At 66.9% G+C, this 54,459-nt stretch carries 61 protein-coding genes and 2 tRNA genes (2 of these 63 cut by a window edge); 32 read left to right on the top strand and 31 right to left on the bottom strand.

Translation table 11 applies throughout. The features are described 5' to 3' along the window. On the bottom strand, window positions 1-554 hold the beginning of the coding sequence (locus tag IEX71_RS10255) for a vWA domain-containing protein (protein ID WP_188836912.1). Its footprint begins 1,459 nt before the window's first position; the window shows 554 of its 2,013 coding nt (coding positions 1-554); the start codon lies at window positions 552-554; the stop codon falls past the left edge of the window. A gap of 123 nt (window positions 555-677) precedes the next feature. Here IEX71_RS10255 and IEX71_RS10250 point away from each other — a divergent pair, with 123 nt between their 5' ends. From IEX71_RS10250 to IEX71_RS10230, 5 genes are all read left to right on the top strand, one after another. Next, the gene (locus IEX71_RS10250; protein WP_188836911.1) at window positions 678-1,244 is read left to right on the top strand and encodes a DNA-binding protein; all 567 of its coding nucleotides are present in this window, start codon (window positions 678-680) and stop codon (window positions 1,242-1,244) included. Between the two features lie 60 nt (window positions 1,245-1,304). Further along, window positions 1,305-2,381, top strand: coding sequence for a tellurite resistance/C4-dicarboxylate transporter family protein (locus IEX71_RS10245; RefSeq protein ID WP_188836910.1), 1,077 nt, complete (start codon window positions 1,305-1,307; stop codon window positions 2,379-2,381). A gap of 123 nt (window positions 2,382-2,504) precedes the next feature. Then, the gene (locus tag IEX71_RS10240; RefSeq protein ID WP_188836909.1) at window positions 2,505-3,392 is read left to right on the top strand and encodes an ABC transporter substrate-binding protein; all 888 of its coding nucleotides are present in this window, start codon (window positions 2,505-2,507) and stop codon (window positions 3,390-3,392) included. 34 nt (window positions 3,393-3,426) lie between these two features. After that, window positions 3,427-4,521 (top strand): amino acid ABC transporter permease, encoded by a 1,095-nt coding sequence (locus IEX71_RS10235; RefSeq protein ID WP_188836908.1) that lies wholly within the window; start codon window positions 3,427-3,429, stop codon window positions 4,519-4,521. A 1-nt stretch (window position 4,522) separates the two neighbouring features. After that, on the top strand, window positions 4,523-5,266 hold the full coding sequence (locus IEX71_RS10230) for an amino acid ABC transporter ATP-binding protein (protein WP_188836907.1): 744 nt from the start codon (window positions 4,523-4,525) through the stop codon (window positions 5,264-5,266). A 112-nt stretch (window positions 5,267-5,378) separates the two neighbouring features. On the opposite strand, the gene IEX71_RS10225 is transcribed toward IEX71_RS10230, so the two are convergent. After that, window positions 5,379-7,661 carry a (Fe-S)-binding protein gene (locus IEX71_RS10225; RefSeq protein ID WP_188836906.1) on the bottom strand — a complete coding sequence of 761 codons (2,283 nt, stop codon included), beginning with the start codon at window positions 7,659-7,661 and terminating at the stop codon, window positions 5,379-5,381. Between the two features lie 188 nt (window positions 7,662-7,849). Between IEX71_RS10225 and cysK the strand changes: the two genes are divergently transcribed. The 4 genes from cysK to IEX71_RS10205 all read left to right on the top strand — a co-directional run bounded on the left by cysK (window position 7,850) and on the right by IEX71_RS10205 (window position 11,404). Next, a complete protein-coding gene (cysK, locus tag IEX71_RS10220; protein ID WP_188836905.1) occupies window positions 7,850-8,782 on the top strand; it encodes a cysteine synthase A in 933 nt (310 codons plus the stop codon). 83 nt (window positions 8,783-8,865) lie between these two features. Continuing rightward, a complete protein-coding gene (gene epsC / locus IEX71_RS10215) occupies window positions 8,866-9,501 on the top strand; it encodes a serine O-acetyltransferase EpsC (RefSeq protein WP_188836904.1) in 636 nt (211 codons plus the stop codon). 154 nt (window positions 9,502-9,655) lie between these two features. Further along, window positions 9,656-10,636 carry a phosphotransferase family protein gene (locus IEX71_RS10210; RefSeq protein WP_188836903.1) on the top strand — a complete coding sequence of 327 codons (981 nt, stop codon included), beginning with the start codon at window positions 9,656-9,658 and terminating at the stop codon, window positions 10,634-10,636. 9 nt (window positions 10,637-10,645) lie between these two features. Beyond that, window positions 10,646-11,404 (top strand): SDR family oxidoreductase, encoded by a 759-nt coding sequence (locus tag IEX71_RS10205; RefSeq protein ID WP_188836902.1) that lies wholly within the window; start codon window positions 10,646-10,648, stop codon window positions 11,402-11,404. Window positions 11,405-11,417: 13 nt separating this feature from the next. Here IEX71_RS10205 and IEX71_RS10200 read toward each other — a convergent pair whose 3' ends face one another. Beyond that, window positions 11,418-11,711 carry a DUF2087 domain-containing protein gene (locus tag IEX71_RS10200; protein ID WP_188836901.1) on the bottom strand — a complete coding sequence of 98 codons (294 nt, stop codon included), beginning with the start codon at window positions 11,709-11,711 and terminating at the stop codon, window positions 11,418-11,420. Between the two features lie 138 nt (window positions 11,712-11,849). Between IEX71_RS10200 and IEX71_RS10195 the strand changes: the two genes are divergently transcribed. After that, the gene (locus IEX71_RS10195; RefSeq protein ID WP_188836900.1) at window positions 11,850-12,290 is read left to right on the top strand and encodes an SPW repeat protein; all 441 of its coding nucleotides are present in this window, start codon (window positions 11,850-11,852) and stop codon (window positions 12,288-12,290) included. A gap of 132 nt (window positions 12,291-12,422) precedes the next feature. On the opposite strand, the gene IEX71_RS10190 is transcribed toward IEX71_RS10195, so the two are convergent. Then, window positions 12,423-12,701, bottom strand: a complete 279-nt coding sequence (locus tag IEX71_RS10190) for an HU family DNA-binding protein (protein WP_188836899.1) — start codon at window positions 12,699-12,701, stop codon at window positions 12,423-12,425. A 186-nt stretch (window positions 12,702-12,887) separates the two neighbouring features. Beyond that, a complete protein-coding gene (locus IEX71_RS10185; RefSeq protein ID WP_188836898.1) occupies window positions 12,888-13,286 on the bottom strand; it encodes a hypothetical protein in 399 nt (132 codons plus the stop codon). Between the two features lie 194 nt (window positions 13,287-13,480). Here IEX71_RS10185 and IEX71_RS10180 point away from each other — a divergent pair. Further along, a tRNA-Ser gene (locus IEX71_RS10180) sits at window positions 13,481-13,567 on the top strand. Between the two features lie 264 nt (window positions 13,568-13,831). On the opposite strand, the gene IEX71_RS10175 is transcribed toward IEX71_RS10180, so the two are convergent. Continuing rightward, window positions 13,832-14,743 carry a glutaminase gene (locus IEX71_RS10175; RefSeq protein ID WP_188836897.1) on the bottom strand — a complete coding sequence of 304 codons (912 nt, stop codon included), beginning with the start codon at window positions 14,741-14,743 and terminating at the stop codon, window positions 13,832-13,834. A 99-nt stretch (window positions 14,744-14,842) separates the two neighbouring features. Continuing rightward, the gene (locus IEX71_RS10170) at window positions 14,843-15,859 is read right to left on the bottom strand and encodes a LacI family DNA-binding transcriptional regulator (RefSeq protein ID WP_188836896.1); all 1,017 of its coding nucleotides are present in this window, start codon (window positions 15,857-15,859) and stop codon (window positions 14,843-14,845) included. A 222-nt stretch (window positions 15,860-16,081) separates the two neighbouring features. Here IEX71_RS10170 and IEX71_RS10165 point away from each other — a divergent pair, with 222 nt between their 5' ends. From IEX71_RS10165 to IEX71_RS10125, 9 genes are all read left to right on the top strand, one after another. After that, window positions 16,082-17,602: a sugar ABC transporter ATP-binding protein gene (locus IEX71_RS10165; RefSeq protein WP_188836895.1), complete on the top strand. Its 1,521-nt coding sequence runs from the start codon at window positions 16,082-16,084 to the stop codon at window positions 17,600-17,602. Between the two features lie 67 nt (window positions 17,603-17,669). Beyond that, on the top strand, window positions 17,670-18,722 hold the full coding sequence (locus IEX71_RS10160; protein WP_188836894.1) for an ABC transporter permease: 1,053 nt from the start codon (window positions 17,670-17,672) through the stop codon (window positions 18,720-18,722). Further along, entirely contained in the window at window positions 18,712-19,764 is a 1,053-nt protein-coding gene (locus IEX71_RS10155; RefSeq protein WP_229749632.1) for an ABC transporter permease, read from the top strand. Before IEX71_RS10160 ends, IEX71_RS10155 begins: the two co-directional genes overlap by 11 nt. Window positions 19,765-19,844: 80 nt before the next feature. Continuing rightward, a complete protein-coding gene (locus tag IEX71_RS10150; RefSeq protein ID WP_188836893.1) occupies window positions 19,845-20,933 on the top strand; it encodes a substrate-binding domain-containing protein in 1,089 nt (362 codons plus the stop codon). Between the two features lie 3 nt (window positions 20,934-20,936). Further along, window positions 20,937-21,311 (top strand): L-rhamnose mutarotase, encoded by a 375-nt coding sequence (locus tag IEX71_RS10145; protein ID WP_188836892.1) that lies wholly within the window; start codon window positions 20,937-20,939, stop codon window positions 21,309-21,311. Next, on the top strand, window positions 21,308-22,756 hold the full coding sequence (locus tag IEX71_RS10140) for an L-fucose/L-arabinose isomerase family protein (protein ID WP_188836891.1): 1,449 nt from the start codon (window positions 21,308-21,310) through the stop codon (window positions 22,754-22,756). The genes IEX71_RS10145 and IEX71_RS10140 overlap by 4 nt, the downstream gene beginning before the upstream one ends. Window positions 22,757-22,816: 60 nt before the next feature. Continuing rightward, on the top strand, window positions 22,817-23,983 hold the full coding sequence (gene rhaI, locus IEX71_RS10135; RefSeq protein WP_188836890.1) for an L-rhamnose isomerase: 1,167 nt from the start codon (window positions 22,817-22,819) through the stop codon (window positions 23,981-23,983). Next, window positions 23,983-26,013 (top strand): bifunctional aldolase/short-chain dehydrogenase, encoded by a 2,031-nt coding sequence (locus tag IEX71_RS10130; RefSeq protein ID WP_188836889.1) that lies wholly within the window; start codon window positions 23,983-23,985, stop codon window positions 26,011-26,013. The genes rhaI and IEX71_RS10130 overlap by 1 nt, the downstream gene beginning before the upstream one ends. 1 nt (window position 26,014) lies before the next feature. Beyond that, on the top strand, window positions 26,015-27,427 hold the full coding sequence (locus IEX71_RS10125; RefSeq protein ID WP_188836888.1) for a rhamnulokinase: 1,413 nt from the start codon (window positions 26,015-26,017) through the stop codon (window positions 27,425-27,427). Window position 27,428: 1 nt separating this feature from the next. Here the strand turns inward: IEX71_RS10125 and IEX71_RS10120 are convergent, their stop codons facing one another. The 9 genes from IEX71_RS10120 to IEX71_RS10080 form a co-directional block, all read right to left on the bottom strand. Further along, window positions 27,429-28,277 (bottom strand): hypothetical protein, encoded by an 849-nt coding sequence (locus IEX71_RS10120; protein WP_188836887.1) that lies wholly within the window; start codon window positions 28,275-28,277, stop codon window positions 27,429-27,431. A 140-nt stretch (window positions 28,278-28,417) separates the two neighbouring features. After that, on the bottom strand, window positions 28,418-28,930 hold the full coding sequence (locus IEX71_RS10115; protein WP_188836886.1) for a GNAT family N-acetyltransferase: 513 nt from the start codon (window positions 28,928-28,930) through the stop codon (window positions 28,418-28,420). A 78-nt stretch (window positions 28,931-29,008) separates the two neighbouring features. Further along, window positions 29,009-31,909, bottom strand: a complete 2,901-nt coding sequence (locus IEX71_RS10110) for a DEAD/DEAH box helicase (RefSeq protein WP_188836885.1) — start codon at window positions 31,907-31,909, stop codon at window positions 29,009-29,011. Between the two features lie 7 nt (window positions 31,910-31,916). Continuing rightward, on the bottom strand, window positions 31,917-32,312 hold the full coding sequence (locus IEX71_RS10105) for a (deoxy)nucleoside triphosphate pyrophosphohydrolase (RefSeq protein WP_188836884.1): 396 nt from the start codon (window positions 32,310-32,312) through the stop codon (window positions 31,917-31,919). 104 nt (window positions 32,313-32,416) lie between these two features. Then, window positions 32,417-32,489 (bottom strand) — tRNA-Arg (locus IEX71_RS10100). Window positions 32,490-32,574: 85 nt separating this feature from the next. Beyond that, window positions 32,575-33,444 (bottom strand): SMP-30/gluconolactonase/LRE family protein, encoded by an 870-nt coding sequence (locus tag IEX71_RS10095; protein ID WP_188836883.1) that lies wholly within the window; start codon window positions 33,442-33,444, stop codon window positions 32,575-32,577. A 130-nt stretch (window positions 33,445-33,574) separates the two neighbouring features. After that, window positions 33,575-34,150, bottom strand: coding sequence for a peptide deformylase (gene def, locus IEX71_RS10090; protein ID WP_188836882.1), 576 nt, complete (start codon window positions 34,148-34,150; stop codon window positions 33,575-33,577). A 98-nt stretch (window positions 34,151-34,248) separates the two neighbouring features. Continuing rightward, window positions 34,249-35,070 (bottom strand): PH domain-containing protein, encoded by an 822-nt coding sequence (locus tag IEX71_RS10085; protein WP_188836881.1) that lies wholly within the window; start codon window positions 35,068-35,070, stop codon window positions 34,249-34,251. An 11-nt stretch (window positions 35,071-35,081) separates the two neighbouring features. After that, window positions 35,082-35,255 (bottom strand): hypothetical protein, encoded by a 174-nt coding sequence (locus IEX71_RS10080; protein ID WP_188836880.1) that lies wholly within the window; start codon window positions 35,253-35,255, stop codon window positions 35,082-35,084. A 306-nt stretch (window positions 35,256-35,561) separates the two neighbouring features. Here IEX71_RS10080 and IEX71_RS10075 point away from each other — a divergent pair, with 306 nt between their 5' ends. From IEX71_RS10075 to IEX71_RS10065, 3 genes are all read left to right on the top strand, one after another. Further along, window positions 35,562-36,467: a small ribosomal subunit Rsm22 family protein gene (locus IEX71_RS10075; protein WP_229749631.1), complete on the top strand. Its 906-nt coding sequence runs from the start codon at window positions 35,562-35,564 to the stop codon at window positions 36,465-36,467. Between the two features lie 70 nt (window positions 36,468-36,537). Next, a complete protein-coding gene (locus IEX71_RS10070) occupies window positions 36,538-37,104 on the top strand; it encodes an ArsR/SmtB family transcription factor (protein WP_188836879.1) in 567 nt (188 codons plus the stop codon). Further along, a complete protein-coding gene (locus IEX71_RS10065) occupies window positions 37,101-38,351 on the top strand; it encodes an MFS transporter (protein ID WP_188836878.1) in 1,251 nt (416 codons plus the stop codon). The genes IEX71_RS10070 and IEX71_RS10065 overlap by 4 nt, the downstream gene beginning before the upstream one ends. Window position 38,352: 1 nt before the next feature. Here the strand turns inward: IEX71_RS10065 and upp are convergent, their stop codons facing one another. Then, window positions 38,353-38,991 (bottom strand): uracil phosphoribosyltransferase, encoded by a 639-nt coding sequence (gene upp / locus IEX71_RS10060; protein WP_188836877.1) that lies wholly within the window; start codon window positions 38,989-38,991, stop codon window positions 38,353-38,355. A 16-nt stretch (window positions 38,992-39,007) separates the two neighbouring features. On the opposite strand from upp, the gene tadA reads away from it, so the two are divergent. Beyond that, a complete protein-coding gene (gene tadA, locus IEX71_RS10055) occupies window positions 39,008-39,490 on the top strand; it encodes a tRNA adenosine(34) deaminase TadA (RefSeq protein WP_308420967.1) in 483 nt (160 codons plus the stop codon). Here the strand turns inward: tadA and IEX71_RS10050 are convergent. The 3 genes from IEX71_RS10050 to IEX71_RS10040 form a co-directional block, all read right to left on the bottom strand. Then, complete coding sequence (locus tag IEX71_RS10050; RefSeq protein ID WP_188836876.1) at window positions 39,474-39,632, bottom strand: hypothetical protein; 159 nt, start codon at window positions 39,630-39,632, stop codon at window positions 39,474-39,476. The genes tadA and IEX71_RS10050 overlap by 17 nt on opposite strands. A 61-nt stretch (window positions 39,633-39,693) precedes the next feature. Beyond that, window positions 39,694-40,071 carry a nucleoside triphosphate pyrophosphohydrolase family protein gene (locus tag IEX71_RS10045; protein WP_188836875.1) on the bottom strand — a complete coding sequence of 126 codons (378 nt, stop codon included), beginning with the start codon at window positions 40,069-40,071 and terminating at the stop codon, window positions 39,694-39,696. Between the two features lie 44 nt (window positions 40,072-40,115). Continuing rightward, entirely contained in the window at window positions 40,116-40,817 is a 702-nt protein-coding gene (locus IEX71_RS10040) for a class I SAM-dependent DNA methyltransferase (RefSeq protein WP_188836874.1), read from the bottom strand. Between the two features lie 222 nt (window positions 40,818-41,039). Here IEX71_RS10040 and IEX71_RS10035 point away from each other — a divergent pair, with 222 nt between their 5' ends. Continuing rightward, on the top strand, window positions 41,040-42,722 hold the full coding sequence (locus IEX71_RS10035; protein ID WP_229749630.1) for a peptide-N4-asparagine amidase: 1,683 nt from the start codon (window positions 41,040-41,042) through the stop codon (window positions 42,720-42,722). Between the two features lie 6 nt (window positions 42,723-42,728). Here the strand turns inward: IEX71_RS10035 and IEX71_RS10030 are convergent, their stop codons facing one another. From IEX71_RS10030 to IEX71_RS10010, 5 genes are all read right to left on the bottom strand, one after another. Next, window positions 42,729-43,868 carry an RNA polymerase sigma factor gene (locus IEX71_RS10030; RefSeq protein ID WP_188836873.1) on the bottom strand — a complete coding sequence of 380 codons (1,140 nt, stop codon included), beginning with the start codon at window positions 43,866-43,868 and terminating at the stop codon, window positions 42,729-42,731. Between the two features lie 3 nt (window positions 43,869-43,871). Then, window positions 43,872-44,282, bottom strand: a complete 411-nt coding sequence (locus IEX71_RS10025) for a YciI family protein (RefSeq protein WP_188836872.1) — start codon at window positions 44,280-44,282, stop codon at window positions 43,872-43,874. 117 nt (window positions 44,283-44,399) lie between these two features. Beyond that, on the bottom strand, window positions 44,400-44,936 hold the full coding sequence (locus IEX71_RS10020) for an NUDIX hydrolase (protein WP_188836871.1): 537 nt from the start codon (window positions 44,934-44,936) through the stop codon (window positions 44,400-44,402). 75 nt (window positions 44,937-45,011) lie between these two features. Then, entirely contained in the window at window positions 45,012-45,140 is a 129-nt protein-coding gene (locus IEX71_RS10015; RefSeq protein WP_229749629.1) for an AAA family ATPase, read from the bottom strand. Window positions 45,141-45,144: 4 nt separating this feature from the next. Beyond that, window positions 45,145-45,537: a nuclear transport factor 2 family protein gene (locus IEX71_RS10010; protein WP_188836870.1), complete on the bottom strand. Its 393-nt coding sequence runs from the start codon at window positions 45,535-45,537 to the stop codon at window positions 45,145-45,147. A gap of 106 nt (window positions 45,538-45,643) precedes the next feature. Here IEX71_RS10010 and IEX71_RS10005 point away from each other — a divergent pair, with 106 nt between their 5' ends. The 3 genes from IEX71_RS10005 to IEX71_RS09995 are packed head-to-tail and all read left to right on the top strand — an operon-like array spanning window position 45,644 to window position 48,197. Then, window positions 45,644-46,978, top strand: a complete 1,335-nt coding sequence (locus IEX71_RS10005) for a D-arabinono-1,4-lactone oxidase (protein WP_188836869.1) — start codon at window positions 45,644-45,646, stop codon at window positions 46,976-46,978. 41 nt (window positions 46,979-47,019) lie between these two features. Next, a complete protein-coding gene (locus IEX71_RS10000; RefSeq protein WP_188836868.1) occupies window positions 47,020-47,373 on the top strand; it encodes a BlaI/MecI/CopY family transcriptional regulator in 354 nt (117 codons plus the stop codon). Continuing rightward, window positions 47,373-48,197 (top strand): M48 family metalloprotease, encoded by an 825-nt coding sequence (locus IEX71_RS09995; RefSeq protein WP_188836867.1) that lies wholly within the window; start codon window positions 47,373-47,375, stop codon window positions 48,195-48,197. Before IEX71_RS10000 ends, IEX71_RS09995 begins: the two co-directional genes overlap by 1 nt. Here the strand turns inward: IEX71_RS09995 and IEX71_RS09990 are convergent. The 4 genes from IEX71_RS09990 to IEX71_RS09975 all read right to left on the bottom strand — a co-directional run bounded on the left by IEX71_RS09990 (window position 48,185) and on the right by IEX71_RS09975 (window position 50,940). Then, a complete protein-coding gene (locus IEX71_RS09990) occupies window positions 48,185-49,426 on the bottom strand; it encodes an RNA polymerase sigma factor (protein ID WP_188836866.1) in 1,242 nt (413 codons plus the stop codon). The genes IEX71_RS09995 and IEX71_RS09990 overlap by 13 nt on opposite strands. Then, entirely contained in the window at window positions 49,423-49,809 is a 387-nt protein-coding gene (locus IEX71_RS09985) for a YciI family protein (RefSeq protein WP_188836865.1), read from the bottom strand. Before IEX71_RS09985 ends, IEX71_RS09990 begins: the two co-directional genes overlap by 4 nt. A 1-nt stretch (window position 49,810) precedes the next feature. Further along, entirely contained in the window at window positions 49,811-50,188 is a 378-nt protein-coding gene (locus tag IEX71_RS09980) for a YciI family protein (protein ID WP_188836864.1), read from the bottom strand. 131 nt (window positions 50,189-50,319) lie between these two features. After that, a complete protein-coding gene (locus tag IEX71_RS09975) occupies window positions 50,320-50,940 on the bottom strand; it encodes a hypothetical protein (protein ID WP_188836863.1) in 621 nt (206 codons plus the stop codon). A 113-nt stretch (window positions 50,941-51,053) separates the two neighbouring features. Between IEX71_RS09975 and IEX71_RS09970 the strand changes: the two genes are divergently transcribed. Continuing rightward, window positions 51,054-51,515 carry a DUF8821 family protein gene (locus IEX71_RS09970; RefSeq protein WP_188836862.1) on the top strand — a complete coding sequence of 154 codons (462 nt, stop codon included), beginning with the start codon at window positions 51,054-51,056 and terminating at the stop codon, window positions 51,513-51,515. A gap of 40 nt (window positions 51,516-51,555) precedes the next feature. Here the strand turns inward: IEX71_RS09970 and IEX71_RS09965 are convergent, their stop codons facing one another. After that, entirely contained in the window at window positions 51,556-51,897 is a 342-nt protein-coding gene (locus IEX71_RS09965) for a YciI family protein (RefSeq protein ID WP_188836861.1), read from the bottom strand. A gap of 172 nt (window positions 51,898-52,069) precedes the next feature. On the opposite strand from IEX71_RS09965, the gene IEX71_RS09960 reads away from it, so the two are divergent. Further along, window positions 52,070-52,663, top strand: a complete 594-nt coding sequence (locus IEX71_RS09960; protein WP_188836860.1) for a GNAT family N-acetyltransferase — start codon at window positions 52,070-52,072, stop codon at window positions 52,661-52,663. Window positions 52,664-52,691: 28 nt separating this feature from the next. Here IEX71_RS09960 and IEX71_RS09955 read toward each other — a convergent pair whose 3' ends face one another. Then, entirely contained in the window at window positions 52,692-53,138 is a 447-nt protein-coding gene (locus tag IEX71_RS09955) for an anthrone oxygenase family protein (protein ID WP_188836859.1), read from the bottom strand. Window positions 53,139-53,237: 99 nt separating this feature from the next. Here IEX71_RS09955 and IEX71_RS09950 point away from each other — a divergent pair, with 99 nt between their 5' ends. Next, a complete protein-coding gene (locus IEX71_RS09950; protein ID WP_188836858.1) occupies window positions 53,238-53,816 on the top strand; it encodes a TetR/AcrR family transcriptional regulator in 579 nt (192 codons plus the stop codon). Between the two features lie 219 nt (window positions 53,817-54,035). Further along, window positions 54,036-54,459: the beginning of a molecular chaperone DnaK gene (dnaK, locus tag IEX71_RS09945; RefSeq protein WP_188836857.1), read on the top strand. 1,478 nt of this gene lie beyond the right edge of the window; the window shows 424 of its 1,902 coding nt (coding positions 1-424); it begins with the start codon at window positions 54,036-54,038; its stop codon lies beyond the right edge, outside the window.

Genomic DNA, 54,459 nt, shown 5'->3' with positions numbered 1-54,459 from the left:
AAGCCGATCACATCGACGCGCAGGTTGACGCCCTTGGCGGCCAGGTCCTTGGCGGTGTCGCACGGGTCGGGGGAGCACGTCGACTCACCGTCGGAGACCAGCACGATGGAGCGGGTGCCGCTGTCGCCCAGGTCCTTCGCGGCCTGCTGCAACGCATAGGCCGTCGGTGTCTGGCCCTTCGGCGCATACCTGTGTATGGCGGACTTCAGCGCCGGGCGGTCCAGTTTCTTGACCGGCACGACCTGTTGACTGTCGGAACATGCCTGGGGGGTGTCCTTGCCGGGAGGCGCCGTGGCGCCATACACCCGCATGCCGACCTGGGTGCGCTCGTCCATGCCGTCGACCATGGTGGTCAGCGCCTTCCTGGCGGCGACGATCTTGGTCGTGCCGTCGCCTGCTGGATCGGCCATGGATCCTGAGGCGTCAAGCACGATTTCGAGCTTGTTGGTGATCTCCGGCGTGATAGCGCCGGCGGCTGGCGCGACGAGCGTCGTCATACCCGTGGCGAGGGCGCACGCCCCGACCGTGACGGCCGCCGTTCGTAGGTGTCGCATGATGCCTCCTGGTCTTTCCATCAGTAATCTTTATCTTTACTGACGTAAACCACGTGTTGGAGGTTTCCGATCGTCAAGAGATTTCTCTAGGCTGACCGGAATGGACCGCAGGAAGATGTCGTGATGGAGGACGTCGCCGCCCGTCGGGCGAGCCAGGCGCAGCTGTACGGCGAGCCGCTCAGCGCGATCATCGAGGGCATCGGCAGCAGCCTCGGCCTGACGCAGGGACGCATCGCGAAGGTCCTGGGGTTGTCCGCGCCGATGCTGTCCCATCTGGTCAGCGCCCGGCGGGTCAAGATCGGCAACCCGATGGCGCACACCCGATTGCTGCAGTTGCGGGCATTGGCCGCCGATGTGGCGAGCGGCCGGCTGACCGTCGAGCAGGCGGAGACCGTGTTGCCGCAGATCGCTGCGAGCAACGACAGTTGGACGACCTCGCACGCGCTCTCCGACAGCGCGGGTGCCGCGACTCCCGCGGAAGATGCCGACCCGCCGGCCGAGACCGACCCTGCCGCCGTGGTGCGCTCGGTCCAGGAACTCTTCCGCGGTGTCGCCGCCGCGGGCGACTGGCTCGCCGCGGCCGATGCGGTCGAAGGGGAGCACCCGGGGATCGCGGAAGTGCTGCGAACGTATGGCGCTGCGCGCACCTCGACGGCCCAGGAGCACTGGAAGCGCGTGCTCGGCGACTGACCGCGTCGGCACGGCGCCGTGGTTCTCCCGAACGCGGCGCGACGGCGGTAGCGTCGGCCCGTGACCACGGGACCGCTGGACCGGACGCGAGCGGCAGTCAGCCGGTTGTCGCCGGGCTACTTCGCGCTCGTGATGGCCACGGGCATCGTGTCCTCCGGCCTGCGGCTGGACGGCGCGACGTGGCTCGCGGACGTGCTGCTGGTGATCGCTGGGGTCTGTTTCCTCGGGCTGGTCGCCTGCACCGTATGGCGCCTGGTGGAGTTCACCTCACGCGCGGTCGCGGACTTCTTCGACCCGCAGCGGGCCTTCGGCTACTTCACCTCCGTCGCAGCGGCCGGCGTTCTCGCGAGCGGGGTATCGGCGCACGGCATGGTCACCCTGGCACTGGTGCTCTTTATCGTCGGCTTCACGACGTGGCTGTTGCTCGGATATGCCGTGCCCTGGGCGACCATGCTCGACCGCTCGCACCATCCGACGGTCCGGGGTGCCAACGGCTCCTGGTTCCTGTGGGTGGTCTCCAGCCAGTCGGTCGCGACGATGGCCGCCATACTCGAACGGCACCTGCACTCGGCCGAGCACCTCTTCGCGATGATCGCGGTGGTCGCGTGGTCGGTCGGCGTCTTCCTCTACGGCGCGGAGAGCATGCTGATCGCCCTGCGCGAGATGCTCTACGACGCCGACTTCGCCCCGTCGTACTGGGTGTGCATGGGCGCGGCGTCGATCACGGTGCTGGCGGGCGCGGAGATCCTCGACTCGCCGGGTTCGACGGTCGTGACCAATGTGACGCCGATCCTCGATGCCGCGACAGTGATGTTCTGGTCGTTTGCCTCCTGGCTGCTGCCGATGCTCATGCTGGCGTTCTGCTGGCGGCACTTCGTGCGTCGGATGTCGCTCGCGTATGACGTCAGCCTCTGGAGCATGGTCTTCCCGCTCGGCATGTATGCCGTGGCGTCGGTCCACCTCGGGCAGGTCGAGCAGCTGCCGTGGGTGGAGCACATCGGGCGTGTCGAGCTGTGGCTGGCGTTCGCGATCTGGTGCCTCGTGTTCGTCGGGTTCGTGCGGCACGTGAGCCGAACTCTGTTACGGCGGAACGTGTCCCTAGCAGACGACGAGCCGCTGCGACACCAGATCACGTAACGGGAACGTATTGCGCAGAATCCCGGCATCCAGGGGTCGGCGGCCATAGTGTGTTGCCGCATACGACAAGGCACCACCTTGCACGCCTCCCCAGGCGACCGCTGCCGGAAGGAATTCCACGTCATGGCATTCACACGCACTCTCAGCATCACGGGCGCAATAGCCCTCGCCGCCTCGCTCGCCGCGTGCGGTTCGAGCTCCAGCGGCGGTTCGTCGTCCGGGGGCGGCGGTGGTGGCGCCGCCAAATACGGCAACTGCAAGATCACCAGCAAGGCCAACTCGATCAAGATCAAGCCGGCGGTCAAGGACACCCTGACGGTCCAGACCACATTGCCTGCACAGGGCTGGTGGAACGGCACGACCGCGTCGTCCATCAAGGACGGCTACGAATACTGCATGGCGGCCGAGCTGGCCAACATGGCCGGACTGAAGAACCTGAAGATCAAGGCCGTGTCGTTCGACCAGCTGGTCGCCGCGCGCACCCACAACTTCGACCTGGCGCTGGCGGAGATCTCCATCACGCCGGAACGCGCAAAGGTCGTCGACTTCTCCAAGCCCTACTTCGACTCCAACATCGGTGTCCTGACCAAGAAGGGCGCCGGCATCACCGCGGACAACATCAAGGGCAAGCGCTGCGCGGCATACTCCGGCACCACGTCCGTCGACTTCCTGAAGAACAAGCTGAAGTGCAAGTCGCAGAAGGTCTACCCGGACAGCCAGACGCTGTATCAGGGCGTCCTGTCCGGACAGACGGACGTCGCGCTACTGGACACGGCGATCGTGCTCGCCGAGGCGAAGCAGACCGGCGGCAAGCTTGAGGTGCCTGGCCAGTACAAGACCGGTGAGAAGTATGGCGCGATCTACCCCAAGGGTTCGGCCAACGAGAAGGCTCTCGACAAGGGCATCACGACCCTCAAGGGTGACGGCACGCTGAAGACGCTGTCGAAGGACTACCTCGGGCCGGCCTTCGGTGGCGACCCGTCGTCCGTGCCGGTCTGGGCCGTTAAGTGACGCCGTCTGATGACGGGCGCCGGCGGGGTCCGTCATGAGTACCCACAGTCTCGTTCGGGATGACGTTCAGCAGGCTCCCGAGCCGAGCGCACCGGCCAAGGTCACCGGGGTCGCGGGAATCGCGCTTATCGTCGATCTGATCGCCATTGCGTTGATGTTGTACAGCGTCAAGTTGCTGCGCGATTACAACCACGGCAACACCGCTTCGACGATCGTGGGCGTGATCTTGCTACTGGCGTCCCTTGGTCCGCTATGGCCGACATTCCAGGGCTTCCTGGGTGCGGGCAAGCGCGCGAAACTGTTAGGTGACAAGCAACTCGTCGCCGCTCGGCGAGCGGCAGCACGTGGTCGCGAGGACACCGCGATAGGGATCGGCTATGGCGCTGCGGTCCTCATCGTGGCCGGTGTGCTGCTCCTGTTGCTGACCAACAGCGGCGCAGTCGCCGACACGTTCCTTCGTATCGACGCTTGGCGTCAGTCCTTCAACGAGGAGATCCACGCCTTCTGGATCAATGTCTGGGTGGCGGTCGTCTCGTTCATCCTCGTGCTGATCTTCGGGCTGATCCTGGCCATCATGCGCATGCTGCCCGGCCGTGCTGGGGCGCCGCTGCGGCTGATAGCGACGGTCTACTGTGACGTGTTCCGGGCGATCCCGGCGATCGTCACAGTCTTATTGGTCGCGTTCGGTGTACCGCTGGCGTTCACCTTCACCCAAACCTGGAATGTCGCGTGGCTCGGCGTGTTGGCTCTGACACTCACCTATTCGGCATACGTCGCGGAGGTCTACCGGGCAGGTCTGGCGTCGATCCACCCGAGTCAGACGGCTGCGTCGAGGTCGCTTGGTCTCAGTTATGCGCAGACCTTGCGGGCCGTGCTGGTCCCCCAAGCCGTTCGCCGGATGGTGCCGCCGTTGATGAACGATTTCATCAGCCTGCAGAAGGACACTGCCTTGCTGTCGGTCGCTGCCATTCCGGAGGTTCTACAAGTGGCTCAGTATTGGGAGAGCAAGCTATTCAACCTGGCACCGGTCACGTTGGCTGCCTTGTTCTTCATCATCATTACGATCCCGCAGGCTCGCTTCGTCGATTATCTGATCAACCGGGACGCGGCCAAACGGGCGGGTGGCTGAGATGGCGTTTCTCGAAATCAACGACGTTCGTAAGTCGTACGGCCACACGGAAGTCCTCAAAGGCGTTTCGATCAGCGTCGAGCGCCATGAGGTGATCTGTCTGATCGGTGCCTCCGGGTCCGGTAAGTCGACGCTGTTGCGCTGTGTGAACCAGCTCGAAGAGGTGAATGGCGGCGAGATCCTCATCGAGGGCGACACCGTTACCGGCGCCGGCGTGGACATCAACCGGTTGCGCCGCGATGTCGGCATCGTCTTCCAGAGCTACAACCTGTTCCCGCACATGTCGGTGCTGAAGAACATCATGCTGGCGCCGACCATGGTCGCCGGGGTGAAGGACAAGGAAGCTCGGGAGAAGGCCATGACCCTCCTGGAGTCGGTGGGCATGGCGGAGAAGGCCGACGCCTACCCGGACAACCTGTCCGGCGGTCAGCAACAACGCGTCGCGATCGTGCGCGCACTCGCCATGGAGCCGCGCATCATGCTGCTCGACGAGATCACCGCCGCGCTCGACCCCGAACTCGTCGGTGACGTCCTGGAGATCGTGCGCGAGCTCGCGCACGATGGCCTGACGATGCTGCTGGCGACCCATGAGATGGGCTTCGCCAAGGAGGTCGCCACCCAGGTGTGCTTCCTCGAGCAGGGTTCCATCCTCGAGAAGGGCCCGCCGGAGCAGATCTTCGAGAACCCGCAGGAGGAACGCACCCAGCAGTTCCTCAGCCGGGTGGTGAAGTCCGGCCGCCTGTGAGCTGATCACATCGCCGACAGGCTCAGCAAGACACCGAGAGGCCCAGCAATTCATCGCGAATTGCTGGGCCTCTCGGTGCGTATGTGGGCCTCTCGGCGAGAAGTCCGCGTTGCTACTCGGCGGAAGCGGTGGCCGGTTCTTGTTCCTTGCCGCGGTTGACCGCTGCGAGCAGCATGTTGGCGACGTCCACGACCTCGACCTCTTCGCGGGCGTTGCCGTCGGACTGCTCGGCGGTCAGACCGTCGGTCATCATCACTCGGCAGAACGGGCAGCCGATGGCGATCCGGTCGGCGCCGGTCGCGACAGCTTCCTTCGTGCGGTTGAGGTTGATGCGGGAGCCGAGCTTCTCCTCCATCCACATGCGGGCGCCACCGGCGCCGCAGCAGAAGGACTTCTCCCTCGAACGCTCCATCTCGCGATACTCCACACCCGGGAGCGCGCCGATGAGCTCACGCGGCGGTGCGTAGACACCGTTGTGCCGGCCCAGGTAGCACGGGTCGTGGTAGGTGACCGACTTGCCGGTCGACGCCGCGCTGCTGGTGATCTCGGCGTCCTCCGGGCGGGCGACCGGCACCAGGCGCTTGTCGCGCACCAGCTTGTTGAGCAGCTGCGTGTGGTGCAGCACCTCGTAATCGCCACCCAGTTGGGGGTATTCGTTCTTCAGCGTGTTGAAGCAGTGCGCGCAGGTGACGACGATCTTGGTCGCGCCGGCCTCGTTCAGCGTGTCGATGTTCTGTGAAGCGAGTGCCTGGAAGAGCATCTCGTTGCCCGCGCGACGGGCCGGGTCGCCGGTGCACGCCTCGCCGTCACCGAGCACGGCGAACGAAACGCCAGCAGTGTCAAGGAGTTCCGCGACCGCACGAGTGGTCTTCTTGGCGCGGTCCTCGTAGGCGCCGGCGCAGCCGACCCAGAAGAGGTAGTCGACCTCGTCGAGCTTCTCGACGTCCTGGCCGAACACCTTCACGTCGAAGGGGAGACCCTTGGCCCAGTCGAGGCGGGCGCGAGCCGCCATACCCCACGGGTTCTGTTTGCCCTCGAGGTTCTTGAAGAGGCCGCCGAGCTCGGACGGGAAGGCCGACTCGATGAGGGTCTGGTAGCGGCGCATGTCGACGATGTGGTCGACGTGCTCGATGTCGACCGGGCACTGCTCCACGCAGGCGCCGCAGGTGGTGCAGGACCACAGGACGTCCTCGTCGATGATCGCGCCGGCGTCGCCCAGCGGGTTGTATGCCGCCAGCGGCGAGTCATCGGCATACCCGGTGGCGCCGATCAGCGGGATCTCCATGATCGGGTTGTCGGCGGTCGCCGGGCCGGTGCCCTTGGCGGCCTCCGCCGCCTGGAGGTATGGCGCCCGCGCCTGCGTGTGGTCGCGCAGCGTCATCATCAGCAGTTTGGGGGACAGCGGCTTGTCGGTGTTCCAGGCCGGGCACTGGGACTGGCAGCGACCGCACTCGGTGCAGGTGGAGAAGTCCAGCAGGCCCTTCCAGGTGAAGTCCTCGACGTTGCCGACGCCGAAGGTCGTGTCCTCGTCCAGAGTTTCCAGCGACTCCATGGTCACCGGCTTGCCGTCGACCTGCATCGGTTGCAGTGCGCCCAACGAAGTGCGACCGTCGGCGTGCCGCTTGAAGAAGATGTTGAAGAACGCCAGGAAACGGTGCCACGCCACACCCATGGTGATGCGGCGCGCGATGACGATCAGCCAGGTCATTGCGGTGATGATCTTGATGGTGGAGACGACCACGATCAGCGCCTTGACGGTGTCGACGTCCAGGTTGTGCAGCCAGCCGCCATACCAAGCGGTGAGCGGGAAGTGCAGGCCGCTGGCCGATCCCTCGCCCTCGTACTTGCCGACGGCGTATTCCAGGCCGCGCAGCGCCAGCACGCAGATGATCTCGATCAGGATGACCATCTCGACGAAGTAGGCCTGCCAGAAGGTGGATCCGAAGAATCGCGACCGGCGACCGTCGTGCCCGGCCGAGCGCGCCGGGTGGTTCTTGCGACGGTTCCAGATCAGCCAGGAGATGCCGACCAGGCCGGTCCAGCCCAGCAGCTCCACGACCCATTCGTAGAGCACGAAGTGGCCGATCAGCGGCAGCGCGAAGGTCGGATCCCACACCTGGAAGTAGGAGGTCAGCACGGCCAGCGACAGCACGATGAAGGAGATCATCGTGACCCAGTGCGCCATGGCGACGATCGGCAGGCGGGCCATCCGGGTGTGGCCGAAGACCTCACGGACCAGCGTCGCCGTGCGGCGGCCCTTGCGGTCGCCACGGTCCTCCGGGCGGCCGAGGCGGAAGGTTCGCAGGAAGCCTTGTACGGCGGGGACGGCGACGGCGACGCCGGCGACGGTGATCGCCAGGGTGATGATCGCGGCCACGATCTGCAGGGCTGTCATGGTGGGAAGTCTAACCGCCTGTTACCAGCCAGTAACTTCCGCCGTACCAGTCGGTGCACGCGGCCGGGAATGGACATCGTTTGCGCGTTCAATAACTACCTGTTGGAATACACATAAGCGGTCCGGGTGTTGGACCGACCGCGTCGGAGCATGCCCGGCGCGTCCAGTTCTCATGGAAGGCAACAGACGTGCCCATCTTCGACGACGTCACCCAGGCCATCGGCAATACGCCCCTCGTGCGGATCAACCGCATCATCGACGGCGCGGAGGGCACCACGGTTGCCGCGAAGCTCGAGTTCAACAACCCAGGTGCGTCGGTCAAGGACCGCATTGGCGCCGCGATCGTCAAGGCGGCCGAGGAAGCGGGCGAGTTGAAGCCGGGCGGCACGATCGTCGAGGCGACCAGCGGCAACACCGGGATCGCTCTCGCGATGGTCGGCGCGGCCAAGGGTTACAAGGTCGTGCTGGCGATGCCGGAGAGCGCCAGCAAGGAGCGCCGCGCCCTGCTGCGTGCGTTCGGAGCCGAGCTCGTCCTGACCGACCCGGCCGGCGGCATGAAGGGTGCGGTCGAGAAGGCCGAGGAGATCGCCAAGGATCGTGGCGGCGTGCTCGCCCGCCAGTTCGCAAACCAGGCCAACGCCCAGGTGCACCGCGAGACCACCGCCGAAGAGGTATGGCGCGACACCGACGGCAACGTCGACATTTTCGTGTCGGGCATCGGCACCGGCGGGACCATCACCGGAGTCGGCCAGGTCCTCAAGGAGCGCAAGCCCGAGGTCAAGATCGTTGCGGTGGAGCCGGCCGAGTCGCCGATCCTCAATGGCGGCAAGCCCGGCCCGCACAAGATCCAGGGCCTGGGCGCCAACTTCGTCCCCGAGATCCTCGACACGAATGTGTACGACGAGGTCATCGACATCAACTTCGAGCAGTCCTTGGAGTGGGCCCGCAAGGCCGCCACCCAGGAGGGCCTGCTCGTCGGCATCTCCTCCGGTGCCGCGCTCGCGGCCGCTGCGCAGGTCGCTGCCCGTCCGGAGTCGGCCGGTAAGACGATCGTCGTCATCATCCCCAGCTTCGGGGAACGCTACCTGTCCACCGCGCTCTTCGAAGGCCTGGTTGACTGAGTACTTCGGCCGTCCTTCGTCCGGACTGCTGAGCGATTCCTGCACCCGATGGCCCTCCGGGCCGGACAGTTGACGCGACATACATGGCACACAGCACTCTGCTCACCACGGGTCACCGCGCGAAGCCGGTGACCCAGACGGTGCGTGCCGCCGTGGCTTCCGTCCGGGAGGACCTCGACGCCGCGATGCAGCGCGACCCGGCGACCACCTCGCGCCTGGAAATGGCGCTGGCGTCGCCGGGGCTGCACGCGATCTGGGTGCACCGGTTCGCGCACCGCATGTGGCAGCGCGGCGGACGCTGGCGGCTGCCGGCGCGACTGATGTCGCAGGCCGCCCGCATCGCGACCGGCGTGGAGATCCACCCCGGCGCACAGATCGGCAAGCGCTTCTTCATCGATCACGGCATGGGTGTCGTGATCGGCGAGACCGCCGAGGTCGGTGACGACGTGATGCTCTATCACGGCGTCACCCTCGGCGGCCGGTCCCTCGACCGCGTCAAGCGGCACCCGACGATCGGCAACAGGGTCACCATCGGTGCCGGTGCGCGGTTGCTCGGCCCGGTGACCGTCGGCGAGGAGGCACAGATCGGCGCCAACGCCGTGGTGGTGCGCGACGTGCCGTCATACAGCGTGGCGGTGGGTGTGCCGGCCAAGGTGCGCTCCTCGCAGCCAGTGGCCTCGCAGCCGGATCCCTACGCGGATCCGGCGCTGTTCATCTGAGAACGATCCACTCAGCGCCAAAGTCACGAAAGTCCCTACTGTCGTTACTTATTCGCGCTTTCGTGGCAATATGAGCGAGTAACTGACGACTGTAGCGACTTGTGTCGCCGTTAATCGGTCGCGTCGAATCGGTCGTCGGCAATACGTTCAGCGGATGCCGATGGATCTGACGCAGGCGCAGGCGTTGCTGAGCGACCGCTTCGAGGGCGTGCGGAACGTCGTGGCCGTGCGCGCGGGCGCCTGGTCCACGCCATACTTCTTCGACGCCCGGATCGACGGCGTCGAGCGTGAGCTCGTTGCTCGCTTCGGGCCGCACCTGGACGATTTCGCCAAGGACGCGCTGGCGTCGTCGTGGGGCTGCCCCGATCTCCCGGTGCCGCGGGCGCATGCGCTGTTGCGGACCGGTGATGGGTTCGGCGCGGTCACCGAGCGGATGTCGGGCGGATTCCTGGAGGACCTCGACGCGGTCGGCTGGTCACGCGCGTTGCCACGGGTCTTTGCCGCGATCGACCGGTTGCGGCAGGTCCGGCTGCAGACCGACCTGCCGGTGTCTGTCGCCGTGGATGACGGAGTCGAGATCGCTTTCGACACAGGGCAACTCGGCCTGACTCTCAGTTGGCACGACTGGTTGACCAGCCTGTCGGACGAGCCCGGGGAACGCGGCGGTGGTTGGTCGGGTCCGCTCGCGGCCTCACCGACGGGCGACCGCAGCTTCCACGCGGGGATGGAACTGCTCGCGACCCTCAGCGAAGGCATGGAGCCGCCGCGCAGCTTCGTGCATTGCGACCTGCTCAACCGCAACGTCACCGTCGCGGACGACGGCAGCGCCCTGCGGGCGGTCTTCGACTGGGGCTGCCTGTTCGCCGGCGACTACCTGTATGACGTCGCGTGGCTGGAGTTCTGGGCGCCGTGGCATGCCGGCCTGGCGAGGCTGGACGTGCGGGCTGCGGCTCGTGCGCACTTCGAACAGACCGATCCGGCGATGGATGCCTTCGACGAGCGAATGCGCCTGTGCGCCATACACATCGGGCTGTGTCACCTCGCATATAACGCGTATGTCGGCAACCCTGACGAGATCGCCGCCTGCGACCGGCGGATGGCGGAGTACGACGCCCGGAGGGGCGCCCCGATCTAGGCTCGGTGCATGGCTGAGCAAGAGGCACGACGCGTTGCCGTGGTGACGGGCGCGGGCAGCGGCATCGGGCGCGCGGTCGCCGTGGGTCTGGCCGGCGCCGGATTCGAGGTCGCACTCGCCGGTCGACGAACCGACGCGCTCGAGGAGACGGCGGCGTTGATAGGGACCGATTCGTGTATGGCGCTCCCGACCGACGTCACCGAAGAGGCAGCAGTGGTAACGCTTTTCGACCGCTGCGTGGAACGCTTCGGACGGGTCGACGTGCTCTTCAACAACGCCGGTGTGTCGTCCTTCGCGGCGCCGTTCGACGAGATCTCGCTTGCTGACTGGCGGGCCGTGATGGACGTCAATGTCACCGGCATGTTCCTCTGCGCCCGTGAGGCGTTCCGCAGGATGCGCGAGCAGCGACCGGTCGGCGGCACGATCATCAACAACGGGTCGATCTCGGCGCACGTGCCACGGCCGGAGGCCGCGCCATACACAGTCAGCAAGCACGCCGTGACCGGGCTGACCAAGCAGATCGCGCTCGACGGGCGACCGCACAAGGTTCGCTGCGGGCAGATCGACATCGGCAACGCGGCATCCGCCATGACGGCAGGTATGGCGGCCGGCATGCTCCAGGCCGACCGGTCGACGCGGCCGGAGCCTACGATGGACGTGCAGTCGGTGGTTCGTGCGGTCGTGCTGATGGCAACCATGCCCGAGGACGCGGTCATCTTCGACCTGACGGTCGCAGCCGCGGACATGCCGTTCGTGGGACGCGGCTGACGGTCGGTTCGACTCAACCGCCGGTCGAGTCGGATCTCTCGTAACGGGAACCGTCCGCTGAGCGCCGCAGGTGCCCGTGGTCGACGAGCGCACGCCGCAGCGTCGACACGTCGGACCAGATCGGTCGCAGCAGGTTGTTGATCTCCGTCTCGGACATCGTCACCTCCGGCGTCAGCTCGGCGGCAGTTGCGGCATACAGCTTCGCGGCGACGGCCGGTCGGCGGGGGATGCGGGTGAGCCGGCCGTCGTGCACGAAGGTGGCGAGCCGGGGCTCGCGGCGCACGATGCGTTCCAGCGGTGTCGTCATCCTCCGAGTAGAGCACCCGGACACCGGCCGAGGACACCGGTTTTCGGCACGCGGGGACCGCGAGTTCGCCAGGCGTCATTCACGGCCGGCGGGAGCACAATGGAGAGGTAACAACTCCCCCACAACAGGAGGTGGGTCATGGCAACACAACACAGTTTCGACACGTCGATGGCGCACCACCCGGACATCGTGGCCCTGCGGGACCGCTATGACCGGGCGGCGGGGACTCCACGTGCTCAAGTGGCAGAGGGCCTGATGGTCCTCGCCGGCGGGTACGCAGCGATCTCACCATGGGTCATCGGCTTCAGCGGCAGCACCACGCCACTGGCGATCAACGACCTGATAGTCGGGCTGGCGATCATGGCGATGACGCTCGTCTGTGCCGACTCCGGAGGCCGCATGTACGGCATGGCCTGGGTCGCACCGGTGATGGGTCTGTGGTTGATCGTCTCCAACTGGCTGATGAACGGCATCAACCCCTCGACCGGCACGATGATCAGCAACATCGTCGTCGGCGCGTCTGTGCTGGTGCTGGGCGCCGCGGTCATGGGCGTCGCGATGAGGCCCGAGAGGACCTGACGGGGCGGGCCGGGCGTTCTCGACCGGCGACCGTCGCCAGTCGGGCATGCGGGTAACGGTTCGACATACACCAAGGGGCTCGGTGACCGATCGGTCATCGAGCCCCTTGAAGTGTTGCTGGGAGTGAGGGTGTCACTCGCCCTTGGCGGCAGCCTTCAGCTTGGAGCCGACGGTCACCTTCGCGGCCTTGGATGCCGGGATCTGGATCTCCTCGCGGGTGCGCGGGTTGCGGCCGGTGCGGGCCGCGCGGTCGACGCGCTCGATGGTGAGCAGGCCCGGCAGCTGGACCTTCTCGCCGCGGCCGATCGCCTCGAGGATGACGTCGTTGAAGCCGCCGATGACGGCGTTGGCGTCCTTGACGCTCACACCGGTGCGCTGAGCGATGGTGCTGGCAAGGTCAGTGCGGTTCATGAATGGGTCCTGTTCCTTGTCTCGGGGACCGGTGCGAAACCGATCCGTCGATCGTGGCTAGCCCGCCGAGGATCGGCGAGCCGGTGAGTCAGCATCTTGCGCAGAGGCGGATATTCCGCGCCATTGCAAGGGTGTGGCCCGCGCACCACGTTAGACGCAGACTGCGACAAGGTCCACGACACCCCGTCAGCGCGTCGTTTCGGCCGTCTCCGGGGCGGGTGCGTTGGGGTCGGGCACGGGTGTCGTTGCCGGGCCCTTCGCAGCCGGGTCAGGCACTGCGGACTCGGCCAGGCTGCCGCCGACCACGGGGCCTTCACGGTGACCGACTGCGGCGTTAAACCCAGCAGTTGCAGCACTTTTCGCGGCTTGACCGACACCCTTGATGGCCGCCTGTCCGGCGGCGGCAGCGACTTCCGGGCCGCGTTGCTTGATCTGATCGGTGGTCTTCGCGCGTTGTTCGACCACCGCCGGGTGGTTCCAGGCGCGCCCGCTGACCTGCTTGATCTGCTCGTAGCGGTCGCGGCCGGCGCGCGCGCCGAGCACATAGCCCGCGGCGATGCCGACGGCGAATGCCAGCTTGCCCATCGAGGTTCCTTTCGTCGATTTCGTCCCGACCCTACCTGCCGCGGTATGGCGTGCGCGGTGCCTCCGGGTGGGTGGCTTCGCGGCGACGGCCGCGAGAAAAGCCCGTCGGCGGCTCGATCGTTCGCCTGCCGATTGGTCGGGGACGTCCAGCCCCTTAGGATGGTGCGCGCTCGCGAGCTTGTCCGCGCGGGCAAGGAGGGCTCGCATAGTGGCCTAGTGCGGCGGTCTTGAAAACCGCTATGGGTTTACGCCCATCGTGGGTTCGAATCCCACGCCCTCCGCAGATGCTCTCGCCCGGGAGCTTGCGACCGGGGCGAGGAGCATCGCGGGGGCGCCGGATGATGGGAGGAGCGTCTCGGGGTCCGCGAGGTACGAGCGGACCCGAACGCGACGGTTCTCACGCCCTCCCCAGCGGTGCCACCTCACCCGCCATACAGACGCCCCGGAAAACGCCCCGAACGGTCAAGTACCGGCGAGTACCACGAAATACCGGCCGGTATTCGACCGCTCGGGGCGAAGACTGTGCGGTCAGCCCGACGGCGAGCTCAGAACACCGACCAGTCGGTGAGCGCGGTGAAGCGGTCCAGCGCCGCGACGCCGGCGACCGAGTTGCCGCGTCGGTCAAGGCCCGGGCCCCACACCGCGACGGAGCATCGCTCCGGCACGACGGCCAGGATGCCGCCGCCGACGCCACTCTTGCTCGGGATGCCGACGCGATAGGCGAATTCACCAGCCGCGTCATACGTACCGCAGGTGAGCATGACGGCGTTGATCCGCTTGGTGTGACTGTGCGACAGCATTCGCGATCCGTCGCGGCGGATGCCGTGCCGGGCGAGGAAGAGCCCGGCGAGCGCGAGGTCGCGGCAATTGATCGCGATCGAGCAATGCCGCACGTACTGCCGCACGATGTCGCGGACGTCGCCGTGGATGTTGCCGTATGACGCGAGGAAGTGCGTGAGCGCGAGGTTGCGGTCGCCGTGGGCCTCCTCGGACGCGGCAACTTCCTCGTCGCAGCGGATATCGGGGTTCGCGGCCTCGGTGCGCAGGAAGTCCAGGACCGCCTCCGTCGCGTCGCCGACGACGCCGGCCAGGTGATCGGTCACCACCAGCGCGCCGGCGTTGATGAACGGATTGCGCGGTATGCCGTTCTCGTACTCCAACTGCACCAACGAGTTGAAGGCGTTGCCCGAGGGCTCGCGACCCACCCGCCACCAGATGTCCTCGTCGTTCTCCGAGAGCGACAGCGCCAACGTGAAGAGCTTCGAGATGCTTTGCAGTGAAAAGGGTTTCGTCCAGTCACCGGCGCCGTAGCACTCACCGTTGGGCAGGGCGACCGCGATGCCGAACTGCCCCGGGTCGACCGCAGCGAGGGCGGGGATGTAGTCGGCGACCGATCCGGTGCCGATCTGCGGCTCGATCTCACGAGTGATCTGCGCCAGCAGTTGCTCCATGTCCACAGCGGCCACTATGACAGAGCGCCCCGGCCCGTTCGGACCCGAGCGGTCGGGATCCGGTCAGCGAGTGAGCGATTCGGTGAATTGGAAGACCCCGCCGACTCAGTCGAATCCGGCGGTCGAAGCGCGCACGACGAGCTCCGGCTCGAAGACGACCTGGCGGTGTTGATGGTCGGGTGAGTTCCGCTCATCGATCAAGAGCTTGGTTGCGGCGCGCCCGAGCTCGGCGCGCGGCTGGCGCACGGAGCTCAGCGGGACCGCCGCGGCCTCGGCGAAATCGATGTCGTCATACCCGATGATCGCCAGGTCGTCGGGGACCCGAAGTCGACGCCGCGTCATCTCCTGCAGCATGCCGAGCCCGAGCAGGTCGTTCGCGCAGAAGACGGCTGTGGGACGCTTGCCGGCCTTCAGGTCTGCCAGCTCGGACCCAGCGGCACGACCGGCCGCCACATTCAGCCCGGCAGTCGAGATCACCTGCAGCGCATCACGATTCAGCCCTGCGGCAGCGAAAGCTGCCCGGGCGCCCGCGAGGCGCTCGCTCACCTGTCTGATCGCGCGCGGGCCTCCGACGAAACAGATGCGCTCATGTCCGAGAGCCAACAGGTGCGACACTGCGAGCTCGCCCCCGACGCGGTCGTTGACCGACACCGAGCAGTGGGCGCGACCGGATCCGCGGTCGACGAGCACCACCGGGGTGCCGCTCCGGCGTACCTCCTCGATGGCAGGAGTCCTGGCAGCCATCGGCGTGACCAGCACGCCGAACGCGCGCTGCTCCCGCAACAGGCTCAGGTGGTGTGCCTCGCGCGTGCGATCCTCACCGCTGTTGCACAGCACGACGGACAGGCCCTCGGCTTCGGCGATCTCCTCGGCCCCTTTTGCCATGTCGGTGAAGAACGGGTTCGCGATGTCCAGCACGATCAGGCCGATCGTGCGACTAGAGCCGGAGCGCAGCTGTCGCGCGGCCTCGTTCCGGACGTATCCAAGGGTCTCGATGACCTCCTGCACACGAGTGCGGGTCGCTGCTGAGACACGCTCGGGACGGTTGAGCACGTTGGACACGGTGCCGAGCGAGACGCCTGCCTCACGCGCGACGTCCACGACGCTGATCTTGTCCGGCATACACCACTCCTCTCCGCGAGTGCCTAAAACGTATCAGCGTGGCCGCCACCTGCTCGATTGCCGGGCGGCGGCCGCACCACCCATGAAAAACGTTGCTGTTCGCCAACAGTGGTTCGCTGAGCTCTCGACGAGTTACTGCAAAGTGCTTGACCACTCGATGTGACCGACATTACATTCGTCCGTCATACGGTGAATCGTTTCACAACGAAGGGCAGCCGCTCGATGACACCCACCGATGAACCCAGGCCGGTCCTCGAGCTGGCCGGTGCGCGCAAGAGTTTCGGCGCCGTGCACGCCTTGGTCGACGGCCGCATCGCACTTCGCTCCGGAGAGGCGCACGCCCTGGTCGGGGAGAACGGCGCGGGCAAATCCACGCTGGTGAACATCCTGGCCGGAGTGCACCAGCCGGACGGGGGAACGCTCACCGTCGGCGGCGAAGACGTGGTCTTCAACGGTCCCGCGGCCGCCCGTGAGGCAGGCGTGTCGATCATCTACCAGGAACCCACCCTCTTCCCCGACCTGACCGTCGCGGAGAACATCTTCATGGGCCGCCAGCCGCTGCGATCGGGGCGCCGCATCGATCGCGCCCGGATGGACGAGGAGGCCCGCAGCATCTTCAAGCGGCTCGGGGTCGCACTGGATCCCCGGCGGGTGGCCCGTGGCCTCTCGGTGGCCGATCAGCAGCTCGTCGAGATCGCCAAGGCACTGTCGTTGTCGGCGAAGGTGCTGGTGATGGACGAGCCGACCGCTGCGCTGACCGGCGTCGAGGTCCAGCGGTTGTTCGACGTGATGACAACACTGCAGAACGACGGAGCAGCGGTGATGTTCATCAGTCACCGGCTCGAGGAGGTCTTCGCCAGCTGTCAACGCGTGACGGTCATGCGGGACGGCAAGTTCGTCTCGTCCGCGCGGATCGAGGAGACCGACGTCGACACGATCATCCATCAGATGGTCGGGCGTGACCTCGACTCCTTGTTCCCGAAGACCGCGACGACTCCCGGCGAGCCGGTGCTCGAGGTCCGGCACCTCGGTCGCGAAGGAGTCTTCGACGACGTGTCCTTCACCGTGCGCGCGGGCGAGATCGTCGCGCTCGCCGGCCTGGTCGGCGCGGGGCGGAGCGAAGTGGCCCGCGCGATCTTCGGGATCGACCCTCGCACGCAGGGGGAGGTCGTGGTGGACGGCAAGCGGCTCGAACCCGGACGCCCGCTGGCCGCGATGGCCGCCGGCATCGGCCTGGTGCCCGAGGACCGTCGGCAACAGGGCCTGGTCATGGACATGGGCATCGACCAGAACTTCGCACTGGCCTCGCTGCGCAAGCTGCGTCGGGGCGGGATCATGCGGCGTTCCTCGGAACAACGCCTCGCGAAGGTGTGGGCGGAGCGGTTGCAGGTGAAGTTCGGCCGGTTGCGCGATCCGGCTGCCACCCTGTCCGGCGGCAACCAGCAGAAGGTCGTCATCGGCAAGTGGCTGGCCCGCGAGCCGTCACTGCTGATCATCGACGAGCCGACCCGAGGGATCGACGTCGGCACCAAGTCCGAGGTGCACCGCATCATCGACTCCCTCGTGCAGGGCGGTATGGCGGTGCTGATGATCTCCTCCGAGTTACCCGAGGTGCTGGGTATGGCCGACCGTGTCGTCGTACTGCACGAAGGGCGGGTGACCGGAAACTTCGCGCGCGACGAAGCGGACGAGACCACGATCATGCGGGCGGCAACCGGCCAGCATGGGAGGGACGCCGCATGAGTGAGCGAAGCGAACGACCGAAAGAGCACAGGGTCAATGCCGGAGCCCGACGAAGGAGGGCAACGGCATGACGACCACCGAGACCGCACCCAAAGCGCCGGTCCCGGCGCTCACGCAGGCGACCGCGGCGGGCCGGCTCGACGCTCTGCTGCGAGCACGCGAGATCGGGCTTGCCCTGGCGATCGTCGTGCTGATCGCCCTGACGACGGCGAAGAACACGCACTTCCTGAGCGCGGACAGCATCCAGCAGATCCTCAACGGCGGCGCCCTGATCGGGTTGATGGCCGTCGGCGAGACCCTGGTGATCGTCACGCGCAACGTCGACCTGTCGATCGGTTCGACGCTCGGCCTGTCGGCATACATCGTCGGCGACCTGTTCGTGCACGACGCGATCGACATCTGGATGGGCTTCGTTGTCGGGATCGCGATCGGCGCGGTCATCGGACTCATCAACGGGTTGATCACGGTGGTGTTCCGGGTGCCGAGCCTGGTCGTCACCCTCGCGATGCTCTACGCCATCCGCGGGATCGACGGAGTGATCGTCGACGGCAAGCAGATCAACGCCAGCTCGATACCCGGCGGTTACACCGCCATCGGCTACCAGACGGTTCTCGGGGTGCCATGGCTGTTCATCGTGGTCGCAATCATCGTGGCGATCGCCGGCTACGCGATGCGCACCTTCCGCAGCAGCCGTGAGCTCTATGCGATCGGGTCCAGTCCGCAGGCCGCCACGTTGGCCGGCATACCCGCAGCCCGTCGGGTCCTGGTCGCATTCCTGATCAGCGGTGCTCTCGCCGGGCTGGCCGGGGCGCTCTTCCTCGCGGAGTACGCGCAGGTCAACAACAACTCCGGCACCGGCTACGAGCTCACCGTCGTGTCGGCCGTCGTCGTGGGTGGGGTCGCGATCTTCGGCGGCAGCGGCACCGTGTTCGGCGCGGCACTCGGAGCGCTCCTGCTCAACACGATCAATCTCGCGCTGGTCGCTGCCCGGATCAGCGCCTCCTGGAACCAAGCGATCGCTGGAGCGTTGCTGCTCGCGGCGATCGCGTTTGACCGCTGGCTGAGCCAGCGTGTCACCCGAAAACTGCGGAAGACGGAGGGAGCGCATCGTGACATCTGACGTGCAGACCGCTCCGACCGGCCGCCCCGACTCGGTGCAACGGTCGATCGGCTGGCGCGACGCGTTGCGGTGGGAGGGCGGACTGGTCGTCGTGCTCATCGCGGTGCTCATCTTCGGGTCGGCGCAATCGTCGTCGTTCCTCAGCCAGTCGACGATCTTCTACGCCGGCATCAACATCGGCTACATCGCGTTGATGGCACTGCCGATGACCTTCATCATCATGACCGGTGAGATCGACCTGTCGGTCGCCTCGATGCTCGGCCTCGCCGGCTCGCTGATGGGTTTCCTGTGGCATCACGGCTGGGGGATCTGGCCCGCGATCATCGCGGCACTGGTCGTCGGCGCGCTCGGTGGCGCCTTGAACGGCGTCCTCGTCGCTTACACCGCATTGCCGTCGATCGCGGTGACGATCGGCACGCTGACGCTCTTCCGTGGAGTGGCGCAGATCCTGCTCGGCTCACTCACCGTTCCGGGCGTCGGCGACCCGCAGTTCCCGGACAGTATGACGAAGATCGGCACGCAGTCCATCCCGGGCGGGGCCTTGTCCTACTCGACAGTGCTCTTCCTGGTGTTGGCGCTGCTCGCCGGAATAGTCCTGCACGCAACACCTTTCGGCCGCGCACTGCACGCCATCGGGTTGCAGCCGGAGGCTGCGTCGTTCAGCGGTGTTCGGGTGGCTTGGGTGAAGTTCTGTCTCTTCGTGGTTTCGGGGCTGATCTGCGCGGTGGCCGGCGTCCTGCTGACCTTGCAGAACGCATCGGTGAGTTACACGGCGGGCACCGGGCTGGAGCTCAACGTCGTCGCGATCGTGCTCTTCGGCGGCGTCTCGATCTTCGGCGGCAAGGGCACGATCTTCGGTGTCCTGCTCTCGGTGATCATCTTCGGCGCCTTGCAGATGATCCTCACCCAGACACATGTGGAAGCCGAGAAGCAGCTGGTGATCACCGGCCTGCTGCTGCTGATCAGCGTGATCGTGGCCAACGGTCGAGAACTGCTGTCCCGTGTGCGCTCCCGACTCGCAGTGGGAGGCGGTAGCCGATGAGCAGTGAGCAGTGAAAGACGACAAGGCCGCTCTGCGGCGGGAGCACGGTGCTCTACCCGTGCGAGACGAAAGGATCCACAATGCAATTCACGGTCAGTAAGCGATCGCGCAACCTGCGCCTCGTGACAGCGGCAACCGCCGTGGCAGCCCTTGTCACGGTCGCCGGATGCTCCTCTCAGTCAGCGGGCGGAGGCAGCAGCGACACCGGAAAGGCGACGGCTTCCGGTGGCGCGGCCAAGAAGGGCCTGACGGTCTACTTCATCCCCAAGGACACCCAGAACCCGTATGAAGTGCTCGCGGACAAGGGCGGCCAGAAGGCGCTGAAGGAGCTCGGCGGAAAGGTGGTCGTCAGCAGTGGCACCACCGACACGGCGGCCGCCCAGATCCCTTCGGTGCAGGCCGCGATCCAGGCCAAGGCAGATGCGATCGTCATCGCCGCGAACGACCCGAAGGCGTTGTGCCCCAGCCTGAACCAGGCGGCGAAGGCCGGCATCAAGATCCTGTCGTTCGACTCGGACATCAACTGCGGGAACAGTCCGCAACACCTGTTCATCAACCAGGCGGACACCAAGACGATCGGCACCACCGAGGTCGACCTGCTCGCCAAGGAGATCAACTCGACCGGCCAGATCGCGATCCTGTCGGCAGCGCAGAGCGCGACGAACCAGAACGCCTGGATCGGTTACATGAAGCAGCAATTGAAGAAGTACCCCAAGATGAAGCTGGTCACGACCGTCTACGGCAACGATGACCCGGCGACCTCGCTCAACGTGCTCAAGGGCCTCATCTCGGCATACCCGCATCTGAAGGGGATCATCTCGCCGACCACCGTCGGCATCTCGTCGGCGGCGCAGTACCTGTCGACGCACAAGAACGTGAAGATCGCGCTGACCGGCCTCGGGCTCCCGTCCCAGATGCGGGCCTACGTCAAGGACGGCACGGTGCAGAAGTTCGCGCTCTGGGATCCCTCCAAGCTGGGCTACCTCGCCGGGTATGCCGCAGCCGCACTCGCGTCCGGGACGGCGACGATGAAGACCGGGGCGACCTTCAAGGCCGGCACACTCGGCTCCTACAAGGTGCTGGCTCCCGCCGGCGATGTCGGCCCCTCGGTGGTGCTCGGACCGCCGACGGTCTTCGACAAGAGCAACATCGACAACTACAAGTTCTGAGTCGTGGAGACCCGGGCGGGAGAGCGGTCCAGGCCGCACTGCTTCGTGTTGCAGGTGCGGCCGGACCTGCTCGACGACTACCGCGAGCGACACGCGACCGTGTGGCCTGAGATGTTGCGTGCGTTGCGGGACAACGGGTGGGGCTCCTACTCGATCTTCGCGCGTGCCGACGGCCTGATCGTCGGGTATGTCGAGACGCCCGACCTGGCGGCGACGCAACAAGGCATGGCGACGACTGAGGTCAACGGTCGCTGGCAGGCCGAGATGTCCCGCTTCTTCGTCGGGTTGGACGGCACTCCTGCTGACGAGGGCTTCGAGGTGCTCGATCTCATTTTCAACCTGGACGACCAGTTGGCTCACCTGGAAGGAGCATCATGACCACGGCTGAACGTTCCGCCGGCGATCTTCTGGCCCGAAAACCGCGACGCCGCACCAGGATCGGGTTGGTCGCAGGTGGTCTCGGCGCCTATTGGCCGCAGTTCCCTGAGTTGCTGCCACAGCTGAAACGCTCGGCCGCGCGCGTGAGCGAGCGGCTGAGCGCGCTGGACTGCGAAGTCGTGGACGTCGGGTTCATCTCCGATCCACCGGAAGGTGCGGCGGCCGCGGAGCGGTTGCGGGCTGCCGACTGCGATCTCATCGTCGGGTTCCTCACGACATACATGACGGCGAACATGCTGGTGCCGGTGGCCCAACGGTCGGACGCGCCGGTGTTGCTGCTCAACCTGCAGCCGACGGAGGCGATGGATCACGCGAGCTTCGACACCGGTGCCTGGTTGGCCTACTGCGGTGCGTGTCCGTTGCCTGAGATGGCGAACACCTTTGAGCGGTGCGGGATCCCGTTCCGCTCCGTGTCGGGGTACGTCGAGGACGATCGTGCGTGGGGGCGGATCGAGCGGTGGGTCCGCGCCGCGGGGATCCGAGGTGACCTGCGGCGCGGCAGACACGGGTTGATGGGGCATCTCTACCCCGGAATGCTGGACGTGTCGACGGACCTCACGCTGGTGACCGCCAACCTCGGCGGGCACGTGGAGGTGCTGGAGTTCGACGACCTGCGGGTTCGTGCGGCTGCGGTGACCGAGCCCCAGGTCGATGAGCGTATGGCGCTGACACGCGACCTCTTCACGATCGAGGACACCGTCGCCGAGGACGACTTCCGTTGGGCCGCACGGGTTTCTCTCGGCCTCGACCGACTTGCCGATGACTTCGAGCTGGACTCGTTGGCCTACTATCACCGCGGTCTCGAGGGCGAGCAGCACGAGCGCCTCGGCGCCGGCATGATCCTGGGCGCCTCTCTGCTGACCGCCCGCGGCATACCGGCCGCCGGTGAGTACGAGTTGCGGACGTCCCTGGCGATGCTGATCACCGACCGACTCGGCGCCGGTGGCTCGTTCACCGAGTTCCAGGCGCTGAACTTCTCCGACGATGTTGTCGAAATGGGCCACGACGGACCGGCCCACCTGGCGATCGCCGAGGGCAAACCGATCCTGCGCGGGCTGGGCACCTACCACGGTAAACGCGGTTGGGGCGTCTCCGTCGAGCTGGAGGTGCGCCGCGGCCCGGTGACGACCTTCGGGATCGCCCAATTGCGTGATGGGACATTCCGATTCGTCGCCTCACGCGGTGAAGTGGTGCCCGGGCCGTTGTTGCAGATCGGCAACACCACTTCACGTGTCGATTTCGGCTGCGATCCGGGTGTGTGGACCGACGCGTGGAGCGCGACCGCCATCAGCCATCACTGGGCGCTCGCAGTGGGGGACATCCTGCCGCAGCTGCGAAACGTCGCCGATCTGCTCGGGATCGAGCTCGTCGAGGTCGCTCCCTGAGCCGGATCGCGCTACGAGGCGAGTGCCGTTCGTCATACCGAAGAGAAAGAAGGCAATGTCATGGTCGATCTGGAGGCCGCCGGCCCGGTGCTGCGCGCGCAATCGATCGAGCTGCCCTCGTGGGCGTTCGGCAACTCCGGCACGCGGTTCAAGGTGTTCGCGCAGCCCGGGGTCCCACGAGACCCGTTCGAGAAGGTTGCCGATGCGGCGACGGTGCACGAATTCACCGGTGCCGCAGGCACGGTCGCGTTGCACATCCCGTGGGACGAGGTCGACGACTACGGCAAGCTCGCGTCATACGCGGTGGAGCACGGCATCCGGCTCGGCACGATCAACGCCAATGTCTTCCAGGACGACGACTACCGACTCGGCAGCGTGACGCACCCGGATCCGCGGGTGCGGCGGAAGGCGTTGGATCATCTGTTGCGTTGCGTCGATGTCATGGACCAGACCGGGTCCCGCGATCTGAAGCTGTGGTTCGCCGACGGGACCAACTATCCCGGCCAGGACTCCATCCGGGCGCGCCAGGACCGGCTCGCGGAGGCACTCGCGGCCGTTTACGAACGGCTCACCGGTGACCAGCGGTTGATCCTGGAGTACAAGCTCTTCGAGCCGGCGTTCTACTCCACCGACGTCCCCGACTGGGGCACGGCGCTCACCCACTGTGTAGCGCTCGGTGACCGGGCGAAGGTGTGCGTCGACACGGGACACCATGCGCCCGGCACCAACATCGAGTTCATCGTTGCGTCGTTGCTGCGGCTGGGGAAGCTCGGCTCCTTCGACTTCAACTCCCGCTTCTATGCCGACGACGACCTGATAGTCGGTGCGGCTGATCCGTTCCAGCTGTTCCGGATCCTCTTCGAGGTGCGCTGCGGTGGTGGCTTCGACACCGACAGCGAGGTCGCCTTCATGCTCGACCAGTGCCACAACATCGAGCCGAAGATCCCAGGTGAGATCCGTTCGGTGATGAACGTGCAGGAGGCGACCGCCAAGGCGATGGCCGTCGACCTGACCGCGCTCGACGAGGCGCAACGCACCGGTGACGTGCTCGCGGCCAACGGCATCCTGATGGACGCCTTCAACACCGATGTGCGGCCGATGCTGGCCGCGTTGCGCGAGGAGCTTGGCTTGCAGGCCGATCCCATGGCTGCGTATGCCGCCTCGGGGTATGGCGAGCGCATCGCCGCTGATCGGGTCGGCGGGGCTCAAGCGGGGTGGGGCGCCTGATGGGCACCGTTGAAGACCTGATCGCTCGGTCCAACCGACTCGGCTCCGACCCGCGCAACACCAACTTCGCCGGCGGGAACACCTCCGCCAAGGGACGTGCGGTGGACCCGGTGACCGCGGGTGAGGTGGACGTGATCTGGGTCAAGGGATCCGGCGGTGACCTCGGCACGCTGCAGGGGTCGGGACTCGCCGCACTGCGGCTGGATCGGCTGCGAGCACTGGCCAACGTCTATCCCGGAGTGGACCGCGAGGACGAGATGGTGGCGGCGTTCGACTACTGCCTGCACGGGAAGGGCGGAGCCGCACCGTCGATCGACACGGCGATGCACGGCCTGGTGCAGGCGGCACACGTGGACCACTTGCACCCGGACTCCGGCATAGCGCTCGCGACCGCTGTCGATGGGGAGGCGTTGACCAGGGAATGCTTCGGCGATCGGGTCGTGTGGGTCCCGTGGCGACGGCCCGGTTTCCAGCTGGGGCTGGACATCGCCCAGGTCGCACGAGAGAACCCACAGGCGATCGGCTGCGTGCTGGGTGGCCACGGCATCACTGCGTGGGGTGCGAACAGCGAGGAATGCGAGCGTAATTCGCTCGAGATCATCCGCACCGCCGAGAGCTTCATCGCGACACACGGCAAGGACCTGCCTCTGGGGGAGCGCCTCGCCGCGAACGAACCGCTGCCGGAGGCACAGCGTCATACCCGCGCCGCGGCCTTGGCGCCGATCATCCGTGGTCTCGCCTCCACCGATCAGCCGCAGGTCGGTCATTTCACCGACAGCGAGGTCGTGCTGGACTTCCTGGCCTCGTCGCAGCATCCGCGTCTCGCGGCGCTGGGCACCTCCTGCCCCGACCACTTCCTGCGGACCAAGGTGCGTCCGATGGTGCTCGACCTGCCACCGAGCGCTTCACCCGATGACACGATCGGCCGACTGCGCGAGCTGCACGCGCAGTATCGACAGGACTACGCGGCCTACTACGACGCGCACGCCACGGCCGACTCGCCGCCGATGCGTGGCGCGGACCCGGCGATCGTGCTCGTGCCCGGTGTCGGGATGTTCAGCTTCGGCAGGAACAAGCAGACGGCGCGCGTCGCTGGAGAGTTCTACGTCAACGCGATCAATGTGATGCGCGGTGCCGAAGCGATCTCGACCTACCGGCCGATCGACGAGGCGGAGAAATTCAGGATCGAATACTGGGCGCTGGAGGAGGCGAAGCTGGCGCGGATGCCCGCTTCGAAGCCGTTGGCCACCCGGGTCGCGCTGGTGACCGGCGCTGGCTCGGGGATCGGCAGAGCGATCGCTCACCGGCTGGCCGCCGAGGGCGCCTGCGTCGTCGTCGCCGACCGCGACGCACAGGCGGCCATCGACGTGGCGTCCGACATCGGAACCGCTGACGTCGCCATTCCGGTGACGGTCGACGTCACGCAGGAGGACCAGATCACGGCGGCCTTCGAGTCGGCGGTGCTCGCCTTCGGCGGTGTCGACCTGGTCGTCAACAACGCCGGGCTGTCAGTCTCGAAATCGTTGGTGGAGACCACAATTGACGACTGGGACCTCCAGCACGGAGTCATGGCCAGGGGCTCGTTCCTGGTGGCACGCGCGGCGGCTCGCGTGATGGCCGAGCAGGGGATGGGCGGCGATCTGGTCTACATCTCCAGCAAGAACGGCGTCGTCGCAGGCCCGAACAACATCGCGTATGGCGCTGCCAAGGCCGACCAGTCGCATCAGGTGCGGCTGCTCGCCGCCGAACTCGGTGACATCGGGGTGCGGGTCAACGGCGTCAATCCCGATGGGGTCGTGCGTGGTTCGGGCATCTTCGCCGGCGGCTGGGGCGCCAACCGTGCCGCGGTCTATGGCGTCAAGGAGGATGAGCTGGGCGCGTTCTACGCGGGTCGGACGCTGCTGAAGAAGGAAGTCCTGCCGGAGCACATCGCCGACGCAGTCTTCGCACTCACCGGCGGCGACCTGTCGCGCACCACCGGAGCACACATACCGGTCGACTCCGGTGTGGCCGCTGCGTTCCTGCGCTGACATGGGTGCTGCCCGGCGCTCGTATGCCGCTGTCGACCTCGGTGCTTCCTCCGGGCGGATCATCGTCGGCGAGTTCGATGGTGGTGCGCCGGCCCGGCTGCGCGAGGTGTGCCGCTTCGACAACACTCCGATCCGCGTCGACGGCGTGCTGCAGTGGGACATTGTCGCGCTGTGGAGTGCTGTCCAGGACGGGTTGCGTTCGTATGACGGTGAATTGGCCTCTATCGGAGTCGACTCGTGGGCCGTGGACTACGCCTTGCTGGACGGACACGGCCAGCTGCTCGGCAACCCGGTGCATTATCGGGACGACCGGACGGTCGGAGTGCCCGAGGAGGTCGACTCACTCGTGGCACGGGAGCGGCTTTTCGGGGTGACCGGCATACAGCGGATGCCGATCAACACCATCTACCAGCTGTATGCCGCCAGGCACTCGTCCGCGCTGGCGTCGGCCCGGCACGCGTTGCTCATCCCCGACCTCATCGTGCACCGGCTCACCGGATCCTTGGGCTCGGAGTTGACCAACGCGTCGACGACCGGACTGCTCGACCAACGACGAAATGACTGGGCCACAGCGGTTTTCACGACCCTCGGGCTACCCACTGACCTGTTCCCACCGATCGTGCAGCCGGGCAGTGCCGCCGGCCCGGTGACCGCGGAGGGGACCGGTCAGGAAGGAGTCCCGGTGGTTCGGGTGGGATCGCACGACACCGCATCGGCAGTGGTCGGAGTGCCGGCGCAGACACCCGACTTCGCGTTCATCTCCTGCGGCACTTGGTCGCTGGTCGGCGTCGAGCTGCCCGAACCGGTCCGGACCGAAGAAGCGCGAAAAGCCAATTTTTCCAACGAACTCGGTGTCGACGGCACGGTCCGCTTCCTGCGCAATGTGATGGGGTTGTGGCTGCTGCAGGAGTGCTTGCGGCAGTGGCAGGAGGACGGTCACCCGCAGGACCTGCCGACACTGCTCGAAGGTGCTGCGCAGTTGCCGGCCGGACCGGTGGTCGACGTGGACTCCGAGGCGTTCCTGCGTCCGGGGGACATGCCGCACCTGATCCGCGAGGAGTGCCAACGCGCCGGGCAGCCTGTGCCGGAGCAGCCGGTCCAGCTCGTGCGGTGCCTCCTGGACAGTCTCGCGGAGTCCTATCACCGGACCGTCCGGCAGGCAGCGACGTTGTCCGGCAAGCGGATCGATGTGGTTCACCTCGTCGGCGGCGGCGCGCAGAACTCGCTCCTGTGTCAGTTGACCGCGGACCGGTGCGAGCTACCTGTGATCGCCGGACCGGTGGAAGCGACGGCGCTGGGCAACGTGCTGGTGCAAGCACGCGCCGATGGCGCCATACGAGGTGGGCTGGCGGAGTTGCGGCAGCACGTGGACACCGGTCTGTTGCGTCGGTACGACCCGCGCGACCGTCGCTAGGTCAGCGGGTCAGTCGCCGCCGCAGGCCGACACCGGTGAGCGCGGCACCCAGTGCGCACGCGAGGCCACCGGAGAGCAGCAGCCCGTTCAGATGTCCGCCGTCGGCCGGACCGTCGGTGATGATGGCCGGGCCGGTCGTGTTCGTGCCGGCGGGCGCCGTTGCGGTGGACGTCGGCGGGACCACCGGAGCAGTTGTGGTCGGTGTCGGTGCGGCGCAGTTCTGCGGCACCGTGAGCTGGCTGATGCTGAACTCCATGCCGTCGTCGGCGGGTGCGTAGGAGTAATCGAGTGCGGAGCGTTTGGTCGTGACCGTCTTCGTGGCACCCGGCGCGATCGTCGGGTAATAGCCGTCGCTCACCGGGGAGCCGTGAGCGCCCCATGAGAAGCCGATCGCGTATGACGCCCGGTTGGTCACCGTGAAGCCGCCGCACTTGGGTGTCACGGTCGGCGGTGTGCACTCGGGTGCAGCGATTGTCAGAGACCAGGAGGTCTTGCCCGCCAACGTGAATCCGGTTGCCGCGCGGGCGGTTACGAGCACGGAGCCATCCGTGCTGTAGTCGGACACCAGGTAGTCGTTCGGGGGCAGCACATCGCCGTTGACCAGGTATTGCACGCCGGTCACTCGCGGGATGGTGAACAGATTGTCGATGCCACCGCACCCGATGGTCTTGCCGGTCGGCGCGACCGCCGTGACGGCCTGCGCGGTCGTGCTTGCGGCCGGGGCCGGCGTCGGGGCGCCGGTCGCGGCCGTCGCACTCTGCGCGGTTGCACCGAGCAGGAAGAGCCCGATCAAGAGCGCCAGCGCCTGCACGGTCCAACGATGTCCGTGCCTGATCCTCGGTGCCCTCACGGTGGCTCCCCCTGGGTGTGAAGTGTGCGCCGAGTTCGCCCGGGGCGGGCACAGCGTATGCCCCCAGCCAGCTCCGGATGAGCCGAATGTGAGCAACCCGTGGGAAAGTCGGGAGAACGCTGACAGCCGACCGAGACTCGTCAGTCCGCGAGCCGCTGCTGGAACCAGGCGACGTCCCAGAACCGGCCGAACTTGTGGCCGATCTCCTCGAACACCCCGACCGGCTGGAAACCGCAGCGAAGATGCAGTCGTTGCGACGCCTCGTTCGGCAGCGCGACCCCCGCAACCGCCTGGTGCACGCCTGCTGCGCGCAATGTCTTGAGCAGCGCGGCGTAAAGGATGCTGCCGACGCCACGACCGGTTTCCTCGGGTGCCAGATAGACCGTTGTCTCCACGGACGTCGCGTAGGCCGGCTTCGGGCGGAACGGACTACTCGTGGCGTAACCGAGCAACCGGCCGTCCTTCTCGGCCACCAGCAGCCGGTGCGGGCCCTGCACCGGGTGTGCATCCAGCCACGGGCGTCGCTGCGCGGTCGTGAAGGGCTCGATGTCGAACGTGATCGGCGTGTGCACGACATAGTGGTTGTAGATCCGGGTGAGTTCTTCGAGGTCACTCTCGTCGCCGGCTCTCACCACGCCGGTCCAGGTGGTCATCCCGCGACGATATCGCCGCCGCATTACAGCCGTGTTTCGCACCAGCTCACTGGTCGGATCGCCTGGGAAGGAACGGAATCAGTCGGCCTGCGAGGGGTCGACGCCCTCGGAGATCAGGTACTCGTACAGGCTTCGTTCGATTGGTGACTGCATACCGAGGGTCATGGTGACTACGTCCAGCACCTTACCTTCGCCGCCGGGCATCGTCTGCTGCTCGGCGTTCGACGATCGCGCGCGACCCAGGTAGTAGAAGTCGGTGCCCTCGGCGTCGTCCTTCTTCGCGAAGAGATGCAGCGGCAACTCATTGTCGACGATGGCCCGCACCTCAGCGCTGCGCAGAGTCCGCCGACTGCGGGTGAACCAGTGCAGCGCCGACTCGTTGATGAACGCGTCACCGTATGCCGTGCTCGCCGACACCTTCTCGTGCTTGTGATATGTGATGAAGATCGGGCACGAATGAGAGGTCAGGTCGACCTTGTAGCCGTACATCGTGCTCTGCTCGTTCTTGGTCCAGTTGAGCAGGCGGCAGACGTCCTTGCGCGAGTAGCGCTTTCCGACTTCGAGAGAGCCGGTCCAGCGATAGCGGTGCCGAGCCAGGAACAGACCGGTCTCGATGACGTCGTCCACGTGCTCGGTGAGTCTGGCGTTATGGCGCAGCAGTTCGCGGATCGCCGGATTGAGCTCGACGCGACGCTCAGAGATCGAGAGCGGCGGTTCGCCATACTTCTGACGCTCGGCCGCGGTGAAGAACGCGAGTGAGAGCACCCGCAGCACCGATTCGATGGTCCCGTCGTCGGCAGAGCAACCCTCACGTTCGAAGAAGGCCCGGAGTGTTGTGCGGTCGACACCGGTGTGAGTGCTGAGAAGCGTTCGCAGCAACAGTAATTCGTGCGGTCGTTTACCGTTGAGCAGCTCGATCGACAGAAAGCTCAGCAGTGCATCCGCCGCGGAGCCGGGTGGGTCCTCTGAGCGTTTCAGTAGCCACAGCAGTTTCCAGTAGTTGTCCCGCTTGCCGGCGACGACGACGGGATCCGCAGCGTCGAACCGCGCGAAGTCCAGCAGTCTCGGTGTTCGTCCGAGTCGCCGTGCCAGCTCGCCGATCGTCCGTTTGAGGTTTTGGACGCTGTCGAGCTTCGTCGCGGCAAGGGAGGCGAAAACCCGCTCGCGAGAGACCGTGTCGAAGTTCACACTGGACAGCCCGGAGATGGCTCCGGCCTCTTGCGCGTCGATCATCCTGCGACGGATCGAGTCCTTGTTCAGGGAGTTGTCACCGAAGAGCGCGATCGGGATCAGGTAGTTGTTCGAGTAGTTGCCGACGAAGTCGATGACGACCAGGTAGTCCTTGCCGGCGGCCTTGCGCAGCCCGCGGCCCAACTGTTGGGTGAAGATGATGCTCGACTCGGTCTGGCGCAGCAGCACCACCTGATTGACGGTGGGTATGTCGATGCCCTCGTTGAAGACGTCCACGGTGAGGATGTAGTCGAGCCCGCCGTTCTCGAGCTCAGCCACGACAGCCTCACGGCGGGCGACCAGGTCTTTGCCGGTCAGCACCTCGGTGCGGAGGCGGCGGCCGTGTACGAGGCGTTCGTTGAGTCGCTGCGACAACTCGTGAGCTTCGTCGGTGCGGCTGCAGAACATCAGGCCACGCACCGGCACACCCACGTGGCCGTACGTCTCGAGGGTCTGGACCAGGTGGTCCACCCGCCCGGTCGAGACCAGGAAGCCGAGCTGGGACGCGTCGTTGACGGCGCGGCCATTCTGCTGGAAGTCGGTCACCCCGTAGTAGTGGAACGGCGCGAGCATGTCGTCCTCAAGCGCCTGCTGCAATCGGATCTCGTAGGCCAGGTTGAAGTCGAAGAGCTCGAAAACGTTGAATCCGTCGGTGCGTTCGGGGGTTGCGGTCACGCCCAACAAGAAAGACGGGCTCAAATGGTCGATCAGTCGCCGGTAGGAATCGGCCCCGGCCCGGTGGACCTCATCGACCAGCACGTAGTCGAACGCGTCGGACGCGATCTGCGCGAGCGTGGCCGGCCGGGTGAGTGATTGCACTGTCGCGAACACGTACTTGCGATCAGGTTCACGAGAGGGACCGGCCAGCTTGCCGAAGTCCGCTGCCGGAGCGCCGAGCACCCGCTGGAAGTCCTGTATGGCGCGGTCAAGGATCTGCTCCCGGTGCACCACGAAGAGCATCCGCTCCGGGGCCGCCGCGCGCACATCGAGCGCCGCGAGGATCGTCTTGCCGGTGCCGGTGGCCGACACCACGATGCCGCGTCGCTCCCCGCGGCGGCGCAACTGCTCGATCTCGGCGAGCGCATCAGCCTGCATGCGGTTCGGGACGACGCCCGTTGTCGAGGCGAGTGGCTCGGGGTCCGGCTCCAGGAAGTGACGTGTTGCCGGCGGGTGCCAGGTCTCTGTATACGCGTCGATCCACCGGTGGGTGAGCGGGGTCGACTCGGCAACCTGCGCTGCGACCGCGCGATCGAGTTGCTCGACGATGTCGCCGTCCGGCAGCGCGGAGAAGCGCAGGTTCCACTCGTGGTTCTTCAGCAGCGCCTGGCTCGTGAGATTCGAGCTGCCAACGATGGCAGTGGTGCTCGCGTCCTGGTCGAAGACGTAGCCCTTGGCGTGGAACCCTGCCTGCCCCGACGGATGGACCAGCACGCGCACGCCCGGCAGATTGAGCAGTTCACGGAACGCGGCCGGTGAGTTGAAGCCCTGGTAGGTCGACGTGATGATCGTGCCCTGTCCCGGGAAGTCGAGCAGCGCCTGCTTCAGCAGTGCGACCGCGTTGGGCGTCACGAACGCGACCGAGAAGGTGAAGCTGCGGGACCGCCGCAACTCCGCACGAATGGCGCGAGCCATGGTGTTGTCGTCGCGGTTGGACACCAGCAGCGGGTGGAAGAGCTGGTCGGTGCCGGCCGTCCGGTCGAGGAAACCGAACGTGTTGTCGAGCCGGATCTGTCCGACGGCTGGATCCATCGTGCGCCTACTGCAGCGCTCGTATGACGTGCTTGACCGCGGGGACATCGGCGGGCGCCCACTCGACGCCTTGCAGGTCCTGGACCGGAATCCAGCGGAGCTCGGAGTGCTCGGTCGCACGCGGCTCGCCCGACTCCAGCGTCGCGAAGAACGTTGTGAGCGTGACGACGCCGAAGTCGTATTCGTGCGACGTCGTCTCGACGTGTTCGCCGACGACGATGTCGCACAGCAGTTCTTCCCGGAGCTCTCGGACCAGGGCTTCTTGCGGCGACTCGCCGGGTTCGATCTTGCCGCCCGGGAACTCCCAGTGGCCGGCGAGCGCCATCGACGGTCCGCGCTGCGCCGCCAGCACGGTGGTGTCGCGCGTCAGCACGGCCCCGACGACGTCGATCTGCCTGGCCATGGCTGCCTTCCCCTGAAGCGGTGCTGTGTCGGCAGTTTAGGGCAGAGAAAACCCCGGCCGACGCATCCGTCGACCGGGGTCCTGCACCGTCTCAACTCAGTACGTGCACCCGTAGGGATTCGAACCCCAAACCTTCTGATCCGTAGTCAGATGCTCTATCCGTTGAGCTACGGGTGCGTGCGGCGCAGTCTCCTGCGCAACGCTGAGACACTCTACCCGAGCGGGTGCCCAGGTGTGAAATCGGTATCGGATCGGCCCGCTGTCACGCGCCGAAGGGCAGCACCGGCAGTCCGCCGACGCCGGGCTCGACGGCGAAAACCGCTCCGGCGAGCGGTTGTTCGCCCTTCGGGACATTCTCCTTCGTGGTGGTGATGTAGAGCGTCTGCAGTTGGTCCCCACCGAAGGTGCACGCCGTGACGTTGGTGACACCGGGCACCTCGACGACCTCGGTGAGCGCGCGCTTGACGTAGCGGTGCACGGCCGAGCCGCCATACAGCGCCACCCAGACGCCGCCCTCCTGGTCGACCCAGAGGCCGTCGGGGCTGCCGTCCAGATCGTCGGGCAGCGTGACCCACGGGCGACGCTCGGTCAGGCCGGTCTCCGGCTCCCAGTCGAATGCCCAGATCGTGCGCGTCGGGGTGTCGTTCAGGTATGCCGTCGTGCCATCGGGGGACCAGCCGATGCCGTTGGAGATCGTCAGGTCGTGCAGCACCGGTGACGCCATACCTTCGGCAGTGAGCAGGTAGAGCGAGCCGGCGCCCTCGTGCTGGTCGTAGGCCATCGTGCCGCAGTAGAAGTTGCCCATCGGGTCGCAGCCGCCGTCGTTGAAGCGGACCGACGGGTCGTCCCAGACCGGTTGCATGACCTGCAGATCGGACAGGTCGTTGCTCGCGGCCAGCGCGAAGCCCCGCTCCAGCGCGATGACCGCACCGCCCGGGCCGCGGGGGCGCATGGCGGCGGCCACCTTGCCGACATGGATCCGCTCGACATCGTCACCACGGGCGATCAGCACGTCGCCGGCCATCATGTCGACGTAGCGCAGCTCGCCGGGACCCTCGAGGGACCACTCGGGCCACCAGACGGGTCCTTCGGCGTGGAATGCGTGGGGCTTGGCGATGGGTTCGGCTCGCATGGGGCCAGCCTATGGGTGGTCTGCGGTGTGGCGTCGAACGGTGACCCTGACGGCCGGATTGACGGCTGACGGTCGCATCGGACCGTCAGCGGCGAATCGGACCGTCAGCCTTGCGCGCCGGGCTGAAGGATCAGACCTTCTCGGCCTCTTGCGTCAGCGGGTCCCACTTGGTGATGTGCGCCGCCTCCCAGCCGCGGGCCTTCATCGCCTCACGGGCCTTGCCGCGGTATGTCGGAGTCAGCCGCTCGACATACAGCTTCCCGTCCAGGTGATCGGTCTCGTGCTGCAGGCAGCGGGCCAGCGTGCCGCCGGTGGCTTCGACGACGACCTCGTTGCCGTCCAGGTCGAGTCCGGTGACGCGGGCCCAGGACGAGCGGGGCGTCGGGAACCATTCGCCCGGCACGGACAGGCAGCCTTCGGCACCTTCGTCCGGCGACGGGTCACCGGGCGGCACGGAGCCCTTCTCCAGCTTGGGATTGATGACTACGCCGCGCTGGTCGACACCGGACTCGTCGGCGCAGTCGTAGACGAAGATGCGCAGCCGCACTCCGACCTGGTTGGCGGCCAGGCCGGCGCCCTTGGCGGCGTCGAGGGTGTCGAACATGTCCTGCACCAGCGTGCGGACCTCCGGGGTGATCTCCTTGACCCGCTTGGTCGGCTGGTGCAACGCCTTGTGCCCGATGACGGTAATCGGACGGACTGCCATGTTCCTCAACTCCTGCGGCGGGCGATATGACGCACTGACTCGACCCCGAAGGTTATCCGGAGGACAGGGTCGGGCACTGCACCGGAGTCGGTGAGAGGTCAGTCGTCGCTGAGGTCGCGTGGTCTGCGGCGCGGGGGTGGTTCCTCGCGTTCCCAACCGACGTCACCCTCGTGGCCGAAGGGCGCGGGTGGTGGCTCGTCCTTCGCCTTGCGCAGGACGCGCTCGCGCAGGCCGCTGCGACGCTGACGTTCCGGGCGTGGCAGGAAGTTGCCGATGGGCCGGACCGGCAGGTTCGTCGGGTCGTCCTCGAACTGGGCGGCCGTGCGGCTGCCGGCGAGCTGCAGGTGCAGGAACGGGTCGGTGTCGTCCTCGTGCCCGGAGTCACGCTCGCCGTCCGGCGATTCGGCGTCGGGGTCGTCCTCACCGAAGATCTCCCCGACGATCGCCAGGTAGGTCCCCTTCGCGTCGCGGATGAAGTCGATCCGGCGCAGCGCCTGCTCACGGCCGGCGCTCTCCAGGACGAACTGCCCGTAGCCGAGCGCCTGGCCGACCAGGGTCCGGTTGAAGGACATGTCGGTGACCTTGGCCAGCGGCATCATGGCCACGCGTCGCTTGATGACGCCATACATCATCAGCAGTCGCTTGTCGGTCGCGACGAACCAGTCGAACCGCCACATCAGCAGTCGTATGGCGGCATACGCCAGCAGCACGAACCACAGCTTCCAGGCGAGATCGGTCAGCACGCCGTAGCTGGCAGGTGCGCTGAATCCGGCGAGCAGGGCAAGGAAGAATCCGCTGACCGCCATCGCCACGGGCTGTGCCACCGCGGCCCAGTGCTGCCGCTGCGCGATGACGAGCGTCTCGTCGTCCAGCAGGAATCGCGCCATCGCCGACTCGGCGCGTGGATCGACCCGATCCATCGCCCGCCGGCCTAGCTGTTCAGGATCTTGTCGAAGAACTTGCCGATCTGGTCCACACCGTTGCTCAGGATCGACCAGATGTTGTGCACGATGTCGGCAGAGCGGTCCGGCGACGTGAAGATCGCGTAGGCGATGAAGGCGACGACCAGCCAGATAACGACCTTGCGGACCTTGTCCAGGGCCATCATTCCTCCGGCATTCGTGGGGCTCAGCGCGCGGTGGGCGCACGTGTCTGACTCTGATTGTGACAGATGTGACGATTGTGACTGGGACTTTTCGTTGCATCGGGTGTGTCGTATGACGCCCGCGGCGATCCACGTTACTGCGTCCGAAGGCCGCGCGGTGGCTACGATGTGAGCCGTTCCGCGCCGCCCGCGTGTGCTTCTTCCGAACCAACGCCCTCGTGAGGTCACACCATTTCCGCCTCTGCACGACCCGCACGACCCGTCGACCTCCGGCTGCGCGACGCGCTGGATGCTGCGGCAGCGGGCGTGCCGCGTGGCCCGCTCGCTGCCTCCGTCGAGCGGCTGATCGGCCGCTATCGCGAGGGTGGCGCGGCGAAGACGCCGATCCTGGCGGGCGCCACCGACGTGCTCGCCTACGCGCTCTACCGCATGCCTGCCACCCTCGCTGCCTGCTCGAACATGTTGCGGCGGAGCGCTTTTCATCTTCCGGACATTACGACCGTGACCGATATCGGTGGCGGCACCGGTGCCGCCGCGTGGGCAGCTCGGGATCAGTGGCCGGACGCGAGCGTCACCGTGCTCGACCAGGTGGTGGCGGCGCTGCAACTCGGCCGGGCGCTGCACGCCGCAGAACCGGGAGGCGTCGATTTCACCCGCTGGCAAGCGGGTTCGGCGATACCGGCGGCCGATCTGGTGACGATCTCCTACGTGTTGTCCGAGCTCGACCAGGCTGCGCAGTCGGAGCTTGTGAAGGCCGCTCTCGGCGCCGCGCATCGGGCAGTCGCCATCATCGAGCCGGGCACGCCGAGCGGTCACGGGCGGATCCTGATGGCGCGGCAGGCGCTGCTGGACGCGGGATGGCAGCTCGTCGCGCCGTGCCCGCACCAGCTGGATTGCCCTGTGCGGCAGCCGGATTGGTGTCATTTCAGCGCCCGGGTCGAGCGGTCCTCGATGCACCGGCAGCTCAAGGGCGGAGAGCTCGGGCACGAGGACGAGAAGTTCTCGTATGTCGTGGCGGTGCCGGGCGGGGTCGGCGCACCGGAGGTTTCGGACCGTCCGGCGCGCGTGCTTCGCCATCCGGGCAAGCGCAAGGGCCTGGTCGAGCTGCAGTTGTGTCGGCCCGATGGGACCGCGAGTCGCGAAGTGGTGACGAAGCGGCAAGGGGCGGCATACAAGGATGCACGGGACGTGCGCTGGGGGGACGCCTGGTAGCCGTGGCTCCGCCAACCACCCCCAAATAACTCTTTGACAGTCCGTGGTCGCGCGCGGCATACTTCCAAACATGTCTTTGGAGGATGAGGCGCTCAGCGAACTGCGGGCATCGGCGCACCCCGTCCGCCTGCGGATGATGTCGATGCTCACCGGTGCGCCGATGAGTGCGGCCGAACTGGCTCGCGAGTTGGACATCACCCAGGCGAACGCGAGCTACCACCTGCGAACATTGGCCAAGGCCGGCCAGGTCGAAGTGGCAGCGACGGAGTCGGTGCGTGGCGGCCAGGCGAAGAAGTACCGGTATCGCTATTCGGAGGGGACCGGCAGGAGCACCGAGGAGTCGCGGCCGGCGAGATCAGCAGATCCCGACGAGTGGCGCCCGTATATCGACGTGCTCCATCAGGAGCTCGTCCGCAGGTCGGCGCAACGGATCGACGGCCAAGCCCTCAGTGCGGATGCCGAAGTCTGGCTCACGCCGGAAACCTGGCGCAAAACGATGCAACTCGTGAAAGAAGCGTCTCGGCTGGTGCACGAAGAGGCGCTGCGGCCGCATGCCCCCGGATCAGTCCATGTGAACTTCCAGGCCGAGCTCTTCCGGATGCATGACGACCGCGACGAGTCGGACGCTGCGCGATGAGCGACCGGACGCTCACGCTGGAAGTGTTGCGCGGCAAGGACTTCCGCTGGTTCTTCCTGTCCCGGTCGGTCAACATCGTCGGCAGCATGATGACGCCGGTGACCATCGCCTTCGCGGTGCTGCACATCGACAACTCGTCGGAGTCGCTCGGCATCGTGCTGGCCGCACAGTTGACCGCCAACGTGCTCTGCTTGCTCTTCGGTGGCGTCATCGCCGACCGGCTGCCACGCCGCGCGGTCATGCAGACCTGCTATCTGGCGATGGCCGTGATCCAGCTGATGATGGCCGTGTCGCTGGAGTGGGAGTGGGCAACGATCGGCTCGATGATCGTGCTCGCCGCGCTGTCCGGTGGGGTCAGTGCATTCTCGATGCCTGCACAGCAGGGACTGATCCCCCAATTGGTGCCGAAATCACAGCTGCAGCAGGCGGATTCGCTGATGTCCTTCGTCCGCAACGGCGCGACGTTCATCGGCCCGATCATCGGCACGACACTGGTGGTCGTCACCGGTCCCGCGCTGGCGCTGGCGATCGACGGCCTGACCTTCCTGGTCGCGGCGGCCATGCTGACCAAGGTCGCGCTGCCGCCGCGCAAGACCGGCGCGCGGACATCGATGCTCACCGAATTACGTGACGGATGGGGCGAATTCACCTCGCGGACCTGGCTCTGGGTCGTCGTCGCGGCGTTCGGCGTGCTGAACGCCATACACATCGGAGCGTGGGTCGTCGTCGGTCCGGTCATCGCGAAGAACAACGACGCACTGGGCATCCGGGGCTGGGGTTTCGTCGTCGGCGCCGAGGCTGTCGGCATGCTCGTCATGTCCACGATCCTGCTGCGCTGGCGGCTCCGACGACCGCTCCGCGCCGGGATGCTGGGCATGTTCTGTTTCGCCATACCCGTGCTGCTGTTAGGGATTCATCCGGCGACGGTGCCGATGATGGCGGTCGCATTCGTGAGCGGCATGGGCACGCAGGTCTTCAGCACGGGCTGGACGGTCGCGATGATGGAGCGCATCCCGAGCGACGTGCTGTCCAGGGTCTCGAGCTACGACATGTTGGGATCGTTCGTCGCCATACCGGTCGGCAGCCTGACCTTCGGATGGCTCGCGAGCACCATCGATGTCGAGAAACTGCTGATCGGGGCCGGCTGCACCTACATCGCGATCGTGCTGGCCACGTTGATGGTCCCGTCGATCCGCCGGCTCGGCAGGGTCGATGACGACGAGCCGACCGTCGTCAAGGCGGCCTAGCTCAGACGACGCCGTAGAGGCGGTCGCCGGCGTCACCGAGGCCCGGCACGATGTAGCCCTGGTCGTTGAGCCGCTCGTCGATGGCGCCGGTCACGAGCCGGACCGGGATGTCCAGATCGGCGATCTCCTTCTCGATCGCCGCGATGCCTTCGGGCGCCGAGAGAAGAGTGACGGCCGTGATGTCGTCGGCGCCGCGCTCGGCCAGGTAGCGGATCGCCATCGCCAGGGTGCCGCCGGTCGCGAGCATCGGGTCGAGCACGTAGCACTGCCGGCCGGAGAGGTCGTCGGGCAATCGGTTGGCGTAGGTGATCGCCTCGAGGGTCTCCTCGTTGCGTTGCATGCCCAGGAAGCCGACCTCGGCGCTCGGCAGGAGGCGCACCATGCCCTCCAGCATGCCGAGGCCGGCACGCAGGATCGGCACCACGAGCGGCTTGGGGGAGGACAGCTTGATACCGGTGGTCGGACCCACCGGGGTCTCGATGTCGAACGGCTCCACCCGGACGTCACGCGTCGCCTCGTAGGCCAGCAACGTCACCAGCTCCTCGGCGAGGCGCCGGAACGTCGGGCTGTCCGTGCGCTTGTCACGCAGGTAGGTCAGCTTGTGGGCGATGAGGGGGTGCTTGGCCAGCTCGACACGCATGCCGCAAACTCTAGTCGTGTCCACGTCAGATCCTCATTCCGAATGGATGTCCCTCGCGTTGCGCCAAGCAGGTATGGCGCTCGCCACGGACGACGTGCCGGTGGGCGCGGTCGTCCTGGACGTCGACGGGGCGCTCGTGGGCGCGGCGCCGAACCGGCGTGTCGCGGACAGCGACCCACTTGCGCACGCCGAGATCGTGGCGATCCGGTCCGCAGCTGAGACCTTCGGGCACTACCGCCTGGACGGCTGCACGATGGTCGTGACGTTGGAACCGTGCCTGATGTGTGCGGGCGCGATCATGCAGTCACGCATCTCGCACGTCGTCTTCGGCGCGTGGGACCCGAAGGCCGGCGCGTGTGGTAGCGCGTGGGACGTCATCGCGGACAACACGAGTCCGCACAAGGTCGACGCCGTCGGCGGCATACGGGAGCAGGAGTGCGCGCAGTTGCTCACCGACTTCTTCCGCGCCCGTCGGAAGAAGCTCAGCGCTTCCGATTGATCGCCTGCATCGCCACATAGCCGATGCCGAGCACGACGGCCGCGGTGATGGCGAGCCAGAGCAGCTTGAAGATCGCGGGCACCACGATCAGGAGGACGAGCAGGACGACGATGACCTTCGCCGAGGTTGGCCAGTCGCTCATGGTGGGTGCTCCTTGATCAGTGGTTACGGCAAGTCTCGCACAGGACCCGGATGGGTATCGGCTACTCCTGGAAAGCGTTGCTGTCCAACGCAATCGGCGGCGTCGCAGTCGACCGTGCGCGACGTTGCGCGTGGAACTCCTCCCACGGCAGCCACTTGTCGCGCAACGCCTGCTCGACGTCGACTCCCATTCGGCGTGCGACGAGCAGCGCCATGGCCACGACGTCCGCGCACTCGGCTGCGACTGCAGCCTGTTGCGCCTCGGCGGACAGGTTGCGGTCACGACCCCGGCCGTCGGCGACCAGCCAGGCCTGGCTGAGCTCACCCAACTCCTCCATGAGCTTCAGCAGTAACCAGTCGGGTGTGCGGTCGACGGCATAGACCTCGGCGTATCCGGCGGAGACGTTGTCGAGGCGGTCGGTCCATTCGGCGATGTCCACGCTCGCATGGTGTCATCCGGGTCGGACACGCGATCGGCGGAGAGTCAGTCCTGCTGCGCCGGTCGCTGCGCCAGCACGTAGGCGCGCTCGGTCGGGATCTCCACACCGGGGTGGGGCAACCGCGTGGTGACCGACACGATGTCGAGGCCGGCCTCGGCGATCTCGTCGATCACCTGGTCGGGTTCGAGGAAATGGCCGGAGATGTCGACGCTGTGTCCGAACCACGTGTCGAGGTGCTGCGTCTGGCCGGCGGCGAACTCCTCACTGCGAATGTGGAACGACACCAAGGCGATCCCGCCCGGCTGCAGCGCGCGGCAGACCTGCGCGAAGGCGCGCGCACGCTCGGTCGGGCTGAGGTTGATGATCGCGTAGAACATCACCACGCCCGCCAGGCTCTGGTCGGGCTCGCTCAGATCGGTCATCGACTCCACCCGGAAGTCGACGCCGGGGTTGTCGGCGCGCGCTATCTCGATCATGGCGGGGGAGATGTCGATGCCCAGCGGCGTCGCCCCGAGCGAGGCCAGATGCCGGGCGACATGTCCCGGACCGCAGCCGATGTCGGCGATCCGGCCGTCACCGCACATCTCGACCACCGCCGCGAGCAGCGCGCGGTCCAGTGGCTTGCCGTCCAGCTCGTCACGCATCGCCTCGGCGTAGTCCGGGGCCACTGCGTTGTATGCCGCCGCCACCTGGCTGTCGCTGTATGCCGTGGCGACCTGGGCGTCGGACGGGTACTCGCTCGTCATACCCCTCAATCTATGTGGTGGCACGCTGGTCGGGTGCCGGGGGAGCGCAGCGGCGGAGGTGTATCGAGACCAGGTTGCGTCGACTCCAGGTACATCGGACGCGCTGCGCCGCCCCACCCCGTCAGCCGCCGACGACAGCCGGCGCTCGCGAACGCCCCGGTGGTGCGCGGAGCGGACTAGCGTCATTCGTTGGCCGAAGTGGTTTCGGGCAGCGGAGGAGTCATGGTGCGTCGTCTGGTGAGCGTTGTCGGAGTGTCGGTCCTGTCCGTCGGTATGGCGCTGAGCGGGTCCGCCGCTGCCGGCGCTGCGACCGGCGACGCAGCTGCCAGTGGAGTCATCGAGTCGTCGGGCGGACAGACCGTCTCGGCTCAACCGGGGGTGACGCGGCCGGACACGGCGCACTGCACGGTGACGCTCGCGGACCATTTCATGTCCAACGCGCCCGACCTCTCGCCGCAGCTCTACTCGGGGACGGTCCGGGTGCCCGACAAGTGCAAGGGCAAGTGGTCGAAGGTCGTGCTCGACTCGACGACCTCGGTCACCGGGCGGCAGTACGACCGCTCCGGCGAGCTCGAGATCGGTGGCGTGCCAGTGTGGTTCGGCACCACGCAGGAGCCGAACGGCGCCAAGCCGACGACGTTCTCGTTCGCGAAGGACATCACCGAGTTCAGCTCCCTGTTCAAGACGCCGCAGCCGTTCTCCGGCGGCTACACCAACTACATGTCGGACGTCTACACCGGCAACTACGACCAGACGGTGACGATCACCTTCTACCTGGCGGACCGGAACCACCCGGCGCCGAACGTTCCCGACAAAGTGGTGGGCGTCCCGGTCGCGGACCTGACTCCGGACAGCCGCACCGCGTCGGCGACCCTGAGCGACCTGCCGCGCAACATCACCCGGGCCCGGCTCGAGACGACACTGAAGGGGAATGGCTGCGACGAGCAGTGGTTCACGGCGGTGCCGGACGAGGTGGCTGCCAAGTTCCCGGGCGCCGGATTGTGCGCCGCCGGCGCCTACCGCGAAGCGAAGGTCTCCGTCGACGGCACTCCCGCGGGTGCCGTCGGGACTTTCCCACACATCTATTCCGGCGGCATCGTGCCGACGCTGTGGCGTCCGGTCGTCGCGATCGACACCCTCGACATGCGCACCGAGTCGCTCGATCTGACACCGTTCGCCGGGCAACTCGTGGATGGCAAGCAGCACTCGATCTCGTTCGGTATCAACCCTATCGGGGACACCTGGAACGTGCGCGCCGCCCTCTTCCTGTGGACGGACCACGACCGGACACAGACCTCCGGCGCGCTGACCACGAACTCGGTGGAGGCGTCGCCGACGACATCCACCACGGCCGGGGATCCGGTCGACGGCACCGTCGAATACTCCGAGACAGTGCGACGTTCCGATACGCTCAGCGGGTATGTCGACACGTCGGCCGGCCGGATCGTCACGACCGTGAACACCTCTCGGAACTGGTCGAATTCGGGCAGCATCGGAGATGGCGGAATGGTGCAGCACATCACGCAGACCGACGCGATGAACACAAGGTCGGTGTCGCGCATCGGCCACCGCGTCGTGCGTGACTCGTCGCTGTGGGAGTCCTATCCGATCACGGTCGGTTTCTCCGCCGCCGACTACGTCGACGACCAGAACTTCTCGCTCAACGGCACCGTCGACATGACACAGCGCGTGTCGCGTCTGGTGCGTGACGGTCAGCAGATCGAGCGACGTGGATGGGACTGGAACGTCACGTCATACGGCGTGCTGGCGCGCAAGGACGGCACGACCAGTGAGTCGGACGGTCACTCGACGACCAGCTACACCGGCACCGACGACAGCGGCCGTCCCTATTGGCACCGGATCACGACGAACCACGGCCAGGTCGTGACCGACCGCGAGAAGTAGGCCGCCTCACGGTGTTTCGCGCAGCCGCGCTGCTTCGCGCAGCAGGTGATTGCGCTCCTTCGTGTTCGTGGCCTTGTCCGCTGCCTCTGTGTAGAGCGCAGCCGCTTCGGCGACATCCCCGGCCTTCTCGTGCAGGTATGCCGCTGCGGCTGTATGGCGAGGCACCGCCGGATCCACGTCCGCGAGAGCTGCGAGGCCGACCTGCGGGCCGTCGGCCTCTCCGATCGCCACTGCTCGATTTAGTTGCACTACAGGTGAATTGGTGAGCGCGAGGAGTTCGTCATACCAGCTGACGATCTGCACCCAGTCGGTCTCGGCGACGTGCTGCGCGTCCGCGTGCAGCGCGGCGATGGCTGCCTGCGCCTGATATTCGCCGAGCCGGTCGACCGCGAGTGCGCTTTGGAGGATGTCGATCGCCTCCGCGATCCGGGTGGTGTCCCACCGAGTGCGGTCCTGCGCGCGCAGCGGCACGAGTTGTCCGTCCGGTCCAGTGCGCGACACTCGTCGGGCGTCGTGCAGCAGCATCAGCGCGAGCAGGCCGTGCACCTCGGGTTCTGCAGTGAGAGAAGCGAGTTGGCGGGTCAGGCGGATCGCCTCGGCGGTGAGGTCGATCGATCCGCCATACCCTTCGTTGAAGACGAGATAGAGGACCCGCAGCACCGTTGCGAGGTCGCCGGGAGCGTCGAGCCGGTTGCCGCGGAGTTGTCGCTTCGCGCGGCTGATGCGTTGGGCCATGGTGGCTTCGGGCACCAGGTAGGCGTCCGCGATCTGTTTCGTCGTGAGGCCGCCGACCGCCCGCAGGGTCAGCGCGACGGCCGAGGAGCTCGTGAGCGTCGGGTGCGCGCACAGGAAGTAGAGGTGCAGGCTGTCGTCCTGGCCGGCCGGAGTGCTCGGCGCCGGTTCTTCGGTGACGCGCAGCTCTCGGGCGCGCCGGGCGCCGGCGGACTTCGTCTGATCGAGGAACTGGCGCCACGAGACGGTGATGAGCCAGCCGAGTGGGCTGCCAGGTGGTGAATCAGACCAACTGTCAAGGGCTTTCAGCAGCCCTTCCTGCACAGCGTCCTCTGCCGACGCGAAGTCGGCACCGCGTCGGCAGAGGACGCTGATTGCGGCCGGGACCAGGTCGCGCACCAGGTCGTCGTCCATGGGCTACTCGAACGTCGGCGCTGTCTCGTCGGTCATCAGCGGCCGCAGCTCCAGCCACTCGCCGATCGGCTTGCCGCCTGCACCGGGAGCGGCGGACAGCTCGCCCGCCAACGCGACCGCACGTTCCTCGGACTCGACGTCGATGATCATCCAGCCGGCGATGAGGTCCTTCGTCTCGGCGAAGGGGCCGTCGGTCACGGGCGGCTTGCCCTCACCGTCATACCGGACCCACATTCCGCTCGGTGCCAGGGCGTGGTCTTCGACCAACTGTCCGGCGGCCTCCAGCCGGTCCGCGAAGTCGCTCATGTACTTCACGTGGGCGTCGAACTCCTCCCGGGTCCACTTGTCCATCGGAACGTCGTGCGCTCCCTTGGGCGCGCCGCGGTAGTGCTTCAGCAGCAGGTACTTGGTCATGATCGTTCCCTTCGTCGTTGCGACTCATTGTGGCCGCGGATATGCAGGGGACGAAGCTGTCGACGCGTTCTCGACATCGCTCCGGAAAATTCTTCGAAGAATTCTCTGCGACTCTCGTCATACGAGGCCCAGGCGCGCGGCCAGCCGCAGCACGTCCGCGCCGGTGTCGTCGATGGAGTCGGCCATCCAGTCGATCGCTTCGGACACCGGCAGGTGCCGGACCGCGGTGATTTGCTCGGCACCGTCGACACCTGTTGGTGGTTCCCCGACCACCTCGGTCGGTATGACGGCGTAGATCCACCACATCGTCGGGTGCGGCACGTGCGGGAGGTATGGCGCTGCATTACGGCTGTGCGCGATGTGGCTGAAGAACACACGCAGGGGGCCGGTGGGCTTCGAACCTGCTTCCTCGTAAAGCTCTCGGGCCGCGGCAGATTCGAGGGTCTCGCCCGGCTCGAGTCTGCCACCGGGCAGGAATCGCCAGCCTTCGATCGACTCGCACGCGGTCACGGTGCCTGGCTCAGGGGTGGCCACCAGGTGTATCCGGTGGACCAGCTCGGGAGGTGGCTCGTCGAAGGTGCCGACGGTGTCGGCGTTCGCGTAGTCGACGTAGGTCTCGTCGAACAGCGACTCGAAGCCAGGCGGAATCCCCATGACGGGACGCTAGCAAGCGTGGTCAGTCGCCGGGGTGTCGTGTTGCGCGAGGAGTTCCGTCATACGAGGCACGTCTCACAGTGCCCCGGGTAGTTCCCAGTCGCCGTAATCCGTGTCGACAGTGGCGAATCCGCGTCGCGCCAATGCGTCCAGCAGCGTGGTTTTGCCGGCTCCGGACATGCCGGTGATCAGCACGCGTGCCATGCGATCAGCCCTCGGCTGCCTCGGCCACGATTCGATCGAACTGCGCACCCATCGCCTCGGCCAGCGCCATGGCACCCGAGAGCGGCCGGACCATCACCACGAAGTCGTCGATCAGCCCCTCGTCGTCGACGTGCAGGAAGTCGCAGCCGTTCACCGTCGTGCCGCCGACGGTCGCCTCGAAGACGAGGGCATGATCCCGCTCGTCCGGCGAATGGATCTCGCGCACATAGTGGAAGTCCTCGAACACCCGGCTCGCCGCCCGCAGAACTGCTGCGGTGATGGGCTTCCCGGCATACGGCTTGAACGCGACGGGACTGGTGAACCGCACGTCGTCGGCCAAAAGGGCCTCGATCGCCTGGTGGTTGCCCGCTTCGACCGCCGCACGGAACTCACGCATGACGCACACCGTATGCGACGAGGCTCGGCACGCCACGTTGATCGCCATACGAACAACGCACGCCAACTCGCCACGCGTCGTTGTTACTCTTCGGTAGGGTCCGCATATGACCCGATCGACCGCTCCCCATTGGCGTCGGCCGCCCCAGGCCCGCGACGGCCGATTCGCCAACTGGGCACGCACCGAGACTTCGTCACCAGGGCGCTGGGTGCTGCCGACGACCGAGGACGACGTCGTCGCCGTCGTGCGGCAGGCCCGCCAGCAAGGACGGCGGGTGCGGTGCGTCGGTGCCGGCCACTCCTTCAACGCCATCGCCGCGCCGGCGGACATCGCCGTCTCGCTCGACAGCCTCCGCGGCATCGTTGCGTATGACGACTCGACCGTCACCGTCCTCGCAGGCACCCGGCTCCGCGATCTCTGTGCGGCGCTCGCCGTTCGGGGCCTGGCGCTGCCGATCCTCGGATCCATCGCGGACCAGTCGGTCGCGGGCGCGATCGCGACCGGCACGCACGGGTCGAGCCTGGCGCACCGCAACCTGTCCGGCCTGGTCACCGGCATGCGACTGGTCGTCGGCACGGGTGCTGTGCGCGACGTGGGCGAGGACGACGAATTCCTCGACGCGGCAAGGGTTCACCTCGGCGCGCTGGGCATCGTTACGCGGGTCCGCCTGCGGGTGGTGCCGGCGTTCAGCCTGCGCGAACGCATCGAGTGGATGCCGGTCGGGGAGGTTGCGGAGGCGCTGCCGGAGATCGGTGCGGGCGCGGAGTTCACCAAGGTCTGGTGGATGCCGCACACCCCCAAGGCCCTGGTCTTCCGCTGCGAGCGGGTGCCCACCCCGCGCACCGCGTTGCCTGTGGTCATCGACCGTTTCGTCGACGAGACGATCTTCCACCGCGCTGTGTTACCAGGGGTGTTCGCGGCCCAGCGGTGGCGATCGGGTTGGGTGCCGACCTGGAACCGCGTCGCCGGCCGGACTCTGCGCAAGGCCAGCCGCGTCGGTGCCAGCCCGGTGATCTTCTCCACGCCGATGCCGGTGCGCCATACCGAGACCGAGGCGTCCGTGCCGCTGGCCAGCGGCGGTGCCGCGTGGGATGCCGCGGTGCGCGTCATCGACGAGGCCGCGGTCCACGTCAACTTCATCACCGAGCTGCGGTTCGTCAAAGGTGACAACGGCTGGCTGAGTCCGGCGTATGGCGGTGACGTCGTGCAATTGGGCGCTTACACAGCGGTCCTCGGTCATCGCGACCGCTACTTCGACGGGTTCTGGGCGCACATGCGCGAGCTCGGCGGCCGCCCGCACTGGGGCAAGGAGTTGCACCACACCGCAGACGAGCTGCGGCCGCTCTACCCGCGTTTCGACGACTTCGTCGCCGCTCGGCACGAATACGACCCCGATCGGATTTTCGCCAACCCGTTCCTCGATCGCGTCCTCGGCACGTAGCGATACCTGTCGCGAGCTCGACACGACGTAGAATTCGGCAGATGACCAAACGTGAGCGTGGCGCACTGCGGGCCGATGTGCTGCGTCGGCTCTGGGCCGGCGCCGACCCGGTCACGGCCAATGCTTTGCGCGATGCCTTCCCGGAAACCGAACGCCCTGCTCTCACAACGCTGTTGACCGTCCTCAGTCGCCTTGAAGCCGAAGGGCTGGTGCAGCGGGAGCAGCAGGGGCGCGGGTCGGTGTTCTCGGCCACACAACCCCAGGCCGAGCACTTCGCCGGGCAGATGTCCGACGTCCTCGGCGCCGCCGCCGACCGCAGTGCGGTGTTGCAACAGTTCGCCGGTGGCCTCTCGGAGCACGACCTACAGGTCCTGCGGGCCGCGATCCGCGACTGATGATCGCCATCCTGGCCTGTATGGCGGCCGGCGCCCTCTGCGCGACGGCCGGGCCGTGGATGTTGCGCGGGATGGGCTGGCAGGTCGCCCGGCCGGCGTTGGCCCTGCGCATCTGGTTCACTGCCTTCCTCCTCGGCGTCGCGGCGCTGCTCGGCAGTGTCGCGTTCGCCATCGCGCACGCAACGGCCGCTACCGAGCGTTCCGGCGGGGTGGCGGGGACGACGGCTGTGCTGTGCGGCTGGGCGCTGCTGGGTGTGCTGGGCATGTCCATCGGGGTGGTCAGTCATCACGCGGGGCCGGTTGTCGAAGGCCGTCGATCGGGAGGCCTGTCGTTGCTGTTGCTGGTGGCTCGTGACGAGGTGCGTCGTATGACGGTCGCCGGCGCGGAAGTCTCCGTGGTCGATGTGCCTGCGGCGTTCGCGGTCGCGGGTCGCGGTTGCGACGCCGACATCGTGGTGTCACGGTCGCTGGCCGCCGCGTTGCCACCGGCCGAGCTCCGGGCGGTCGTGCACCACGAGCTCGGCCACCTGAGAGGCGGACACTCGTTGATGCGGACGGTGTCTCTGGTGGCCGGGACGATCGCACCGAATGCTCGTTGCGGCAAGGACTTCGCGCACACCGTGCATCTGCTGACCGAGCTCGCCGCCGACGACCGGGCTGCGGCTGCCTGCGGCGTCGGCGACACCGCCTCCGCTTTGCGGACACTTGCCGGTATGACGGGAGACCCGGCACCCCTGCTGCGTGCTCAACGGCTCACGCGGGTCGGTGCACGACCGTCACGGATCGGTCTGTGGCACCACAGGATTCGTGGTCAGCTCAGCTGATCGCGACGACGCATGAGATAGGTGCGTTCGGCGGGGTTGCCGGCCAGCTCGATCGCCCGGTCGTATGCCGCCCGCGACTCGCCACTGCGCGCGAGCCGGCGGAGCAGATCCGCGCGCGCGACATGGAAGGCGTGGTATCCGTCGAGTTCGCCTGCGAGCCGGTCGATCTCGGCCAGCGCGACCTGTGGGCCGTCGAGTTCGGCGACCGCCACCGCGCGGTTCAACCGCACGATCGGAGAGGGGTCGATCGTCGCCATCCGGCTGTAGAGGGTGACGATCTGGGACCAGTCCGTGTCACGTGCGGACGGTGCGTAGGTGTGCACGGCGTTGATCGCGGCGAGCAATTGGTAGCGGCCCGGCGGTCGATCCCCAGCCGCGACCGCCGCCAGCCGCTCGCGAACCAGGGCATGTCCTTCCGCGATCAGCGCTTGATCCCACCCGCCACGGTCCTGCTCGTCCAGCGTCACGAGTTCGCCGGTGCGCGAGACGCGCGCGGACCGGCGCGCGTCGGTGAGGAGCATCAGCGCGAGCAGCCCGGTCACCTCGCCGTCGTCGGGCTGCAGATCTCGCAGTAACCGACCCAGGCGGATCGCCTCGGCCGTCAGCTCCCCGCGCAGCGGGTCTTCGCCGGCGCTTGCGAGGTAGCCCTCGTTGAAGACGAGGTAGATCACGGCGAGCACACCCGCCAGCCGCTCCCGCAGGTCGGACTCGGACGGCACACGATAGGGGATGTGCGCGGCCTTGATCTTCGCCTTCGCGCGGGTGATCCGCTGCGCCATCGTGGTCTCCTGCACGAGGAACGCATGGGCGATCTCGGCGACGGTCAGCCCACCGAGCAGCCGGAGGGTGAGCGCCACCCGGGCCTCCATCGCCAGTGCGGGGTGGCAGCAGGTGAAGACCAGGCCGAGACGATCATCAGTAACCGGACCGGTTGGCGCGGAAGGGGTTTCGTCGTTCATCAGCGCAGCCTCCTCATGCTTGGTGCCCCGTCTCGCCTCCCGCCGCAATCGGTCGATCGCCTTGCGCGTGGCGGTGGTGGTGAGCCACCCGCCGGGATTCGGCGGTATGCCGTCGAGCGGCCATCGTTCGACGGCCGCCACGAAGGCCTCGGCGGCCGCGTCCTCGGCGATGTCCAGATCACCGAAGCGGCGCGCTAGACCGGCGACCACCCGTGCCCACTCCTCGTGGTGTGCCCGGGTGATCGCGGATTCGGTCGAGGGGTCGGTCACGACTCCAGCAGTGCCTTGAACGACTCCTCGGTCTGGAACGGGCGCACCTCGACCTTGCCGCGGCACGCCTTCGACGCGTCTGCTGCGAGTGCGAGGGCTTCGTCGAGGTCGGCGGCCTCGATCACCCAGAAGCCACCGAGATACTCCTTCGCCTCCAGGTAAGGGCCGTCCGTGACGATCGGCTTGTCACCCTGACCATCGACGGTGGTCGCCGTGGTGGCCTCCGCCAACCCGTCGGCGAAGACGAAATGCCCTTCCTTCTCGAGCCTTTCGTTGAACGCCCCGGTGTCGGCGAACGACTGGAGCATGGCTTCCTTGCTCGGATAGCTGCCGAATTCACCGGGCTCGGCCGCTCCGTAGACCGACATCAAGTATCGAGGCATGTCACTCACCATCTTTCAGTTGGAGGATTTCTTCCCGCGTGGGGAAACGGTGCACCTCTTGCGGCCAGTCGAGCGCGACCGCAAGCCGCCCCGCCCACGTCCGCGCGGCGTCGTCATCGGCAACGCTCACGACACAGAACCCGCCGAGGTGTTCTTTCGTTTCGACATACGGCCCGTCGGTGAAGACGGCCTCGCCGTCCTTCGACTCCACGCTGCACAGCGCGGTGTCCGCGCCGATGCCACCGTCGGTGAAGACGAAGACACCGTCGCGCTTCATGTCATCGATCACGCGCAGCGAAGCTTTGCTCTTCGCTCGTAGCTGCTCGATCGTGTGGTGGCCGACCCACTCGTCGTTGAATGCGATCAGATACTGCGGCACTGTCGTTTCCTCTCGGGTCGGGTCGAGGGTTCGGGTCCCTCGACACGGACGGCCCGGGTGGCCGTCATACCAACTCCACGAACACGATTGCCCTAATACGACACCGATACGACACCTGCCGGCGAGCTTTTTCAAGACCGCTGGGTGTCCGGCGCGCCGCCGGGTGCGCCGTACCAGCGCCAGTCGGTCTGACGCGGCAGATCTCCGAGCGCGATCCGGCCGCACATGTAGAGGAACAGGTCGCTCGGCGAGGCCGCGACGTCGGGTGCGTGAGGGAACAACCGGGTAAGCGCCGGCACGGCCAGGTCGTCCGGTGGCCGCCAGGTCGACTCCGGGTCGAGGCCGTGTGTGGCGTCATACGTGTGCACCAGCGACTCGAGGACGCCCATCGCTGCGAAGCCCTCCGGATCGGACGCTCCGTAAACATGGTGGCCGCGCGATTCCGGATCCGCGGCATCGACGGTCTGAGCGAGAAGTCGGGTGTGCACCCCCAGCGCGTCGACGAGCCGGGCCGGAGTGCTGTGGTCGTCCGGGGTGAGCGCCGTACAGATGTATTCGTGCGGATCGGCGAGCAGAATCTGCGCGGCATAGAAGTAGACGCAGTCGTTGAGGTGCACGCGCGTGTCCCACACCGACCAGTCCAGGTCGCGCGCGTTGGTCGCCTTCCAATCGCGATCGACATACGGGCGCAGCGCCGCGACACAAATGGCGCCGGCGTCGGCGGGCTGCGCAGTGGTCTGCGTCATGCTCATGCAGCAACAGTTGCAGCGTGGCGTCATACCGTCCATGCCTTTTGGGCGGCGCGCGATCGATAGGCTGTCGCAGCCGTATGACGGTTGCGGCATCGCGAACCTCCGGAGGGTCCATGTCCTACGTAGTTGACTTCAAGACCGTGTCGACCGTCGGAGTGGAGTCATCCCCGGTCGCGGAGGCGCTCGCGGGCCTGCGAGCGAACGAAGCGCGCTACTTCAAGAACAAGTACGACCACGTCTTCACCGTCGAGCCGGCCGCCGATGCCGATGCCGCGGTCGCCTGGGTGACCGGGATCCTGCAGGACGAGCGCGACATCGTCATCGCCTCGCCGGCGCTGGAAGCGACCGAGTTCGAGGTCGCCGGCATCCGGATGGCCTACGTCTTTTACCAGAGCGGGCTGTCGATCAACGCCATGTACACGCTCGCCGAGGGCGGCAAGCGTGCCGTGGGCTTCAAACTGTCCGACGGCATGGAGGTGCCCGAGGAACTCGGAGCCTTCAAGTTCGCCCGGCAGAAGTCGAAACTCGCCGGCACCATCCGCGGGTCCTACTTCGTCATCAAGGGCGAGCACTGACGCCATACGCGATGGCGAGTGGCGCCCGGGGCGGAGGGTTTCAGCCGACCCGTCGGACCTCCTGCGGCCAGCCGCACGCCTCGGCGAGTTTGCCGGCCCACAACTTCGCGGTGTCGACGTCGGGGACGTCCACGACGGTCAAGCCGCCCAGGAACTCCTTGGTCTCGACGAATGGCCCATCGGTGAATTCGAGCGTGCCGCTGGTGGCGTCGGCGCTGAACGCCGTGTCGATGTCCTCGTCCAGTCCACCGGCGAACACATAGACTCCTGCGTCCTTCGCCTCCTCCACGACCGCCCTGGCGAGGGGGCCGCGCGCTGTGAACCACTCCTCGCTGTGGTCACCGACCCACTGCTGGTTGAAGTAGATGATGTATTGCGTCATGTCTGCTCCTCTTCCTGTCGCGGGCCCGTTGCCCGCGTCACCTTGTCCACGAACGGGAGGCGACGGATACGACATACGAGGTCTTCGAGTATGCCGAAAGTGCGCCATGGCGCACCTTCGACATTGCGCAGAGTGCACTGCGCCGGCTCGACCTGGCGACTAGCATCACCGGATGCCCGACTTCACCTGGCTACCGGCGAACGAGGCAACGGCCGAGGATGTCGAGGCGGTGTTCGCCGCGGGCGGCGCCCGCAAATGCCGATGCCAGGCGCTGAAGGTCCCCGGCTGGATCTGGCGCGACTCGACCCAGAACCAGCGGGACGCCGCGCTGCTGGAGCAGACAGCCTGCGGCACCGACGGACCGACGTCCGGACTGATCGGGTATGTCGACGGTGAACCCTCCGGGTGGGTCGCGGTCGAGCCGCGCGAGAACTATCCCCGGATCTGGAGCCGCAAGCAGCCGTGGATGCGGATGGACCCGGAACTCGAAGGCGTCTGGGCGGTCACGTGTTTCGTGGTGTGCAAGGGCGCACGTCGTTCGGGGCTGACCTACGAACTCGCTGCCGCGACCGTCGAGTACGGCGAGCAGGTCGGCGCCCGGGTCCTGGAGGGCTACCCGATCGAGCCGCCGCCGGGTAAGACCGTGATCTGGGACGAGGCGTCGGTGGGCCTGCTGCAGGTCTTCCTCGAAGCCGGTTACGAAGTGGTGGCCTCACCCACCCTGCGGCGGCGAGTGGTGCGGAGACGACTGGCCAAGGTGTACTGACGTCTGCCCTGGTGTGTCCCGTCCGAATTCAGACGAGGGCAGTGACCAGCAGGGCGAAGGCGGCGACGATGACGGCGACACGGACGTAGTGGTAGCGGTCCCATCGGTCGGACTGGTCCTGCCAGTCCTCGGGCCGGTTCTCCGGAGTCCATGTCTTGCTCCGGTTGTTGATCGGCACGAGCAGCAGGATCGACATGAGCACGCTGACGACGAGGAGCGCGATGCCGGCGACCACGAGCCCGGCGCCGTGGTCGCCCCACCCGGTGATGGCCCACGCGGTGGCGAGGACCACCGAGCCGATGTACCAGAACGGCATCACCGCGCCGAGCATCCGCCCTCCGTGAGCGCGTCCGAGTTGGCCACTGTCGCCGGGCAGGGCCTTGAAGATCCGGTTCAGGATCACGGCGACGGCGAACTCGACTCCCACCATGATGCCGACTTCCACAGTGGTGAAGACCTTGAGCGCGTTGAGCATGGAAGAGCCTTTCGGATGCGGTGGTCTAGCGGTGCTAGATCTTGTATAAGACGCTAGCAGTGCTATCGCTCGCTTGTCTAGCGATGCTAGAATTCAGCCATGTCGGTACGGAGTCGGAAGGAACGCGAGCGAGCCGCGCGCGAATCGCTCATCGTGGCGACGGCGCGCGAGTTGGCCGAGCAGCAGGGCTGGGATGCGGTGACCACGCGCCGTCTGGCCGAACGCATCGAATACAGCCAGCCCGTCCTCTACAGCCACTTCCGCGGCAAGCGCGAGATCATCGGCGCCGTCGCGCTCGAGGGCGCGAGCGAGGTCGCCGCGGCAGTGCGTGCCGCGACGTCCGGCGTGACGAAACCTCGCGAGCGGGTCGCCGCACTCGCCCGCGCCTACCTCGACTTCGCGCAGCGCAACCCGGCGGTCTACGACGCGATGTTCCAACTCGACGGCGGGCTGGCCTTCGCGGACGAGGGGACCCCGGCGCCGTTGAAGGACGCCTTCGCCGCGTTGCTGGAGACCCTCGGGGAGGTCGCCGGCAAGGGCGTTGCTCCGGGGCTGTTCACCGAGACGTTCTGGGCGGCGCTGCACGGGCTGGCCACCCTGACCCGCGCGGCACGTCTGCCGGTGGAGGATGCCGGGCGCAGGGTCGACCTCCTGGTCGACCGGCTCGCCGAGGCCTGAAGTCGGTGGGCACGAAGAAAGTCGCCGGACCTGGGAATCATTCGAGCAGGTCGAAAGTTGAGTCTGATGAGCGCAACTTTGGAGCCTTCGGTTTGACACGACCAGGCCCGCCGGAGTTGAGTCGGACACAGTCAACTTCGCACGTATGACGCGGGGCTTCTCTGCGTCCGGCGACGAGACATGACAGACCAACATCGATAGTCAAGGGAGAACACAGACATGGGACGTGCGGTAGGTATCGACCTCGGCACCACCAACTCCGCGGTCGCGGTCCTGGAGGGCAACGACCCGGAGATCATCGCCAACGCCGAGGGTGGTCGCACCACGCCGTCGGTCGTGGCGTTCGCCAAGAACGGTGACGTGCTTGCCGGCGACATCGCCAAGCGCCAGGCCGTCACCAACGTCGACCGCACGGTTCGCTCGGTCAAGCGCCACATGGGCACCGACTGGAGCACCGAGGTCGACGGCAAGAAATACACCCCGCAGGAGATCTCGGCCCGCATTCTGCAGAAGCTGAAGCGCGACGCCGAGTCCTACCTCGGTGAGGACGTGACCGACGCGGTCATCACCGTGCCGGCATACTTCGACGACGCCGAGCGTCAGGCCACCAAGGAGGCCGGCGAGATCGCGGGCCTCAACGTGC

The sequence above is a fragment of the Flexivirga endophytica genome (assembly GCF_014640635.1).
Lineage (GTDB): Bacteria > Actinomycetota > Actinomycetes > Actinomycetales > Dermatophilaceae > Flexivirga > Flexivirga endophytica.
Note: the sequence above shows the minus strand (reverse complement) of the source record. Positions and strands in the feature narration are given on the sequence as shown.

Excerpts from the sequence above, each read along its gene's own strand:
- IEX71_RS10195 (WP_188836900.1), top strand. The coding sequence starts at position 11,850 with ATGGCAACACAACACAGTTTCGACACGTCGATGGCGCACCACCCGGAC.
- IEX71_RS10250 (WP_188836911.1), top strand. The coding sequence starts at position 678 with ATGGAGGACGTCGCCGCCCGTCGGGCGAGCCAGGCGCAGCTGTACGGC.
- IEX71_RS10030 (WP_188836873.1), bottom strand. The coding sequence starts at position 43,868 with ATGGACGACGACCTGGTGCGCGACCTGGTCCCGGCCGCAATCAGCGTC.
- IEX71_RS09985 (WP_188836865.1), bottom strand. The coding sequence starts at position 49,809 with ATGCCTCGATACTTGATGTCGGTCTACGGAGCGGCCGAGCCCGGTGAA.
- rhaI (WP_188836890.1), top strand. The coding sequence starts at position 22,817 with ATGGTCGATCTGGAGGCCGCCGGCCCGGTGCTGCGCGCGCAATCGATC.
- IEX71_RS10140 (WP_188836891.1), top strand. The coding sequence starts at position 21,308 with ATGACCACGGCTGAACGTTCCGCCGGCGATCTTCTGGCCCGAAAACCG.
- IEX71_RS09970 (WP_188836862.1), top strand. The coding sequence starts at position 51,054 with ATGTCCTACGTAGTTGACTTCAAGACCGTGTCGACCGTCGGAGTGGAG.
- IEX71_RS09995 (WP_188836867.1), top strand. The coding sequence starts at position 47,373 with ATGATCGCCATCCTGGCCTGTATGGCGGCCGGCGCCCTCTGCGCGACG.
- IEX71_RS10160 (WP_188836894.1), top strand. The coding sequence starts at position 17,670 with ATGACGACCACCGAGACCGCACCCAAAGCGCCGGTCCCGGCGCTCACG.
- IEX71_RS10150 (WP_188836893.1), top strand. The coding sequence starts at position 19,845 with ATGCAATTCACGGTCAGTAAGCGATCGCGCAACCTGCGCCTCGTGACA.
- IEX71_RS10035 (WP_229749630.1), top strand. The coding sequence starts at position 41,040 with ATGGTGCGTCGTCTGGTGAGCGTTGTCGGAGTGTCGGTCCTGTCCGTC.
- def (WP_188836882.1), bottom strand. The coding sequence starts at position 34,150 with ATGGCAGTCCGTCCGATTACCGTCATCGGGCACAAGGCGTTGCACCAG.
- IEX71_RS10050 (WP_188836876.1), bottom strand. The coding sequence starts at position 39,632 with ATGAGCGACTGGCCAACCTCGGCGAAGGTCATCGTCGTCCTGCTCGTC.
- IEX71_RS10010 (WP_188836870.1), bottom strand. The coding sequence starts at position 45,537 with ATGCGTGAGTTCCGTGCGGCGGTCGAAGCGGGCAACCACCAGGCGATC.
- IEX71_RS09965 (WP_188836861.1), bottom strand. The coding sequence starts at position 51,897 with ATGACGCAATACATCATCTACTTCAACCAGCAGTGGGTCGGTGACCAC.
- IEX71_RS10230 (WP_188836907.1), top strand. The coding sequence starts at position 4,523 with ATGGCGTTTCTCGAAATCAACGACGTTCGTAAGTCGTACGGCCACACG.
- IEX71_RS10240 (WP_188836909.1), top strand. The coding sequence starts at position 2,505 with ATGGCATTCACACGCACTCTCAGCATCACGGGCGCAATAGCCCTCGCC.
- IEX71_RS10210 (WP_188836903.1), top strand. The coding sequence starts at position 9,656 with ATGCCGATGGATCTGACGCAGGCGCAGGCGTTGCTGAGCGACCGCTTC.
- IEX71_RS10040 (WP_188836874.1), bottom strand. The coding sequence starts at position 40,817 with ATGACGAGCGAGTACCCGTCCGACGCCCAGGTCGCCACGGCATACAGC.
- epsC (WP_188836904.1), top strand. The coding sequence starts at position 8,866 with ATGGCACACAGCACTCTGCTCACCACGGGTCACCGCGCGAAGCCGGTG.
- IEX71_RS10110 (WP_188836885.1), bottom strand. The coding sequence starts at position 31,909 with ATGGATCCAGCCGTCGGACAGATCCGGCTCGACAACACGTTCGGTTTC.
- IEX71_RS10125 (WP_188836888.1), top strand. The coding sequence starts at position 26,015 with ATGGGTGCTGCCCGGCGCTCGTATGCCGCTGTCGACCTCGGTGCTTCC.
- upp (WP_188836877.1), bottom strand. The coding sequence starts at position 38,991 with ATGCGTGTCGAGCTGGCCAAGCACCCCCTCATCGCCCACAAGCTGACC.
- IEX71_RS10025 (WP_188836872.1), bottom strand. The coding sequence starts at position 44,282 with ATGACCAAGTACCTGCTGCTGAAGCACTACCGCGGCGCGCCCAAGGGA.
- IEX71_RS10190 (WP_188836899.1), bottom strand. The coding sequence starts at position 12,701 with ATGAACCGCACTGACCTTGCCAGCACCATCGCTCAGCGCACCGGTGTG.
- IEX71_RS10105 (WP_188836884.1), bottom strand. The coding sequence starts at position 32,312 with ATGGCCAGGCAGATCGACGTCGTCGGGGCCGTGCTGACGCGCGACACC.
- IEX71_RS10115 (WP_188836886.1), bottom strand. The coding sequence starts at position 28,930 with ATGACCACCTGGACCGGCGTGGTGAGAGCCGGCGACGAGAGTGACCTC.
- IEX71_RS10200 (WP_188836901.1), bottom strand. The coding sequence starts at position 11,711 with ATGACGACACCGCTGGAACGCATCGTGCGCCGCGAGCCCCGGCTCGCC.
- IEX71_RS09960 (WP_188836860.1), top strand. The coding sequence starts at position 52,070 with ATGCCCGACTTCACCTGGCTACCGGCGAACGAGGCAACGGCCGAGGAT.
- IEX71_RS09955 (WP_188836859.1), bottom strand. The coding sequence starts at position 53,138 with ATGCTCAACGCGCTCAAGGTCTTCACCACTGTGGAAGTCGGCATCATG.
- IEX71_RS10065 (WP_188836878.1), top strand. The coding sequence starts at position 37,101 with ATGAGCGACCGGACGCTCACGCTGGAAGTGTTGCGCGGCAAGGACTTC.
- IEX71_RS09950 (WP_188836858.1), top strand. The coding sequence starts at position 53,238 with ATGTCGGTACGGAGTCGGAAGGAACGCGAGCGAGCCGCGCGCGAATCG.
- IEX71_RS10080 (WP_188836880.1), bottom strand. The coding sequence starts at position 35,255 with ATGGCCCTGGACAAGGTCCGCAAGGTCGTTATCTGGCTGGTCGTCGCC.
- IEX71_RS09975 (WP_188836863.1), bottom strand. The coding sequence starts at position 50,940 with ATGAGCATGACGCAGACCACTGCGCAGCCCGCCGACGCCGGCGCCATT.
- IEX71_RS10205 (WP_188836902.1), top strand. The coding sequence starts at position 10,646 with ATGGCTGAGCAAGAGGCACGACGCGTTGCCGTGGTGACGGGCGCGGGC.
- IEX71_RS10015 (WP_229749629.1), bottom strand. The coding sequence starts at position 45,140 with ATGGCACGCGTGCTGATCACCGGCATGTCCGGAGCCGGCAAAACCACG.
- IEX71_RS10085 (WP_188836881.1), bottom strand. The coding sequence starts at position 35,070 with ATGGATCGGGTCGATCCACGCGCCGAGTCGGCGATGGCGCGATTCCTG.
- IEX71_RS10000 (WP_188836868.1), top strand. The coding sequence starts at position 47,020 with ATGACCAAACGTGAGCGTGGCGCACTGCGGGCCGATGTGCTGCGTCGG.
- IEX71_RS10185 (WP_188836898.1), bottom strand. The coding sequence starts at position 13,286 with ATGGGCAAGCTGGCATTCGCCGTCGGCATCGCCGCGGGCTATGTGCTC.
- IEX71_RS10020 (WP_188836871.1), bottom strand. The coding sequence starts at position 44,936 with ATGGGGATTCCGCCTGGCTTCGAGTCGCTGTTCGACGAGACCTACGTC.
- IEX71_RS10170 (WP_188836896.1), bottom strand. The coding sequence starts at position 15,859 with ATGCCGGACAAGATCAGCGTCGTGGACGTCGCGCGTGAGGCAGGCGTC.
- IEX71_RS10095 (WP_188836883.1), bottom strand. The coding sequence starts at position 33,444 with ATGCGAGCCGAACCCATCGCCAAGCCCCACGCATTCCACGCCGAAGGA.
- IEX71_RS10070 (WP_188836879.1), top strand. The coding sequence starts at position 36,538 with ATGTCTTTGGAGGATGAGGCGCTCAGCGAACTGCGGGCATCGGCGCAC.
- IEX71_RS10005 (WP_188836869.1), top strand. The coding sequence starts at position 45,644 with ATGACCCGATCGACCGCTCCCCATTGGCGTCGGCCGCCCCAGGCCCGC.
- IEX71_RS10165 (WP_188836895.1), top strand. The coding sequence starts at position 16,082 with ATGACACCCACCGATGAACCCAGGCCGGTCCTCGAGCTGGCCGGTGCG.
- IEX71_RS10235 (WP_188836908.1), top strand. The coding sequence starts at position 3,427 with ATGAGTACCCACAGTCTCGTTCGGGATGACGTTCAGCAGGCTCCCGAG.
- IEX71_RS10130 (WP_188836889.1), top strand. The coding sequence starts at position 23,983 with ATGGGCACCGTTGAAGACCTGATCGCTCGGTCCAACCGACTCGGCTCC.
- IEX71_RS10225 (WP_188836906.1), bottom strand. The coding sequence starts at position 7,661 with ATGACAGCCCTGCAGATCGTGGCCGCGATCATCACCCTGGCGATCACC.